Source organism: Photobacterium sp. MCCC 1A19761, assembly GCF_037389125.1.
In the GTDB taxonomy this organism is placed as follows: domain Bacteria; phylum Pseudomonadota; class Gammaproteobacteria; order Enterobacterales; family Vibrionaceae; genus Photobacterium.
Genome location: NZ_JAZGTF010000003.1, coordinates 172,368 through 230,038 on the forward strand (window position 1 = coordinate 172,368; position 57,671 = coordinate 230,038).

General features: G+C 52.4%; 56 protein-coding genes and 1 pseudogene (2 of these 57 cut by a window edge). 27 read left to right on the forward strand and 30 right to left on the reverse strand.

Annotation, left to right across the window (positions count from 1 at the left end; genetic code table 11):
* The 3 genes in view from VV869_RS05870 to VV869_RS05880 are tightly spaced (at most 8 nt apart) and all read right to left on the reverse strand, a layout consistent with a single transcriptional unit that may run on beyond the window.
* Positions 1-275 carry the beginning of an inositol monophosphatase family protein gene (locus VV869_RS05870; protein WP_337734038.1) on the reverse strand. It extends 496 nt beyond the left edge of the window, so 275 of the gene's 771 nt are visible here — the first part of the coding sequence; its start codon is at positions 273-275; its stop codon lies off the left edge, out of view.
* An 8-nt stretch (positions 276-283) separates the two neighbouring features.
* Positions 284-1,336 (reverse strand): LacI family DNA-binding transcriptional regulator, encoded by a 1,053-nt coding sequence (locus VV869_RS05875; RefSeq protein WP_337734039.1) that lies wholly within the window; start codon positions 1,334-1,336, stop codon positions 284-286.
* A gap of 4 nt (positions 1,337-1,340) precedes the next feature.
* Positions 1,341-2,081, reverse strand: coding sequence for an MBL fold metallo-hydrolase (locus VV869_RS05880; protein ID WP_337734040.1), 741 nt, complete (start codon positions 2,079-2,081; stop codon positions 1,341-1,343).
* 183 nt (positions 2,082-2,264) lie between these two features.
* On the opposite strand from VV869_RS05880, the gene VV869_RS05885 reads away from it, so the two are divergent.
* The 5 genes from VV869_RS05885 to VV869_RS05905 all read left to right on the forward strand — a co-directional run bounded on the left by VV869_RS05885 (position 2,265) and on the right by VV869_RS05905 (position 7,462).
* Positions 2,265-3,272 (forward strand): ABC transporter ATP-binding protein, encoded by a 1,008-nt coding sequence (locus VV869_RS05885; protein ID WP_337734041.1) that lies wholly within the window; start codon positions 2,265-2,267, stop codon positions 3,270-3,272.
* Positions 3,273-3,316: 44 nt separating this feature from the next.
* Positions 3,317-4,465 carry an ABC transporter substrate-binding protein gene (locus VV869_RS05890; RefSeq protein ID WP_337734042.1) on the forward strand — a complete coding sequence of 383 codons (1,149 nt, stop codon included), beginning with the start codon at positions 3,317-3,319 and terminating at the stop codon, positions 4,463-4,465.
* A 68-nt stretch (positions 4,466-4,533) separates the two neighbouring features.
* Entirely contained in the window at positions 4,534-5,367 is an 834-nt protein-coding gene (locus tag VV869_RS05895) for an ABC transporter permease (protein WP_337734043.1), read from the forward strand.
* Positions 5,367-6,230 carry an ABC transporter permease gene (locus VV869_RS05900; RefSeq protein WP_337734044.1) on the forward strand — a complete coding sequence of 288 codons (864 nt, stop codon included), beginning with the start codon at positions 5,367-5,369 and terminating at the stop codon, positions 6,228-6,230. The genes VV869_RS05895 and VV869_RS05900 overlap by 1 nt, the downstream gene beginning before the upstream one ends.
* 128 nt (positions 6,231-6,358) lie before the next feature.
* Entirely contained in the window at positions 6,359-7,462 is a 1,104-nt protein-coding gene (locus VV869_RS05905) for a hypothetical protein (protein WP_337734045.1), read from the forward strand.
* 88 nt (positions 7,463-7,550) lie between these two features.
* Here VV869_RS05905 and VV869_RS05910 read toward each other — a convergent pair whose 3' ends face one another.
* The 3 genes from VV869_RS05910 to VV869_RS05920 all read right to left on the reverse strand — a co-directional run bounded on the left by VV869_RS05910 (position 7,551) and on the right by VV869_RS05920 (position 9,726).
* A complete protein-coding gene (locus VV869_RS05910; protein ID WP_337734046.1) occupies positions 7,551-7,865 on the reverse strand; it encodes a heavy metal-binding domain-containing protein in 315 nt (104 codons plus the stop codon).
* Between the two features lie 24 nt (positions 7,866-7,889).
* Entirely contained in the window at positions 7,890-8,882 is a 993-nt protein-coding gene (locus VV869_RS05915; RefSeq protein WP_337734047.1) for a Gfo/Idh/MocA family protein, read from the reverse strand.
* An 88-nt stretch (positions 8,883-8,970) separates the two neighbouring features.
* Positions 8,971-9,726 carry a dienelactone hydrolase family protein gene (locus VV869_RS05920; RefSeq protein ID WP_337734048.1) on the reverse strand — a complete coding sequence of 252 codons (756 nt, stop codon included), beginning with the start codon at positions 9,724-9,726 and terminating at the stop codon, positions 8,971-8,973.
* 133 nt (positions 9,727-9,859) lie between these two features.
* Here VV869_RS05920 and VV869_RS05925 point away from each other — a divergent pair, with 133 nt between their 5' ends.
* From VV869_RS05925 to VV869_RS05935, 3 genes are all read left to right on the forward strand, one after another.
* Positions 9,860-10,831, forward strand: a complete 972-nt coding sequence (locus VV869_RS05925; RefSeq protein WP_337734049.1) for a glycosyl transferase family protein — start codon at positions 9,860-9,862, stop codon at positions 10,829-10,831.
* A 181-nt stretch (positions 10,832-11,012) separates the two neighbouring features.
* Complete coding sequence (locus VV869_RS05930; protein WP_337734050.1) at positions 11,013-11,744, forward strand: beta-ketoacyl synthase chain length factor; 732 nt, start codon at positions 11,013-11,015, stop codon at positions 11,742-11,744.
* 161 nt (positions 11,745-11,905) lie between these two features.
* Positions 11,906-12,166, forward strand: coding sequence for a phosphopantetheine-binding protein (locus VV869_RS05935; protein ID WP_261603414.1), 261 nt, complete (start codon positions 11,906-11,908; stop codon positions 12,164-12,166).
* Between the two features lie 178 nt (positions 12,167-12,344).
* On the opposite strand, the gene VV869_RS05940 is transcribed toward VV869_RS05935, so the two are convergent.
* Positions 12,345-13,889 carry an MFS transporter gene (locus VV869_RS05940; RefSeq protein WP_337734051.1) on the reverse strand — a complete coding sequence of 515 codons (1,545 nt, stop codon included), beginning with the start codon at positions 13,887-13,889 and terminating at the stop codon, positions 12,345-12,347.
* Positions 13,890-14,158: 269 nt separating this feature from the next.
* Between VV869_RS05940 and VV869_RS05945 the strand changes: the two genes are divergently transcribed.
* Together VV869_RS05945 and VV869_RS05950 are read left to right on the forward strand one after the other, a co-directional pair.
* On the forward strand, positions 14,159-14,467 hold the full coding sequence (locus VV869_RS05945) for an ArsR/SmtB family transcription factor (protein WP_337734052.1): 309 nt from the start codon (positions 14,159-14,161) through the stop codon (positions 14,465-14,467).
* 255 nt (positions 14,468-14,722) lie between these two features.
* Positions 14,723-16,270: an HAL/PAL/TAL family ammonia-lyase gene (locus tag VV869_RS05950; RefSeq protein ID WP_337734053.1), complete on the forward strand. Its 1,548-nt coding sequence runs from the start codon at positions 14,723-14,725 to the stop codon at positions 16,268-16,270.
* A 94-nt stretch (positions 16,271-16,364) separates the two neighbouring features.
* On the opposite strand, the gene VV869_RS05955 is transcribed toward VV869_RS05950, so the two are convergent.
* Positions 16,365-18,398, reverse strand: a complete 2,034-nt coding sequence (locus VV869_RS05955) for a methyl-accepting chemotaxis protein (protein WP_337734054.1) — start codon at positions 18,396-18,398, stop codon at positions 16,365-16,367.
* A gap of 614 nt (positions 18,399-19,012) precedes the next feature.
* On the opposite strand from VV869_RS05955, the gene rnk reads away from it, so the two are divergent.
* Complete coding sequence (gene rnk, locus VV869_RS05960; protein WP_337734055.1) at positions 19,013-19,426, forward strand: nucleoside diphosphate kinase regulator; 414 nt, start codon at positions 19,013-19,015, stop codon at positions 19,424-19,426.
* Positions 19,427-19,504: 78 nt separating this feature from the next.
* Here rnk and rfaH read toward each other — a convergent pair whose 3' ends face one another.
* Positions 19,505-19,990: a transcription/translation regulatory transformer protein RfaH gene (rfaH, locus tag VV869_RS05965; RefSeq protein WP_337734056.1), complete on the reverse strand. Its 486-nt coding sequence runs from the start codon at positions 19,988-19,990 to the stop codon at positions 19,505-19,507.
* A 97-nt stretch (positions 19,991-20,087) separates the two neighbouring features.
* The gene (locus VV869_RS05970) at positions 20,088-20,213 is read right to left on the reverse strand and encodes a hypothetical protein (RefSeq protein ID WP_337734057.1); all 126 of its coding nucleotides are present in this window, start codon (positions 20,211-20,213) and stop codon (positions 20,088-20,090) included.
* Between the two features lie 709 nt (positions 20,214-20,922).
* On the opposite strand from VV869_RS05970, the gene VV869_RS05975 reads away from it, so the two are divergent.
* Complete coding sequence (locus tag VV869_RS05975) at positions 20,923-21,837, forward strand: acetoacetate decarboxylase family protein (RefSeq protein ID WP_337734058.1); 915 nt, start codon at positions 20,923-20,925, stop codon at positions 21,835-21,837.
* Between the two features lie 88 nt (positions 21,838-21,925).
* Here VV869_RS05975 and VV869_RS05980 read toward each other — a convergent pair whose 3' ends face one another.
* The 3 genes from VV869_RS05980 to VV869_RS05990 form a co-directional block, all read right to left on the reverse strand.
* A complete protein-coding gene (locus VV869_RS05980) occupies positions 21,926-23,311 on the reverse strand; it encodes an FAD-binding oxidoreductase (protein ID WP_337734059.1) in 1,386 nt (461 codons plus the stop codon).
* Positions 23,312-23,547: 236 nt separating this feature from the next.
* Positions 23,548-24,180 (reverse strand): response regulator transcription factor, encoded by a 633-nt coding sequence (locus VV869_RS05985; RefSeq protein ID WP_337734060.1) that lies wholly within the window; start codon positions 24,178-24,180, stop codon positions 23,548-23,550.
* A 67-nt stretch (positions 24,181-24,247) separates the two neighbouring features.
* The gene (locus VV869_RS05990) at positions 24,248-26,569 is read right to left on the reverse strand and encodes a PAS domain-containing sensor histidine kinase (RefSeq protein ID WP_337734061.1); all 2,322 of its coding nucleotides are present in this window, start codon (positions 26,567-26,569) and stop codon (positions 24,248-24,250) included.
* Between the two features lie 91 nt (positions 26,570-26,660).
* On the opposite strand from VV869_RS05990, the gene VV869_RS05995 reads away from it, so the two are divergent.
* The 4 genes from VV869_RS05995 to VV869_RS06010 all read left to right on the forward strand — a co-directional run bounded on the left by VV869_RS05995 (position 26,661) and on the right by VV869_RS06010 (position 31,023).
* Positions 26,661-26,819: a hypothetical protein gene (locus VV869_RS05995; protein WP_337734062.1), complete on the forward strand. Its 159-nt coding sequence runs from the start codon at positions 26,661-26,663 to the stop codon at positions 26,817-26,819.
* A 111-nt stretch (positions 26,820-26,930) separates the two neighbouring features.
* Positions 26,931-28,550: an acyl-CoA synthetase gene (locus VV869_RS06000; RefSeq protein WP_337734063.1), complete on the forward strand. Its 1,620-nt coding sequence runs from the start codon at positions 26,931-26,933 to the stop codon at positions 28,548-28,550.
* Between the two features lie 137 nt (positions 28,551-28,687).
* The gene (locus VV869_RS06005; RefSeq protein WP_337734064.1) at positions 28,688-30,058 is read left to right on the forward strand and encodes a xanthine/uracil/vitamin C permease; all 1,371 of its coding nucleotides are present in this window, start codon (positions 28,688-28,690) and stop codon (positions 30,056-30,058) included.
* A 98-nt stretch (positions 30,059-30,156) separates the two neighbouring features.
* Positions 30,157-31,023 carry an MBL fold metallo-hydrolase gene (locus VV869_RS06010; protein WP_337734065.1) on the forward strand — a complete coding sequence of 289 codons (867 nt, stop codon included), beginning with the start codon at positions 30,157-30,159 and terminating at the stop codon, positions 31,021-31,023.
* Between the two features lie 85 nt (positions 31,024-31,108).
* Here the strand turns inward: VV869_RS06010 and VV869_RS06015 are convergent, their stop codons facing one another.
* The 4 genes from VV869_RS06015 to VV869_RS06030 all read right to left on the reverse strand — a co-directional run bounded on the left by VV869_RS06015 (position 31,109) and on the right by VV869_RS06030 (position 33,333).
* On the reverse strand, positions 31,109-31,600 hold the full coding sequence (locus VV869_RS06015) for a WbuC family cupin fold metalloprotein (RefSeq protein ID WP_337734066.1): 492 nt from the start codon (positions 31,598-31,600) through the stop codon (positions 31,109-31,111).
* A 283-nt stretch (positions 31,601-31,883) separates the two neighbouring features.
* On the reverse strand, positions 31,884-32,498 hold the full coding sequence (locus VV869_RS06020) for a DUF2335 domain-containing protein (RefSeq protein ID WP_337734067.1): 615 nt from the start codon (positions 32,496-32,498) through the stop codon (positions 31,884-31,886).
* On the reverse strand, positions 32,471-32,968 hold the full coding sequence (locus VV869_RS06025; RefSeq protein ID WP_337734068.1) for a hypothetical protein: 498 nt from the start codon (positions 32,966-32,968) through the stop codon (positions 32,471-32,473). Before VV869_RS06025 ends, VV869_RS06020 begins: the two co-directional genes overlap by 28 nt.
* Positions 32,969-33,123: 155 nt before the next feature.
* On the reverse strand, positions 33,124-33,333 hold the full coding sequence (locus VV869_RS06030) for a hypothetical protein (RefSeq protein WP_337734069.1): 210 nt from the start codon (positions 33,331-33,333) through the stop codon (positions 33,124-33,126).
* 616 nt (positions 33,334-33,949) lie between these two features.
* Here VV869_RS06030 and VV869_RS06035 point away from each other — a divergent pair.
* From VV869_RS06035 to VV869_RS06050, 4 genes are all read left to right on the forward strand, one after another.
* On the forward strand, positions 33,950-34,912 hold the full coding sequence (locus VV869_RS06035; RefSeq protein WP_337734070.1) for a TDT family transporter: 963 nt from the start codon (positions 33,950-33,952) through the stop codon (positions 34,910-34,912).
* 305 nt (positions 34,913-35,217) lie between these two features.
* Positions 35,218-36,513 carry a GGDEF domain-containing protein gene (locus VV869_RS06040; RefSeq protein ID WP_337734071.1) on the forward strand — a complete coding sequence of 432 codons (1,296 nt, stop codon included), beginning with the start codon at positions 35,218-35,220 and terminating at the stop codon, positions 36,511-36,513.
* Between the two features lie 88 nt (positions 36,514-36,601).
* Entirely contained in the window at positions 36,602-37,093 is a 492-nt protein-coding gene (locus tag VV869_RS06045; RefSeq protein ID WP_337734072.1) for a GNAT family N-acetyltransferase, read from the forward strand.
* Between the two features lie 777 nt (positions 37,094-37,870).
* The gene (locus VV869_RS06050; protein ID WP_337734073.1) at positions 37,871-38,644 is read left to right on the forward strand and encodes an AraC family transcriptional regulator; all 774 of its coding nucleotides are present in this window, start codon (positions 37,871-37,873) and stop codon (positions 38,642-38,644) included.
* Here VV869_RS06050 and leuA read toward each other — a convergent pair.
* Together leuA and VV869_RS06060 are read right to left on the reverse strand one after the other, a co-directional pair.
* On the reverse strand, positions 38,637-40,370 hold the full coding sequence (leuA, locus tag VV869_RS06055) for a 2-isopropylmalate synthase (RefSeq protein ID WP_337734074.1): 1,734 nt from the start codon (positions 40,368-40,370) through the stop codon (positions 38,637-38,639). The genes VV869_RS06050 and leuA overlap by 8 nt on opposite strands.
* A 350-nt stretch (positions 40,371-40,720) precedes the next feature.
* Entirely contained in the window at positions 40,721-41,944 is a 1,224-nt protein-coding gene (locus VV869_RS06060; protein WP_337734075.1) for an MFS transporter, read from the reverse strand.
* 98 nt (positions 41,945-42,042) lie between these two features.
* On the opposite strand from VV869_RS06060, the gene VV869_RS06065 reads away from it, so the two are divergent.
* A complete protein-coding gene (locus tag VV869_RS06065) occupies positions 42,043-42,819 on the forward strand; it encodes an AraC family transcriptional regulator (RefSeq protein WP_337734076.1) in 777 nt (258 codons plus the stop codon).
* Between the two features lie 85 nt (positions 42,820-42,904).
* Here the strand turns inward: VV869_RS06065 and VV869_RS06070 are convergent, their stop codons facing one another.
* Entirely contained in the window at positions 42,905-43,396 is a 492-nt protein-coding gene (locus VV869_RS06070; protein WP_337734077.1) for a DUF1993 family protein, read from the reverse strand.
* Positions 43,397-43,738: 342 nt separating this feature from the next.
* Here VV869_RS06070 and VV869_RS06075 point away from each other — a divergent pair, with 342 nt between their 5' ends.
* From VV869_RS06075 to VV869_RS06085, 3 genes are all read left to right on the forward strand, one after another.
* Entirely contained in the window at positions 43,739-44,212 is a 474-nt protein-coding gene (locus VV869_RS06075) for a PAS domain-containing protein (RefSeq protein WP_337734078.1), read from the forward strand.
* A gap of 12 nt (positions 44,213-44,224) precedes the next feature.
* Entirely contained in the window at positions 44,225-45,706 is a 1,482-nt protein-coding gene (locus tag VV869_RS06080) for a methyl-accepting chemotaxis protein (RefSeq protein ID WP_337734079.1), read from the forward strand.
* Positions 45,707-46,040: 334 nt separating this feature from the next.
* Complete coding sequence (locus tag VV869_RS06085) at positions 46,041-47,024, forward strand: sensor domain-containing diguanylate cyclase (protein WP_337734080.1); 984 nt, start codon at positions 46,041-46,043, stop codon at positions 47,022-47,024.
* 122 nt (positions 47,025-47,146) lie between these two features.
* Here VV869_RS06085 and VV869_RS06090 read toward each other — a convergent pair whose 3' ends face one another.
* Entirely contained in the window at positions 47,147-48,028 is an 882-nt protein-coding gene (locus VV869_RS06090; protein WP_337734081.1) for a LysR family transcriptional regulator, read from the reverse strand.
* A 109-nt stretch (positions 48,029-48,137) separates the two neighbouring features.
* Between VV869_RS06090 and VV869_RS06095 the strand changes: the two genes are divergently transcribed.
* Together VV869_RS06095 and VV869_RS06100 are read left to right on the forward strand one after the other, a co-directional pair.
* The gene (locus tag VV869_RS06095) at positions 48,138-48,347 is read left to right on the forward strand and encodes a DUF2798 domain-containing protein (protein WP_337734082.1); all 210 of its coding nucleotides are present in this window, start codon (positions 48,138-48,140) and stop codon (positions 48,345-48,347) included.
* Positions 48,348-48,898: 551 nt separating this feature from the next.
* Complete coding sequence (locus VV869_RS06100) at positions 48,899-50,128, forward strand: YadA-like family protein (RefSeq protein ID WP_337734083.1); 1,230 nt, start codon at positions 48,899-48,901, stop codon at positions 50,126-50,128.
* Positions 50,129-50,312: 184 nt separating this feature from the next.
* On the opposite strand, the pseudogene VV869_RS06105 reads toward VV869_RS06100, so the two are convergent.
* From VV869_RS06105 to VV869_RS06115, 3 genes and pseudogenes are all read right to left on the reverse strand, one after another.
* Positions 50,313-51,081 (reverse strand): annotated as a pseudogene (locus VV869_RS06105) (IS4 family transposase); the annotation flags it as partial.
* 163 nt (positions 51,082-51,244) lie between these two features.
* Positions 51,245-51,646 (reverse strand): VOC family protein, encoded by a 402-nt coding sequence (locus VV869_RS06110; RefSeq protein WP_337734085.1) that lies wholly within the window; start codon positions 51,644-51,646, stop codon positions 51,245-51,247.
* Between the two features lie 105 nt (positions 51,647-51,751).
* Positions 51,752-52,300 carry a TetR/AcrR family transcriptional regulator gene (locus VV869_RS06115; protein WP_337734086.1) on the reverse strand — a complete coding sequence of 183 codons (549 nt, stop codon included), beginning with the start codon at positions 52,298-52,300 and terminating at the stop codon, positions 51,752-51,754.
* 152 nt (positions 52,301-52,452) lie between these two features.
* On the opposite strand from VV869_RS06115, the gene VV869_RS06120 reads away from it, so the two are divergent.
* Positions 52,453-52,986 (forward strand): HPP family protein, encoded by a 534-nt coding sequence (locus VV869_RS06120; protein ID WP_337734087.1) that lies wholly within the window; start codon positions 52,453-52,455, stop codon positions 52,984-52,986.
* A 246-nt stretch (positions 52,987-53,232) separates the two neighbouring features.
* On the opposite strand, the gene VV869_RS06125 is transcribed toward VV869_RS06120, so the two are convergent.
* From VV869_RS06125 to VV869_RS06150, 6 genes are all read right to left on the reverse strand, one after another.
* Positions 53,233-53,622: a TonB-dependent receptor gene (locus VV869_RS06125; RefSeq protein WP_337734088.1), complete on the reverse strand. Its 390-nt coding sequence runs from the start codon at positions 53,620-53,622 to the stop codon at positions 53,233-53,235.
* Positions 53,623-53,762: 140 nt separating this feature from the next.
* On the reverse strand, positions 53,763-54,215 hold the full coding sequence (locus VV869_RS06130; RefSeq protein ID WP_443147297.1) for a hypothetical protein: 453 nt from the start codon (positions 54,213-54,215) through the stop codon (positions 53,763-53,765).
* Between the two features lie 176 nt (positions 54,216-54,391).
* Complete coding sequence (locus VV869_RS06135; protein ID WP_337734091.1) at positions 54,392-54,940, reverse strand: hypothetical protein; 549 nt, start codon at positions 54,938-54,940, stop codon at positions 54,392-54,394.
* Between the two features lie 229 nt (positions 54,941-55,169).
* A complete protein-coding gene (locus VV869_RS06140; protein ID WP_337734092.1) occupies positions 55,170-56,735 on the reverse strand; it encodes a methyl-accepting chemotaxis protein in 1,566 nt (521 codons plus the stop codon).
* A 352-nt stretch (positions 56,736-57,087) separates the two neighbouring features.
* Positions 57,088-57,549, reverse strand: a complete 462-nt coding sequence (locus VV869_RS06145; protein WP_337734093.1) for a MarR family winged helix-turn-helix transcriptional regulator — start codon at positions 57,547-57,549, stop codon at positions 57,088-57,090.
* A gap of 15 nt (positions 57,550-57,564) precedes the next feature.
* A protein-coding gene (locus tag VV869_RS06150) for a cytochrome b/b6 domain-containing protein (RefSeq protein WP_337734094.1) crosses the window boundary here: on the reverse strand, positions 57,565-57,671 show its end. The gene runs 514 nt beyond the window's last position; 107 of the gene's 621 nt are visible here — the last part of the coding sequence; its start codon lies beyond the right edge, outside the window; its stop codon occupies positions 57,565-57,567.

Sequence of the window (57,671 nt, forward strand, 5' to 3'; positions counted from 1 at the left end):
TGTATATAGTTGGTCGTGCCATCAATTGGGTCGATCACCCAAATCCCTTCTTCTCCTGCGCTAATGCCGCTCTCTTCACCCAAAAAACCATCCTCAGGGAACAGATGACTGATGACGCTTTTAATCTCTGTTTCAACTTCCCTGTCGACCTGAGTCACAAAATCATTCTTACCTTTGACTTCGATCGTTAAACCTTGTTCGCGAAAAGACAGCGCTTTGTCTCCTGCGATTCTAATTGCCTTTTCCAGCGCTTCCAGTTTCTCTGCTGCTTTCATTTTCGTACCTATGAATCCTGCGTGTGGATGGGTGAGGTGTTTCTTGTGATGAGTTTGACCGGAATCAGCTCAACTCTCTGTGCCATGTCCTCATGACGCGCTCTGCTTTCCAGACACCATAAGGCGCGCTTGGCCGTTTCAACGACATCGTGCTCTATCGTGGTCAGCCGGTAGCTATATTGAGCCGTTAAAGGCGTGTTATCAAAGCCAATGATGTGAAAGTCTTTGGGTGCATCCAGCCCATTTTTTCGCATGCCATCGAGAAAACCGCAGGCCATGAGCGCTGTGGCGCAGAAAATACCATCGAGTCGTTGACCAGAAGCTATCAACTGCTCAGCAGCAAGAAATCCACCTTCATATCCATTTCTTTCCGATTGAATCTCAATATATTCATGGTCTTTGTTTTCTAACCAACCCTTGAGTGAGCTTTGAAAGCCCTTTTCCCGGTCTAAGCCCGACCAGGTCGAGTGTTTGTAATTCAGCCAACCGATTGAACGGCATCCGACGGCGATCAGCTGATCGGCTGCCAGTTTGGCGCCAGCGTGGTTATCGGAACAAACGACGTCGACTTTGGGCAGGTCTATTTCCCGGTTAATACCGACAATCGGAATGCTGTATTGAAGACACTCTTTAACCAACGCCTCCGGCGGCTGACCGGAAGTGACGACGACTCCGGATACCCGGTATTGCGTAAAGCGGCGCATGGTTTCATCAAGTTCATCACCCGGGCGAACCTCAGTCACCATGGCCTGGTAGCCTCGCGCCTGGATCTCTTTTAACAGGGCTTCCAGCAAATGGCTTCTGAAAGGGTCATTGATATGCGCGACAACCACCCCTATCAGCTGGCTGCGGCGCCGGTTTAACCCTTGTGCCAGAAAGTTCACCTGGTAACCGAGTTGTTCAGCGGCTTTCAGTACTTTTTGCTTCGTCGCTTCCGAGAGACTGCCGTTTTCAGTAAACGTCCTGGAAACAACTGATCGTGATACGCCGGCTAAATTCGCCACATCCTGCGCGGTCACGACATTGGGTTTATTTTTGGTGCTCAACTTGGTATCCACCATTTTGTCATTCTGATAAATCGAAGGTTAAACCATCGTGACTCACAAACAGATGTTCGATTGTTGCTGCGCTCTGTTTTATTTCCGCAATGGCTTCATCCCAGCAATGATAAAGGCCGAGCCGTTTTATATTGGATTTTTCTAACAAAGCTTTACAAGCATAGAAGTCGCCGTGGGATGAAGTTTCATCCAGGGCGTCAAATGAAGCACACTCCTGGAATGCCAAATCTGTATGTTGCATTAAATCAATCGTCGCCTGAGTCGGCCTGCCGTCCCCGCTATAAAACAACCGCTGGCCATCAGCTGAAATTCGTACTGCCTTATTCGTCAGCTCATGCTGTGTTTCAGCCGTGTCCAACTGCCAGTGATTCCATACAAAATGATCCGTGATCATTTGCCAGTGAACTTCGAAGCACAGTTCTTTGGCTGGCCAGTTGGCAAATAAGGCGAGAAACTGCAACGGGGCTTTATTCTCTTCCTGACAAAAAATAGTCACAGGCTCAGTACGGTGATGGCTTTTCCAGTAATTAAATAATGCCGTGATCCCCGTGCAATGATCCGGATGAATGTGCGTAAAATATATAGCGCCTATTTCGTTGACGCTTGCAGCACGACTAAATAACGCCCGGGGAATAGTCGGGCCGCAATCTATCAATAGCTGGTTCCCTGTATTGTCTGTTACAAGTAACGCCGATGTATTGCTGATTGTTGAGAAAGCACTGCCACATCCAATAACTTCAATTTTCATTGTTTAAACCAAACTTTCTTCTTTCATTAATTAATTTGTCATAAAGCAAGCTCAAAGTACGCTCATATGATGTCTGTTAAGTTTTGCATTTTTTTTACACGCCAGTGAACACGTGTTCATCGAGGCAAAAAAAATCTAAGCATCAGAAGTGAACTTTATATCTTTCTGATTTTTGAGGTAACAATGACGAGTTTAAACATTCAGGGCTTATGTGCCGGTTACGGAAATAAGCAGATACTCTCAGATATAAATCTGACCGTTCATCAAGGCGAGATGATTGCTCTGCTTGGTCCTTCCGGCTGCGGTAAAACGACGCTACTGAATGCGCTTTGTGGCTTTCTTCCTGTTTCTGAAGGCGAGATCCGGTTTGGTGACAAAAACATGACCAACCTACCGGCAGAGAAACGAAATATCACCATGGTTTTTCAGAGCTACGCACTCTGGCCGCATATGACTGTTGCGCAGAACATCGGCTATGGCCTGAAAGTGAGAAAGGTTCCCGCGCAACAAATTGCTCAAAGAATCGATGAGTTTTTGGCGATCGTCAATCTAGCAGGGCTCAAAGATCAGAAAGTGACGGATCTGTCCGGCGGTCAACGCCAACGCGTTGCTTTGGCAAGAGCTTTGGCAATTCGGCCGGACATTTTGGTTCTCGATGAGCCGCTGTCGAATCTGGATGCAAAAGTCAGGCTTCAGGTACGCCATGAAATTAAATCTTTGCAAAAACAATTCGGTTTTACATCCCTGATCGTGACCCATGATCAGGAAGAAGCCCTGGTCATGGCAGACCGCATTGCTGTTCTGAATCAGGGGAAAATCGAGCAACTGGGGACATCTGAGGAAGTTTATCATCAACCCAAAACGCCTTTTGTCGCCGACTTTATGGGGGCGGACAATCGGATTATCTGGCCTGAAAACAGCAAAGAGCTGCAAATTTACTTCCGAAGCGAGAAAGCGAAATTGGTGGAGGATAATGGCAATACACCCCGTCGCTCCCTGTCTGATGAAGACGGGCTGCAGCTTTCCGGGAGGGTTATGCAAAGTGCGTTCTTTGGCCACAACTATCGTGTCAGCGTCGAGTGTGAGGGTCAGCTGATTCAAGCGATTCACCCGACCCCCCTTGAACCCGAGTTAAACGTTTTATTACGCGTGCCACACCATTCGCTCCATATGTATCACGGGCAACACTAACGATTCACTCACCCACGAGTAACTACCTCAATTAAGGATTAGCGATGTTTGTAAAAACCAAGATGACTTTACTGACAGCTATGGGTGCCATTCTTGTTTCCGGCGCAAGCCAAGCGGAAACAACACTGAATGTCGCATCTGCAGGAAGCCAAAACATGGTCGACTACGTAAAAACCTACTTAGCGCCAAAGTTTGAAGCCGCGCACCCAGGCGTCAAGATTAATGTTGTCGGTACCGGCCCTGGCGATGCAGGCTCTCATAAAATTCTGGAAAAGCTCTCTGCTCAAAATAAAAGTGGCCTGAAAACGTGGGATATCGATGTCGCGGTTGTCCATCAAAAAATTGGCGGCGAGATGGTTCAGCAAGGGCTATTGGCTAGCTACCGGGACGATATCAATACAGGCACGATGGTCACCCGTGACAGTGCCAGGAATGCGCTGGGTACCAATGTTGATGGTTATGTCATGCCAATGTTCCACAGCCAGACCGCTATTGCGTATAACAGCGACCTGATCCCGATCCCCCCGAAATCATATGATGAGCTTGTTCAATGGGTTGAAAAAAATCCCAAAGCATTCGGCTACAACGGCATCAAGAACGGGATGTCCGGTGTGAGCTTTGTGACCGGTTGGGTTTATGCATATGGCTCGGATGCAGACAAGCTGTCCAGTAAACCATATCAAAAAGGTATTCAGTCTCAGTGGGATGCCGCGTTCGAACAGCTGAAAGCGTTTAATAAGAACATCACGTTCACGCCGGGTAACGCCGGGACGCTGGACATGCTCAACCGGGGCGAGATCTTCATGGGACCGGTCTGGGTCGATATGTTCTATAGCTGGAAAGAACAGGGCAAGATCCCGCCTTCACTGAAACTCTCTCTACTTGCGCCGGGTATGCCAGGACAACCAATGTACTACGTGGTGCCGGAAAAAGCGGCCAATCCAGAGCTCGCTCGCGAATTTATCGAGCTGGCGACCAGCCCTGACATCCAAGCGGAGGGCATCGTGAAACGCTTCAACTGGTATCCGGGCATTGATGCAACGTACGTTAAAAAGCACCTGGATAAGCAAAGCTGGCAGAAGTTATTCGCGGAAATTACGCCGGAGGATCTCTCTCAGTACGGTAAGAGTTTCCCGATCGCACCCTATTTTGATGATATCAAAGAAGGTTATGAGCGTAAGGTTGCAAATTAATCGCTGTATGCTCAAGAGGTTACACACCTCTTGAGCTTTACATCGTGGCTGATTTCACTGGAAATATTATGCATTACAACCCAATCAAAAACATCTCGATGGTACTGCCGGCGGCATTCATGGTCGGTCTGTTTTTCCTCTACCCATTAGCCTTTTCTCTTTTTTCCGCGCTGTTCACCGATACTGGTGCGTTGACGACAGCGCATCTGGAGAATGCGGTCGAACTGTACTCCAACGATATTCTGTTTACGATAATTATCGTGCTGAGTTCAATGGTCATTTTATGTGTGCTGTCGATATTCATTGCAGCAACATTACGCCTCTCTCCCTTTACATCGCTCGTTCGGGTTTTAGGGATACTTTATCGACTGCCTCTGTTCATCCCACTCATCGTGACAGCTCAGATGATGAGAACCTTTTTAGCTAAAAATGGGTTGATGAATAACGCGCTCATTGAAGCCGGATTATTTACCCCTCTAGAAACCATTTCATTCCTCGGCTGGAGTGGCATCATCATTACTTTTGTCTGGAAACAACTCGCTTTTTCGACGCTGCTTATTTCCGGAGCGATGTCGGCCATCGATGAATCCCAGGTCCGTGCCGCGAGAAACTTAGGGGGCTCAAGAACTCGGATCCTATTTCAGATTATCCTGCCTCAGATTATCCCAACAATCGGTGTCGCCATGGTCCTGTCTGTTGTGACGATGATGTCAGCATTATCTGTACCGCTGATGATTGGCACCGGCACACCCACCATGATGACCGCCGACATGGCATTTCGAATCAACTCTTACGGTGATTACCATACCGCAAATGCACTGGGCCTTATTTCTTACTGTATTTGTGCTGCGTTTGCCTGGTTCTATCTTCGTCAGAATCTTAAAGATAAGGCTGGTGTATAGTGAGTCAAGAACTAACAATACGCTCTTTGACCAGAGCAAATAGATCCCGATTTTCAAACTTAATCCGTCTGGATGCCTTTCCACAATTTGTCTTTGTCATCTGTCTGGCATTGATCATGTTCGGTCCGATCATCAATTTGCTCATCTGGACGGTAGCCGAAGTTTGGTATTTTCCTTACGCTTTACCCTCCCAATGGGGGCTCAAATACTGGGATCAGGTGTTCAGCCCTTATAGTGATGTTACCGGCTCACTAACAACCAGCATCTTGATTGCTTTAACCACGGTTGCGGTCTGTCTCTCCGTCTCTATTCCTGCGGGTTATGCGCTTGCAAAGCAAAAGATGCCTTTCAGAATATTCTGGATGCTGTTGTTTCTGATCCCTCAGGCGTTTCCTAACCTGACGGTGTACATGAACATCGCAGGAATATTCTACGACTTCGGACTCAACGGGACTTTTCTCGGGGTCGTCCTGGTACACAGTGTCCATGGTCTGATGTTTTCGGTCTGGATTAGCGTCGCGGCTTTTTCCGGTATAGACCCTTTGATGATCCGGGCATCCAGAAATTTGGGCGCAGGCCCTGTCTATACCTTTTTCCATATCACTTTGCCTCAAGCGACACCGGGTATTGTGGCCAGTGGTATCTTCGTGTTCCTTGAATCTCTTGATGAGTTCACCGGAACTTTCTTTGTCGGTGCACCAGAGATAAGCACCTTACCGCTCCTGTTATATACGGCAAGCATGGAGGGCAATTATCAAATCGCATCGATTACGGCGCTAATATTACTCATCCCATCGATTCTGTTTATGTTTGTGATCAGCCGATTTATATCTCCAGAGATGCTGTCAAAAATTGGGCGTTAATCATGAACAGAAAACAGCATGATGAAATCTGAACATTAAACATAACTATTATTTTCCCGGTAAGAATTCAACGTCTCACCATTTAAACACCTGTAATTAATCTGAATATTAAAGATGGAACTTTCAATATGAAACATATAATACCAACGGTTATCTTGGGTTTCAGTAGCTCAGTCTATGCAACCTCTGATGCTTATCAACAGCCTCAGTTAAATCTATCCATGGAGCAAGTGTTGTCCAGCCTGGCAGAGAGCTGCCAGGCGTTTGTCGCTGATACTGAAGTTGATCACAGCTTTGAGATCAGTGACCACCATCAATCTTTTGCACTGTCGCACCAGTGGAGCAATGGCACCCATACCGCATTCATTTCCCACTCAGAAACAGGCTCAGGTGATGAGGGACAAATTCTCTCATTTCGGGTCTCAGAAAGTATGTTTGATCCAAACCAAGACCTTATTTCCGGCAACGAAACTATGCCTCTTGAAGATAAGATTTATATTAGTGAGCAACACCCGTCTGGTATTGCCTGGTTACCTGCCCCAACGAACAGCGCAAAAGACCAGGGTTATTTACTTGTCGCCTCTCAATATGAAAAAACGGTTCGCTTTCGTAAATTCACCATCGACGGCGACCAAGGACAAGTGGCGGCATTGACTCAAACGGATCATAAAATAGAGGAAATCACGGATGTTTGGATTAACCGACATGAAGATGACTATTGGTTAATTTTACACGACATGGACAATGCACAGGGCGCGGCGTACAAGGCATCAGTGGCTGAGTTATTTCAATATGGCACCGATAAAGAAGGTGAAATTAACATTCGCGCCTTTTCCTATGTCAACAGCTATACCTCACCATCCAATACAGGCTGTAACAAAAGCCTCGGTCAAAATGCTCAATTGGTCGAAGATAGTACGGGGAACTGGTATATCGTTCACGCCTATACAGACACCACATGTGGCGCAAATATGGGGACGAACCAAGTCAAAGCTTACCCTGCTTACTTTAACGATGACGGCACATTCAGCGTCGCAACCAGTCCTACCCCGGCAGCTTCAACCAGCGTGGGCTATTCCGTCAGTGTTACCGACGAAGGAGCCGATGGTGCGACTGGATTCAGAGTCACGAACGACGGACGGCTCGTGGTCTATTTGGGGGGACAGTATGCATCTTTAGACAGGTTTGACTATAAAACGTATTTGAAAGAATGCCGTTCATCAAAATATTAACGGCTTACAAATCAATAGAAGTTCGCATATTGCGAGCTTCTATTCTCTCAAATACCCTAAATACGTTATTCGCTCTTGATTTCAGTGTCTATTTCAGCTTCACCGCCGTACCGTAAACCAGTATTTCTGACGCGCCCTGCATGATTGCACTGGTGGTAAAGCGCACGTTGACGATCGCATCCGCCCCCATGGCTTCGGCCTCGGCGATCGCCCGGCTCATGGCTTTTTCCCGCGCTTCCACCAGCATTTCGGTATAGCCGCGGATCTCGCCGCCAAAAATGGTTTTAAAGCCGGCCATAATATCGCGACCAACATGTTTCGATTGCACCACGTTCCCGCAGACTGTCCCCAGTGTTTCGGTAATGGTCCGGTGAGCGATTTCAGATGTTGTCACACACAACATAGCTCTTCCCCCTTAAAAAGATGGTTATGAATTGGGCTGGCCCAGGATTTGGGACATTACCCAGGCGGTTCGGGTCGCTGTCTCCCCTGTGGAAGGGTGTGGTTCACCACCCAACAAGTTCGCTGCCATGGCCGCGACATGGAACTGCTGAATGTGCGGCGGGTTTTCAATTAGACGACTTTGCTCGCCGGTGTCGTTAATTAACATCACCGGCGCTTCATCAAACACGGAAAACACCAGCTTGCCCCGGCTGCCGATCATTTCCACCCGATCTTCACGTTTAGCGGCGCCAAAATGCCAGCTGCCACACCCGGTAACGCCGGATTCATGCTGCCAGCAGCCGGTCACCGCATCTCCGGCGCTGTAAAGCCCTTGCTGATTGAGGCAGATTCCCATGGCCCGGGAAATATCGCCCAGCAGGAACATCAGCAAATCTAAACCATGACTGGCCAAATCATCGAAATAACCGCCCGGTGCAATTGCCGCATCGGTGCGCCAGTTATATTGCCCGGACAAATCAAGCGCATTGGCCGGTTTGGAGAGCTGCCAGCTGACATGGCGAACCTCACCGATTTTGCCATCGGCCAGCCAGGATTGAACCTGACGAAACCGTGGCAGTGACCGCCGATAATAAGCAACAAACAACGGCAGTGAGCGCTTACGAAAAGCTGCGGTGATCAACGCACTGTCGGCATAGTCCGGTGCCAGGGGCTTTTCGATACAACACGGCTTGCCGGCCTCGGCCACTTTTAACGCATAGGTTTTGTGGCTATCCGGCGGTGTAGCGATATACACCGCATCGACCTCGGGATCGGCAATGAGCTGATCAGCATCGGTGTAATACCGCGCGACACCATGGCGCTTGGCGTAATCGCGGGCTTTGGCTTCATCCCGGCGCATGACAGCCACCAGCTCAAACCCTTCCGCCATCTGATAGGCCGGGCCGCTTTTCACTTCCGTGACGTTGCCACAGCCGATGATCCCCCAACGGATCGGTTTTTCCGGACACTGCTTCATGATAAGTCCCTCCTGCCCTCAGCATGACCAAGGCAGCAGTAAAAATCAATCAAATCATGATGATGCAACGTGCCGTACCAACCACTGATTATCCATCAGGAAACACGGATTTCAGATAGGTCAGAAAGCGCTGCCACGACTTCACATCCGCATCCTGACGGTAGTTCGGCGAGCCATACACCGTAAAGGCATGGGGCGCGCCGCTGTAGGTGATCATTTCACTGTCGACTTTGGCTTTTTCCAGTGCTTGCGACAGGGCGGCGAAGTCGCTCATGGAAATGGCCTGATCAGCCCCGCCATGAAGGATCAGTACGCTGCCTTTGGTTTGCGAATAATCCTGACCTTCAGGAGTGCTCAACCCGCCGTGAAAGGTCACAAAACCTTTTAGGTCGGCCCCGGAGCGGGCCATCTCCAGCACTGCCGCACCACCGAAACAGTATCCCATCGCCACCGCCTGCTGGGTGTTCGCCCCCAAAGATTGCGCCTTGGTCATGGCGCCCTGGAGCAAATCACGCATTTTTTGGCGATCCTGATACAACTCCCCGGTGTGCTGCCGCTTGTCTTCATTTTTGGTCGGCCGGACTCCGGCGCCAAATAAATCTGCGGCAAAGACGGCATAGCCGGCTTCAGCCAGCATCTCTGCCCGTTTGACTTCGTAATCAGTCAGCCCGTCCCAATCATGAACCAGCAACACCAAAGGAGCAGGTTTGCCGCTTTCAGCCGGGGTGGTGTAATACCCCTCATACGCCTCGCCATTGATCTGATAGCTGACCATCCGCCCTTCGCCAAACGCGGTACATGAAACCAACAAGGATAACGTAACCGCCAAACGTCCGATTTTCATTCTCCCTCCGAAACATCTACATCGCGTCAACAGTTCTAACAGTGTAGGTGATTTGTTAACAACCGAGACATTCGTATTCCGTTTCAATGGGGTATAGTTATTATCAGTGTGAAAAATGGAACTAGGGAAAGCAATGCCAGCATTTACAGAATTTATTAAACATGTCGGCCGAGGCGAGAAAGGCCGTCGGCCACTGACCCAGGAAGAAGCCCGGGAAGCACTGACCATGTACCTGGACGGCAAAGCCGAGTTGCTCCAGTTGGCAGTGCTGCTGATGCTGCAACGGGTCCGCTGCGAAACCGGTGAAGAGGCCGCCGGATATATTCAGGCGCTGCGCGAGCGGATCGATCCGGACTGGCAGGAGCTTGCCATTGACCTCGACTGGCCCTGCTTCGCCGGCAAACGGCGCCAACCGCCCTGGCTGCTGCTGGCAGCCAAACTGTTAGCGAAAAATGGTGTACGGATCCTGCTGCACGGCCATGCCGCGGTTGATGCAGTAAAATTCCAGATTGAGTCGGCCTGCCCGGCACTCGGGATCCGGCAGGCCGCAACCCCCGAAGAAGCCAAAACCATTCTCGCCCATGACGATATCTGCTACATCCCGCTGTCTGCCTATTGCGAGCCTCTGGTGGATTTGCTGGCCCTGCGCAAGCAGGTCGGCCTGCGGACCCCGCTCAACACCGTCGCCCGCGCGCTCAATCCAGCGCGTGCTCCCTTTGCCATCCATGGAATTTTCCACCAAGGCTATGAAAAACTGCACGCAGAAGCGGCGCAACGAGTCGGCGATCTGAACATGGTCGCCTTCAAGGGAGAGGGCGGCGAAAGTGAGCGCAGCCCCCGCACCGCATGCCGCCTGGCCGGGGTATCGCGCGGGGAGCTCTATGAAGAAGAGTGGCCAACGTTCCTGGAAGGAGCCTCCGGTAAGCACGGGGAGATCAGCGGTGAGTACCTGCGGCAGGTCTGGGACGGAGAAGTCGACAACAATTACGGCGCCCATGCGGTCGTCTCAACCATGGCGATTGTGCTGAAGATGATGCAGGTGTGTCCGGATCAGGCTGCCGCACTCGAGCAGGCTCAGCAATGGTGGGACACGCGTCATCAGTAACGCTGCTTTCACCCCTGATGCCCGCCAACCGCTCTCTGCCGGGTGGCGGGCCTTCCTTCGCCACCTTCCAGGCCGCCCGACGCAAAAAAAGTGAAGTGCCTCAATAATCATTCCGGTTCTGCTGGGGCGTGTTTTTAATATATGCAACCATAGCCATAAAGTAATCACGATGGCTATGAATATGAACACATTTTCCTTCACGCTACTCGACTGGCTGGCCCTGTCTCCCGGATTAACTGACACCCGCCAGTGGCAAGAATGGGCACAGCAAGATATGCGCTGGCCCGAAGACCCGGCCCCCGTCCCGGCCAATCTGATCCCGCCGATGATGCGTCGACGCACCAGTCAGTTGAGTAAACTGGCCCTACAGGCAGCACTCACCCTGACCCGGGATCAACCGGTAGACTATATCGTCTTTGCCAGTCGGCACGGTGAACTGGCACGCACTATCTCTCTGATCGAAAGCATCCAGCAAGGAGAAGAAGCGTCACCAACCAACTTTGCCCAAACCGTGCACAACACGGCAGCCGGCCTGTTTACCATCGCCGCTAACCGCCCGGTGCCCGTCACAGCCATCGCGGCCGGACAAGACACCCTGCACAACGCATTCGTGGATGCTGCCGCGTATCTGGCAGAGCATCCCGATCACCGGGTCTTGCTGGTTGACTATGACGCCCCGCTGCCGGCGCAGTTTCAGTCATTCGATGCCGGAAACTACCAGAGTTATGCCCTGGCGATGCTGTTGACCGGCGGCAAACACTACCGGGTTCACTGGGATACCCCGTCCGCCCCTGAGCCAGAGGAAGCCCCGGTAACTCTCAAATTTATCAAACACTTGCTGAGCAACCAGCACCAGTGGCAATTAACAACCGATCGCCATTGCTGGTCCTGGCAACGCCATCTTGTACTCTGACGAGCCGAAATGAACACCCTGAAAAGCCGGGAATACGGGGCACAAACATCACAGTGTTAATTCGATCCAATTTCCGCTTCTCAGTTATGAACCACCTCAACACATATGTCACAATGAGCATATTAACAACGAGTCTAACCGACGCAGAAAGGACGTTACGTATGGAACAACTTCACCTCGAACTAAAAAAGCTGATCATTGAGTCGCTCAACCTTGAAGATATCAGCGTTGACGATATCGGGACGGATGAGCCGTTATTTAATGACGGACTGGGGCTGGACTCAATTGACGCGCTGGAATTAGGACTGGCGCTGAAGAAAAAATATCAGATCTCTCTGGACAGCGATGATAATGACGCCCGTCAGCACTTTGCTTCCGTCGCCAGCCTCGCCGATTACATCTCGTCCGTGAAGGCAGCCTGAGCCTGAGCTGGGCTTCTTCCAGCAAGACTAGTTTCGCGCAAACATGGCTTCACGCAAGAAAAAACCGCCCCCGCGCTATACAGCGGGGGCGCTTTTTCGCTCATGCAATACGTGCTGTCGAGCAAGGCGAAATGAATCAAGCAAACCGCTCCCAACACACACCACATTACCCCGTTGGCTAACGCCTCAACACCTCACGACAGTGAGCTAAACGGTTCACCTTTCGTAAACAGTACAGGGCCAATAGGCTCACAATCACAGCAAGACTCCCTAAGAGCGCATTCGTTGTTGTAAACGCCATTTTATACACTGCGATCATTTGTTGGCTTAGCGTCGCTTGCTCATTAGCATTCACCAGCTCAAGCAACCCGGTAAAGTTTCCAGACGCCATTCCCGCAATCCAGGCCTCTACATCCCCTTCTTTCAACTGACTCAGATGTTCAGGTACAAGTCGAGTCAACGAAGCGCTCATCAATGCACCATACAGCGCAACGGCAACGGCTTCACTCCCTAACCGGAAAGTATTGAGTACCCCTGCAGCCATGCCGGTTTCATCGGCTTTAACACTACTGAGTGCTTCACCATCCACTAAACCCGCAGAGATTCCCATCCCCATTCCAATCAACAGCAGGGCAACCGCCAACCATGAAAGTGAGGCCGACAACTCAACCAACAGACCCAGTAAGCCGATCCCAAGTAACATGCTCACGATGCTGAAGAAAATCAGTCGCGCTGTTCTCACCCCTCGCGATGCTAAGTTCCCGGCAATCAGCGGCAACACCAACACGGGCAAAGTCAAAAACAACATCATGAGACCCGCAGTTGCTGCGGACTGTTGCATCGGTCCGGTCAGATAAGTGGGGAAGTACGTCAGCAATGTCACAAAGGTAAAGCTGGCAACCACAGGTACTAAGATCAGGCCAAGGAAACCATGGTTTCTGAGCAACACCAGATTCAGCACCGGATGTACTGCTCTTTTTATCCGAACGATAAATAGAATGAACATGACCCCGCCAACAAACGCAGCAAGAGCGGTTTTCAAACTCAACCATCCCCATTCGTACCCCCTGGACAACGCCAGCATCAACAGGAACATGCCGGCAATAAATAAAGCTGCCCCGGGGAAATCAACCTGCGGCACAGATCCTACTTCGTCAGCATCGCTTGGAATGCTGGAGCTCATCACAAGTACAGCGGTAAGCACCACGGCGTGCATGGCAAAAATAGCTTGCCAGCTCCACAGTTCCAGTAAAACTCCGGAAACCGTGGGGCCGAACGTAATCCCTAAACCTGCAGTCACCCCAAACAAAGCGAATACTCTTGTTCTTTGCTCCCCCTCAAAAGTATGAGTAAAGAGCGCGCTGCCGCAGGAAAAAATAGCCGCGCCACCTACACCGGCAAGCGCCCGAAATACATCAAGCCACAATATATTCGGCGCAAGCCCGGAACCTATGGATGCCAGTGTATAAATCAATGCGCCTGCGATAAACGAACGCTTTCGGCCGAACACATCGGCAAATTTACCCCAAATCAGCGTAAAACAGGCAAACGTCAAATTAAAAGCATTTACCACCCACTGCAAACTAGCCGGGTCCGATTGCAACTCTGCGCTGATAAACGGCAAGGCAATTGCCGTACCTGAAATAGAGCTCGGCACGATAAATACAGCCATTAAGACAGCAAACAGCATAAACGTGCGGGTTGTTCGATGTATTCCATCCATAGTTAGCCTTTAATCATTATCTGTAGTCACCTCGAACGAATCCATCATCTCAGTAAGAGTCCGTCCCAGCACCTCGCGAGCGGCGCATGTTTGATACTCACCTCGTCCATGACAGACGCAATCTTTGTCACTACAATGGTTTGAAAGATATCGCACGTATGGCAACGCCAATACGTATCAATAAATACGAACGTTCGATATTTTTCGAACCTTATAGATACGGAACACCCGTGTCAATCTGTTTCATAAGGATAAAATAGGAAAACGACATGTCAGAACATGAGATACTCGCAAGTCAACCGCGCGAGGAAACACTGGAGATGTTGAAAGCCCTTGCGCACCCAGTTCGGCTCAAAATCATCATTGACCTGATCAACGATGAACCAAACGCAGAAAGGCACTGTACTTCTTTCGACCTTTCAGTCTCCAAAGCCACACGTTCTCATCACTTTAAGATCCTGAAAGATTCCGGGCTGATCGAGCATGTAGATCACGGGAACCGCTCTTTGGCCAAGCTCCGCCATGCTGAAATAGAATCAAAGTTTCCGGGTTTACTGAGCATGCTCCAGAACAAGTAACACCAATCATGGTGATCTTGACTCACTAGAGCTTTCATTCGAAACAATCTTCAAAGCAGACATACACGAACTCAAAAATGGCTGGCGCGATGCCGGCCATGAGACGGCTATTGTCTCTATCAAGCCACTTCCCATGGCGTGACAAACCTCGAAAAACCGTCCTCTCTTGTTATGCTACATGATGTATATTGTATAGGATGAGATCGTCAATAAGAGGGCAAGCCTCTAATCTGCTGATAATTAATGGATTTTCTCATGAACTCTGATAATCAAGATGCCATTCTGTTTGGTGCCGAACGCCTGACCATTGAAGACGTGGTTGATATTGCCAACGGTGCCCAGGCCAAAATCAATAATTCCCCTGCATTTACCGCAAAAATTGACCGCGGTGTTGCGTTCCTTGAAAGCCTGCTGAAAGAAGAAGGCGTGATCTACGGCGTGACAACCGGTTACGGGGATTCCTGTACCGTGGCGATCCCGCCGGAGCTGGTCGATGAGCTGCCGTTGCACCTGACCCGCTTTCATGGCTGCGGGCTCGGTGAGCATCTTGATCACCAGCAGGCCCGTGCAGTGCTGGCGACACGCTTGTGTTCACTGACTCAGGGGGTTTCCGGGGTCAGCCATGAGCTGTTGAATCAAATCGTCACCCTGATCAATCATGACATCACCCCGCGGATCCCTCAGGAAGGCTCTGTGGGTGCCAGCGGCGATCTGACGCCACTCTCTTATCTGGCCGCCGCCCTGATCGGCGAGCGTGACGTAGTGTATCAAGGTGAGGTCCGCGCGACCTCCGACGTCTATACCGAACTGGGTTTGCATCCGATCACGCTCAAGCCGAAAGAAGGCTTGGCGCTCATGAACGGCACCTCCGTGATGACCGCGCTGGCCTGCCTGGCGTATAAACGCGCTGAGTATCTGGCCCAGCTCGCGACCCGGATCACCGCGATGGTTTCTGTCGGCATGCAGGGCAATGACTTCCACTTCGATGAAGCCTTATTTGCCGTGAAGCCACATCAAGGACAACAGCAAATCGCCAGCTGGTTACGCAGCGACCTACAGTCTTCCCTGCCGCCACGGAACAGCGACCGCTTGCAAGACCGCTACTCTCTGCGTTGTGCACCGCATGTGATCGGCGTGCTGCAAGACAGCCTGCCCTGGCTGCGTCAGCTGATTGAAAATGAACTCAACAGTGCCAATGACAACCCAATCATTGATGGTGACAATGAACGCGTCCTGCACGGCGGCCATTTCTACGGCGGTCATATTGCGATGGCGATGGACACCCTGAAAGTGGCGATTGCCAATCTGGCCGATTTGCTGGACCGTCAGATGGCCCAGTTGATGGATTACAAGTTTAACAACGGCCTGCCGTTCAACCTGACCGGTGCCACCGGCGCACGCAAACCCATCAACCATGGCTTCAAAGCCGTACAGATCGGGATTTCGGCCTGGACCGCGGAAGCACTCAAGCACACCATGCCGGCCAGTGTCTTCTCACGCTCAACCGAGTGCCATAACCAGGACAAAGTCAGCATGGGGACCATCGCCTCCCGCGACTGCCTCCGGGTGCTCGAGCTGACGGAACAAGTTGCTTCCGCCTCGCTGCTCGCATCAACGCAAGCCTTGCTGCTTCGCGAGGCCCAAGGCGAGTTGCAAACCAGCCACCTCAGCCCAGCGCTGCAAGCGATGCTGACTTCCGTTCAAAAAGATTTTGAAATGGTCCGTGAAGATCGGCCGCTCGAAGGCGAGCTGCGCCTCTTTATCAGTAAGATCCGCGAGCAGAACTGGAAAATGTATGACTGAGCCTCTGATTGATATCAGAACGCTGCCGCAACTTGCATAAAAATACCGGGCCCTGAGCCCGGTATTGTTCATTTAACACTCAATTGCAGCCCCGCTATCGAGCGGTCATCCGCATCGGCGTATCGCCTGAGGGCGCAATCGTAAAGTGACTGACTTCTTCCATCAGCTCAGCCATCCGGCCTTGCACCAGTTCCATTTCCTGATGAATATCGGCAATGGTCTTTTTGGTGTGATCCGCCAGCTCCAGCAATTCATCCACATCCGTATCGACGCTCTTCGCTGTTTGCGATTGCTGGGTGGATGCCGTTGCAATGCTGACGTTGAACTGGGCAATTTCATTCACCGCCAAGATCAGTTTTTCCACCAAAGACTTCGTATCTGACACCACTTCCTGAGCCTCATAACTGGCTTCACGGCTTTGCTGCATATTGTCGAAGGAGTCTTTAGCATTCTGGCCAATCCCCTCCAGCAGCTTGCGGATGTCTTCCGTCGACTGCTTGCTGCGTTGTGCCAGCGTCCGGACCTCATCCGCCACCACAGCAAAGCCCCGTCCCTGCTCACCCGCACGGGCTGCTTCAATGGCAGCGTTCAGTGCCAACAGGTTGGTCTGTTCCGAGATCGCATTAATCGTATCCAGGATCTCCGTCACGCTGCCCATCTGCTTCTCCAGCGCCTCAATACAGGCAAACGTCTGGTCGACATTTTCGAGCAGCTCCGTGGCAGACTGGAATGAACGGTCACTGTGCTCAAAACAGGCTTCGGCGTTTTCTTTCACCTGATCCGTGCTGTGCTGCGCATCCACAGTGATCCCGGCCACCTCCTCACTGGTTTGGGCCATTTCCGTCATCGCCGTTGCGATATTATCGCAGCGCAGGTGAGTCTGTTGGCTGGAGTCTTTCGCCTTGGCCACCAAATCAACCATCGCCGCCATCTCTTTTTCAGTCTGGCTGGCAAAGCGCAATGTCTTATTTAACGTCTCACTCAAACTGCTCGCCAGGTGATCAACATGGCTGGCAATCCGGCCAAATTCATCCCGACGACCGTCACCCAGGCGGATACTCAAGTCGTTATTCGACGCCATGCGGTCCAGCTGCGCGGTAAACTGCTCGACCCGCTCACGTACGTTGTTCACGATTTTCACCGTCAGCAAGACCAACGGCAGCACCAGAAACAGGATCACTCCAATCATCCCATTACGGATCAACGTTGCTTCCACTTGGTGATGCAGCGCATGTTCCCGAATAGCTCCGGCCACGTCATCTCCCAGCGCTTTCACCAAGCCAATCCGCTGGGTAGCCAACGGGAACCAAACTGATGCTTCCGGCCCTTCAATGGCAGAAAGATTGTCTTTCTGATCCAAAAATTGCTGCTGAATCGACATTACCTGTCGCCAGACCGACTCATTGAGGATCGACTGCATCTGTTGCAGGCTCTCCCCATCCAGCAAAATTCTGGCCTGCCGTAGGGCATATCGTTCTGCACTCAGATAATTGGTGATCTGCGTGTAACGCTCCGGCGTCGACTGCTTTCCGGCAAAGACGCCATTCAGGGCACCCCGGGCCATACCGGCCTGCTCCTTAATCACCAGCAGTGCCCACAGGCCCTGCATGTCACGCTTCAAATCCGGGTCACTGATCTGCGCCATCACCACCGCCAGATTATCCAGCGCCAGCTTGTTGATGTTTGAATAAAATGCAAACGGGGATTCCTTCAGGGATAAGCTGTCAACCTGACGACGAATCGACTCACGCCGATCCAGCTCAGATTTCACATCCCCCAATAAGGTCGTCACTAAAGCAGGATCCAAATGTTGCGGTGAGAAAGCCAGCAGGTGATGATAAGCCGCATCTGCCTTTTTTCTTTGCGCCAGCAGGGCACCCTGCTGTTGGCTTTGCCCCTTCGCGGCAATCACCCCGGCGGTCAGACCGCGCTCAACCGCAAACTGATGCGCAACGTCATCATACAGCTCAAACAGAGTCACAGTTTCCAGCGACAGCCCCGTTTCCGCCACCTGCTGATTGGCCTGTTTGATTTGATAGCCGATCACACCGAGCAATAAAATAGTAGGAATAAAAAAAACGGTAAAAATTGTTTTACGCAAATTCATGGCACGGCCCAGATTCAGCATACATCACCCTCAACAATGGAACCCAAGCCCCAAGATAGCAAAGGCCAGCAATGCAACTGAATACTTATGAGGCATATTTCATTAAACTATGAACCAGCTCAAACTGACACCGCAACAATCCACCCGAGATGAAACAGATTCGGCAGCCCCGTCACCGGGCCGAATCTCAAAACGAAACCGAGTTTCAGCACACTTGAAGCCTGTTTAAAAAATCATCAACCGCACCTCAACGTTTCGAAAAGTTACCCACTGTTTTTGTGGATAAAGTTTTTTACCTCTTTAAAAACATGATGTTATCAATTGCAATCTTATAAGTGCGATTTTTTGCAATTTAATGAATAGCGCCGCAACGCCCAAGCATCTGTGTATCCTGTTCCCCCCAGCGCCGGCAGCAGGGCTGTCGGGTCAATGCCGGGAATGGTATGCAATTCGTTTGTCATGTGTTTGCGATTGGGATAATATCTTCCGGTGCATTTCTGCACCGATCACAGTGTCTGCAGACCTCATCGTAACCAGTTCCGTAACGCAATAAGGACTCCCCGGAGCTGCTCTGACAGCGCTGCCGGGCACTGGTTGATTTGTTCAATCTGACAAACTTTAATGACGGTGAAACCATGACCAAACAACCCCGTATTATCATCTCTTCACTGGATGCCGAAAGACTGGATAACCTGCTGGAAACCTTGCCGGATGTGGCATTTCCCGGTAAATCGGCTCTGGAAGCGGAGCTGGATCGCGCCGAGATTGTGGCGCCGCAGGACATCCCATCGACCGTCGTGACCATGAACTCCACGGTCCGTTTCGCGGTGGAATCCTCGGAGAAAACCTTTTGCCTGACGTTGGTTTATCCGAATGAAACAGAAGGTAAAGCGGACCGCATTTCGATCCTGGCACCGGTTGGCAGCGCCCTGCTGGGTCTATCAGTCGGCGATGCCATTGAGTGGCCAAAGCCAGGGGGCGGCATCTTACATGTGCAGATCGAGGAGATTGTCTACCAACCCGAGCGTGGCGGTGACTACAGTCGTTAACCGTCCGCCGATTGACTGACGGACGTCAATATGGACAACACATAGCAACCCTATGTGTTGTACAGGCATCGCAACCCGTTAAACTACTTTACGGATATTTTTATTATCCACGCTCACTCTCACATCCCGGTTAATCATCTGGATGAGCAGCATGGAGCGTTTCTCACCATCCGGCTCGAGGAAAATTGCCTGAATTTCCTGCAAAGCGCCTTCATTGATACTCACTTTATCACCGGCAATGAGCGCCACATCAACATGTACATTGCGAAGCTGGATCTGCGTGATTAGTTCAGCCGGGATTTCCTTCGGCATCTGACCAAATCGAATAAAATCCGCAACACCTCTGGTCGAACGAATCGTGGTAAAACTCGGCCCGCGCTCATAATCAAACTGAACAAATAAATAAGAGGGAAAGAGCGCTGTTTTGACCGACACTTTCTTGCCTCGTCGAATGACGTCTTTATTGACGAAAGGGGTATAACAAGCCACGCCCATTCGTTCTAAATTAATTATCGCTCGCTCAATCTCGTTATTTTTGCAGTACAGTAAATACCACTTCTTCATGATTCCGTGCTCTTTAATTGTCCATAGATTATATCGACCCTATTCGCAATCAGGTCATGCGTTCGCGATCCAGACTGGATTCAAAACGATCTTACCGCTAGATTTCTTTCAGCTTCTGATCGTCAAATGGCTTGTGCCAGTACTGTGATTCACAGACCTGACAGGTGACTTTCATGGTGTTTTTCTTCCAAATTCGTTCGATGACCGTTCTTTTAGAACGCATAAATGTCCGTTCTTGCTTGCATTTTGGGCAATACATGTGTAGCGCCGCCATGTGGCCTCCCCTCACGGTGATATTAAACTTATCAACATATGCAACTGCGCACTAATATCGACGCGCATTATCCATAGTTGCACTGCAAATAAAAATAATGTCACGTGATCATGGGACGAATGTCAAAATAAAGAAAAATTATTCAATAACGCATATCTATTGATGAATAGATTACACGGGAGATCTCTGTTATATATAAAACTATCAGTTTCATTTTGTTTCAACTGATAATAAAACCATCATAAATAGAACATGTGAATACAGCCCTCATAAATTCCCATACAAAATATAAGACAAAATGTATTCGATTACATATGGCTGTAAATATTTCCTGCTACATCCTATTTTTTACATGTTTAATTGAGATGTTTATTTGTGACTAAAATATAATCTCCCAAAATCATACTTCGGTTCCAAAATATATTTCTGTCATTTGGCAAACTCCGGCGCTCTACTTCTATATTTATTCACTTTAGTGCATACCTCCCCCATCCGTATCCCGGGTTGGTATGAAATGTACCAGCAATACTCAGGCGCTATGCCTGAATTCGATAATTGAGCTGATTGAGTTCACGAAGAGACGCCAAAACCCATGTGATTGCTATCCGGCGCCTGCAGTCTTCCTGCTTTGTATCTCAATACTCCGGAGGAAAAACACATGAAAATACGCACTTTGCTCCCCCCCATGATGCTGTTCCTGACCCTCAGCTTTACCGCCGGCGCCACCGCCGCTGACAAGGACTTTGTGATCTATGGTGAAACCACCGCCCTGGTCGGCCTCTGCCAGGCCGAGAAAGCACAGCAATTTGTCCGTAACCCGGATTGGGAAACCATCACGCTCCCGAACACCACCCAAACCGTCTGTATCTTGTATATTCAGCAGGTCAAAGACAGTCCGGTCGGCCGCTATACCGAAACCGTCAATACATTCCTGGTGAAACAAAAAGATGCCCCGCCGCTGCCACTCAAGACACCAGGAGATCTGACAGATCCCGTCCAGGCTATGGACTATTTGCAAGCAGCCCTGTACGCCTTGGGCGCCGCCACTTATCCGGATCAGGTCGCCGGGCTTCCCCATCAGTACGGTTTTTATAATCATCATCTGCTGCTGGATAACCCGGATGCAATCCAGGCCGGTAAAAAGCAGTGGGGTTATCCGAAACAACAAGCGTTACTGAGCTACAAGGCCCCCACAAAACAGGCCATGAAGGCGCTGCAAGTCTGGGAGCCGGTGAGACAATCAGGCCGACTTCATCACAAGGAAATGGTCCTTCAGGTTTGGTTCGATTTACGGGAAGCTGTCGCGATGCCGCTGGAGTCTACCGGTGATAATATTTTACCAAGCTCGCCCTGGACACCGGATGGCAAACTGGCGCAACTCTCCGGCACCCTGAGTACCCAGGGAGAAAACGGTCTGGTAGCCCCTTTCCAGGGTGAGTTGACGGTCGGTCGTTCCTTTACCGAAACCGCAGTTGCCTTAAGAACGACCGGCTTCAACCCGAAAATGGTCCTGCTGTTTCAGAATCTCAAAGGCACGGCCCGTCCGCTCTACGACAAGCCGCATTCTATCTAACTGGTTGTTTTATCAATTCATGAGACAGCAATCGTGTGCCCGCGGCGGCTCTGCACAGGCCGCCGCAGGTGTACACCCAAACCGAAAGTCAGTCCGGCTTGATATTCTGGTTCATCCGGAACAGATTGGCCGGATCATATTTTTTCTTAATCTCGACCAGCCGCTCATAAGTACTGCCGTAGGCAAACGCGACCCGTTCGCCCTCGTCCTGAGTCAGGAAGTTGATATAGGCCCCGCCGCTGGCAAACGGCTGGGACTTGGCAAAAAACGCCCGCGACCAGCCAATACAGGCTTCATCCTCCGCAGCAGTGTCCCACCGCGCATGAACATTCATGACATAGTTGGCATCCCGGCTGGAGTAGGCCATCGCATCCGGTGCAACGCGTCCTGTTTGCGCCCCAATGGTCCCGATAAAAATCTCACATTGATCGGAGGGTAACTGACCGGCGTATTCAATCAGCACATCCAGCGCTTCGTCCGTCAGCGTGGCAAAGTTGTGGGACTTCCAATAATTCCGGGCCCCTGGGGTGAGCAAGGGATCGAACGCCTGTTGCCAGTCAACAAAAGGCTGCACGCCGAGATGCTCTCCCAGCGGCGTCCCGAATCCGCGCAGCGGTGCAATCAAAGCTTCGCCCTCGGCCGGATCGCCGGCATAAAAGACAGCTAGCGCAATAATTTCAGTGCCGTGAACCGCTTCCGGCAAGAACGGCAGTGGTGGTGCCTTGCGGGTCACCATCCAGACATTCAACTCATCCGGCATGGTTTCGGTAAAGCGGGCAAACTGCGTCAGGATCTGCTTCGCCTGTGCAAACGGGAACACGATCAACCCACTCAACACCTCCGGGCCAACCGGGTGCAGCGCAAACTCAAAGCTGGTGACCACACCGAAATTACCGCCCCCGCCCCGGACGCCCCAGAACAAATCTTCATTCTCGGTCGCGCTGGCCCGCACCTGATGGCCATCCGCCGTGACCATATTCACCGCCAGCAGGTTATCCACGGTCATGCCGTATTTCCGGCTGAGCCAACCAAACCCGCCGCCGAGCGTCAGACCAGCCACCCCGGTGGTCGAGTTAATCCCCAGCGGTGTCGCCAGCCCGTGTGCCTGAGCGGCCGCATCAAAGTCTCCCAGGGTGCAACCGGGTTCGACAATGGCCCGCCGGGTATTGGGATTGACCACCACATTGTTCATCAGTGAAAGATCAATCATGATCCCGCCGTCACACACCGCATTCCCGGCAATGTTATGGCCGCCGCCGCGAATGGACACCAGCAGCTCATGCTCCCGGGCAAAATTTACCGCCTGCACCACGCACTCGGCGGAGATACACTGTGCAATCACCACCGGTTTCCGGTCGATCATCGCGTTCCAGATCGCTCGCAGTTCGTCGTATTTATCATCTTTGGGGAGACAAATTGTCCCCTGAAAATGCGCTTTAAACTTCTCAATCGTTGCCGCTTCTAGCTGGCTCATATCTGCCTCCTGAGTCGTTGTCGACCCCCATAGGATCGCTTTATCCGGGCACTCAGCCACCGCCGAGACCCTGGACAACTTTCTTCCTAAGTAAAACGTATCCCGGCGACTCCGTCTGTCCCATCTTGAGACAATCAACCGGACGGACAAAGCCAAGAGGTGAAAACGGCAACGCAAAAAAGGTAAAAAGCCGCTGAGATCACGCAGAGGCTTCATGACATCAGGCGATTTAAACTTTATGTGGCCCTGAGATCCAAAGGGTCGACCATCCCCGCAGCAATCGCCATGCCGACCAATGCAGGCAGGTGATCCGCTGCCAGGCGCTTCATCACCCGGGACCGATACAGATCAACGGTTTTGACGCTGATCCCCAGTTGTTCGGCAATTTCCCGGTTGGTATAGCCCTGCACCAGAGGCAAAAAGACATCCTGCTCACGCGGCGTCAAACTGGCCAGCCGCTCCTGCAACGCCGATTGATGCTGACCCACCATCATCACCGGCTGGCGGTTCAGGGCCTGCTGAACGCTGTCGAGCAACAACTGCTCGTTATAGGGTTTTTCAATGAAATCCACAGCGCCGGCTTTAAATGCCCGCACCACAATCGGCACATCGGCATGACCGCTGACAAAAATCACCGGCAGGTGAATCTCCCGGCGGCGCATCTCTTCCTGCACGTGCAACCCGCCCATCCCGGGCATCCGAATATCCAGCAACACGCAGGCATTGGCTTTGGGATCGCAGGCCTCAAGGAACGCCTGACCGCTGCTGAACGGCACGGCTTTCAGCCCGACCGACTCAAACAGCCACAAGGTCGAGTCCCGCATGCCCTGATCATCATCCACGACATATACAATTTGCTCATCCGGCATGAACTTCCCTCTCCTCATCCCATCCTGTATTCACAACCATTTTCCTCATCATGCCCACCAACGCCCCTCACTCCCGGCGCAGCGGGAGCCAGCAACAAAAAGTCGCACCCCGCGGATCGGATGCTTCGATATCCAGCCCGCCGCCGAACCCTTCGGCAATGGTCCGGCTCATCGACAATCCCAGCCCAAGGCCATCGGGCTTGCTGGTATAGAACGGAGTAAACAGTTTGTCCCGCGCCTCGTCCGGCAATCCCGGCCCTTGATCGACCACCCGCAGACACAAGCGGTCCCCTTCAACATCCACCCGAATCACAATCCGCGAAGCCTGCTGCGGCGCTTGCTCCCAATTGGCCTCAATGGCATTGCGCAGCAAGTTCACCAGCACTTGTTCCAACAACACCGCATCACCGTATACCGGCGGAAGTGCCAATAGGCTGTGAGTCTGCGGCTCATCAAACCCGGCCTCGTTATTTTCAGACTGACTTTCTTCGAAGTAACTGTTTTCAAAGTAAATCGTCACCTGGTGACGGCTGGCTTCCCAGGCACACAAATCCATCGCTTCACGCACCACAGTTTCAATCTCCAGCCGTTGAATATTGCGTGAGCCTTTGCGTAAAAAGCCCCGTAACCGGCTGATCACCGCAGCCGCGTGACGCGCCTGATCGGCAATCAACCGCAATCCTTCGGCCACCCGGGCAGCATTTTCCGGCTGTTCATGGAGGGTCTTCAGATAACGCTGACTGGCACCAGCGTAATTCATCACGGCGGCGAGCGGTTGATTGATCTCATGGGCAATACCGGACGCCAGCTCCCCCATGGTAATGAGCCGGCCAGTATGCGCCAGTTCATCCTGATGGCGGCGCTGCTCCGCTTCGCGTAGTTCACGCTCGGTCATGTCCCGGGCCACCAGCGAAAAATAATACTGGCCGCCCGCCCCCCGGTGAGCCAGCAACACCAAAGACACCACAAAACCGGTTTTCGCGCCCAACGGCAACAACCGGGCTTCCGTTGCCCAGGCCCCCCGCTGGATCGCGCTGTGCCAACCTTGCTGGCGCAACCGGTGAAAATCTTCCGGATTGAGCAAATCGGCCAGCGACGGCAAGTCGCTATCTCCCCGGATCCCCAGCGCCCGACGGGCAGAAGGGTTGACCATGGTCAGTTGCCCTTGCGAATCAAGAAACAGTACCAGATCGGTATTGGCCCGGACCACTTCTGCAAGTCGCCGGTTCTCTTCTTCCGCCCGCACCCGGGCGGTAATATCCCGCGAGATACAGACAATCTCGACCACATCACCGGTATAGGTTTCGCGGATCCCACGACAAGCGGTTTCAAACCACAAATAGTGCCCATCGCGATGGCGGATCCGGTAAGTCAGGGTCAGGTAGCCATCCCGTGCCAGCGCTTCCGCCGCCTGAAACAGGGAGCGGCCCCGGTCGCGAGGATGAAGCAGCGACTGCGCCGACCGCCCCCGCAACGCTTCCGGCCAGTAGCCGAGCAGCGTCCAGGACGCCGGCGAAGCATCAAGAAACCGCCCGTCCGGGGTATGGCGGGAGATCAAATCCGTGGTGTTTTCGGTGATCAGCCGGTACAGACGCGAGGCCACCGCCGCCTCGCGCTTGCGGCGAATTTCCGTGGTCGCATCGCGGCAGCGCACCATCACCGCATCCAGCGACGGCTCCGGGATAAACTGCCACAGCAAGAACTTGCCGGCCCAGGTGGATTCCACTTCGCCAATCGCGCGGCTCTGGTTCAAACAAGCGGTGATCAGCTGGGCGTAGTTCACCGGCAACAGATCGGTTATCGCCGAGCCAGGATGGTGCGCCAGCAATTGCTGCATCGCTGCATTCATCGCGACAGGAGCGGCCAGTGTATTCATGCGAAGTCCGGGCAGGGGATCACATTGCAGCAGCATCACATCCGCCGGTTGCTCCGGCCGGTTGGCAAGCAGGGCTTGCAACAGTGTGGCCATCGCCGCTAAGGCAGCAGTGTGCTGCTCTGTCTCGGTCGCGACCACCAGCACCCCGGGGATCTTCGGCGTCAGGGCAATCAAAGATCCCTCGGCCAACCCGGCCCGGCGCAACCGCCCCGACAGCCATGTTTGCCCCTGGCGCACCTGAGCGAGCGGCAGGCAGGATTCACGGCTGAGTTGTTCAAACAACAGCGCATCACTGGCTTTCAGCGGATCGCCCTGACCCGGCGGCAGTGCCGGACCGCCGCCGTCATGGGCATAGATTTGCTCATGCGGTTGCCAGCTGAGCCAGTAGGCCTGGCTCACCCCGGGCCAGGACTGCGCGTAACGACACAGGGCCGCCGCCTGATCGGCCGCCGATCCCTGCTGGAGCAACCGCAACCACAGATCGAGGTAGAGCTGTCCTTGATGACTTGTCATGCTGTGCGATCCCTCACCATGTTTCGTAATTCTTAGCCGTGCCTGCGAGGTCCTGTCATGCCTTCAAGCGCCTTGAGCATCCTGAGATCCCTTGAAAAACCCCGACTCAACTCGCCTGGCACTGGCACTGGCACTGGCACTGGCACTGGCACTGGCACTGGCACTGGCACTGGCACTGGCACTGGCATCATTGCAACCATCGTTGCAACCACAATTAAAGACATATAGTAAAAACACTATAAGACTATAGGCTATTTCCATAATTCGTTCTGACTTGCTATAAATTACCACATGTTAATAAAACATTAAATTTACGATACATATCTGATCACGGAATAACAGACAGAAAGAGGGAAACTGCATGTCTATGTATGAGACGGATCTGACACCTTGTGACGTCAACCACATCGCACTCACGCCACTGAGCTTTCTTGAGCGCACAGCGGCAGTCTACCCGGACTATCCGGCGGTGATTCACGGCGCCATTCGCCGCAACTGGTCGGAAACGTATCAGCGCTGCCGCCAACTGGCGTCTGCGCTGGCCGGACGCGGGATCGGCAAAGGCGATACCGTCGCGGTCATGCTGCCCAATATCCCGGCCATGCTGGAAGCCCACTTCGGCGTACCGATGATCGGCGCAGTACTCAATACTCTGAACGTCCGCCTCGATGCCGAAGCGATTGCCTTCATGCTGGGCCACGGAGAAGCCAAGGTGCTGATCTGCGATCGCGAATTCCATGACGTGATCCGCGATGCGATTGCGATGCTGGACAACCCGCCGCTGGTCGTCGATGTCGATGATCCGGAATACGGCGAAGGTGAGGCCACCAGCGAACTCGACTACGAGGCTTTCCTGGCCGAAGGCGATCCCGACTTCGACTGGCAATGGCCGAGTGATGAATGGCAGGCCATTTCCCTCAACTACACCTCCGGCACCACGGGGAATCCGAAAGGCGTGGTGTATCACCATCGCGGTGCTTACCTCAACTCATTGGGCAACCAGATGACCTGGTCGATGGGCCAGCATCCGGTCTATTTATGGACCCTGCCGATGTTCCACTGTAACGGCTGGTGCTACCCGTGGACCGTCACCGCGCTGGCCGGGGTGCATGTGTTCCTGCGCCGGGTCGATCCGCAGAAAATCCTGACTCTGATCCGCGAACACCGGATCAGCCACCTGTGTGGTGCACCAATTGTCCTCAACGCACTCATCAACATGCCGGAAACCGCCAAAGCTGCAATTGATCACCCGGTCGAAGCCATGGTCGCCGGTGCCGCGCCACCGGCTCAGGTGATTGGCGATGTCGAGAAAATGGGGATCAAAGTCACCCATGTCTACGGCCTGACCGAAGTTTACGGCCCGGTGACCGTCTGTGCTTGGCACGAAGAATGGGACGAACTCAGCCTGGAAGAGCGCGCAACGCTCAAATCCCGCCAGGGTGTGCGCTACCCGACCCTGGAAGGGGTGATAGTCGCTGATATCCAGACCCTCAAACCGGTCGCTAAAGACGGCAAAACCATCGGTGAAATCTTCATGCGCGGCAACACCGTGATGAAAGGCTACCTGAAAAACCCGACTGCGACCGCGGAAGCCTTTGAGGGCGGCTGGTTCCATACCGGCGATCTCGGCGTATGCCATCCGAACGGCTATATCGAAATCAAAGATCGGCTGAAAGATATCATCATCTCCGGCGGCGAGAATATTTCCACCATCGAGCTGGAAGATGTGCTGTACAAGCACCCGGCCATTATGGAGGTGTCCGTGGTTGCCAAGCCGGATGAGAAGTGGGGCGAATCGCCTTGTGCTTTCGTCACGCTCAAGCAAAGCGAATACGCCACCGAGCAGGAAATCATCGATTACTGCCGCCAGCACCTCGCGGGCTTCAAGATTCCGAAGACCATCATCTTCACCAATCTCCCGAAAACCTCGACCGGCAAAGTTCAGAAATACGTCCTGCGCGACTGGGCAAAGAAGGCCTGAACCCCGGGCAGCGCAGGTAACCGCCTGCGTTGCCTGAGCAAACGCACCACCGGATTCGCAATACAACAATACAGTGATCCGTCGCAAACGCTTTTCAACCTATCCAATACGTAAACACACAGAACAAGGAAGATCGCATGCAGGTTTATCAACGACAGCAGGGGTCCGAGCAGCCGTACTGGCCGCTGGGTCCTTTTCAAGTCCGTATCCCCTTTATCCATTACCGCTGGGAGTTTGCGGAAATGCTCCAGGCCCTGATCATGTTTGTGGTCAGCCTGGCCATGATCCCGCTGCTGGAAAAATACCTCGGCCTCCCCTACGACATTGCGCTGGCCTATGTCGTGGTCTGCGGCGTCGGCTTTATGCTGCCCGCGCTGCTGGGGGTCCCGTTTGTTCCCGGCTGGATCACCCCCGGCATTCCGGTGGTGCTGCTGTTCCTCGGTGATTTTGAGCCGGGCCCGGCGGCAATTCAGGCGCTGTTTGCCCTGCAATTGCTGGTGTTCATCATCTTCCTTATTTTGGGGGTGACCCGCCTTGGCTCGACCATGGTCAAGCTGGTGCCGAACTCGCTCAAAGGCGGGATCATCATCGGCGCCGGGATCGCCGCCCTGATGGGGGAAATCTCCAGCGGTGGCCGCTTAGCAGCAACCCCGATCTCGCTGGTGATCGGTAGCCTGATCTGTCTCTACCTGATGTTCTCGGTCTCGTTCAAAGGACTGCTGGAGCGGGTGCCGATGGCAAGAAAAATCGTCAACTACGGCATGGTGCCGGGGATGGTCATTGCGATTGGGGTCGGGATCGCCGTGGGTGAATACCCGATGCCGGATGTCCGTTGGGGCATCACCGCACCGGACTTTACCGGCATGTGGCAGTACCTGCCGTTCAGTGTCGGTTTCCCGGGACTCGATGTATTCCTGATGGCGATCCCAACCGCCGTGATCGCTTATATCATTGCCTTTGGTGACATCATTGTCGGCCAATCGCTGATGCAGCGCGCCGATGAATTGCGTACCGACGAAGTGATCGAAAACAACATCGACCGGGTGCATCTGGTCACGGCGCTTCGCAATGCCCTGCATGCGTTCTTCGCGCCGTATCCCGGCCTCGCCGGTCCGCTCTGGACTGCCGTAGCCGCCACGATGGCCGAACGCTACAAGCACGGCCGCGAAGCGATGGATTCAATATACAGCGGTGCAGGCACCTTCTGGATCACCGGTTTCATTGCCCTGTTCGCGCTACCGCTGGTCAGCTTCTTCCAGCCGGTGTTGCCGATTGCGCTTTCGCTGACCCTGCTGTTGACCGGCTATATCTGCCTGATGGTAGGATTGGAGCAACTCACCACCAATACCGAGCGCGGGATTGCCGGCACCATGGGCGTTGTGCTAGCGGTGTATGGCGCGAGCTGGGGACTGGCCACCGGGGTGATCCTCTATATCCTGATTGAGCGCACTCATATTCTGCGCTTCCGGGTCAAAGAGAAAGACGAAGAAGCCCTGAACAACAGCTAACGATCACCCAAATTGCGTCAAGCCGCACCGGGACAGTTCCGCCTGTCCCGGTGCATTTTTGCTTCGACCCGACTTATAATGATGATCAAGGAAATAATATGCGTACCCTGACTACCTTAACCGGCAACAGCCAGAAACTCGATGGCGGAGCCATGTTCGGCAACGCCCCGAAAGCCCTGTGGAACCGCTGGATGGAAGCGGACGAGCACAACCGCATCCGCCTGGGTTGCCGCGCCCTGCTCGTTCAGGAGCCAAACCGCCACATCCTGATTGAAACCGGGATCGGCGCTTTCTTCTCGCCCGAGATGAAAACCCGCTTCGGCGTTCAGGAAGCACAGCATGTCCTGCTCGACAGCCTGGCCGAACACGGCCTGAGCCATGAAGACATCGATCTGGTGATCTTAACCCACCTGCATTTTGACCATGCCGGCGGCCTGCTCTCGGCCTGGCAACCAGACAGCCCGCCCGAATTGCTGTTTCCCAATGCGCAATTTATTACCGGCAAACGCCAATGGGCGCGCGCGATGAATCCGCACCCACGCGACAGAGCCTCGTATCTGGCTGATATTCTCGAACCGCTGGCCCTCAGCGGACGCGTGATCCTGGTCGACGATGACGGCAAGCTGCCGTTGCTGGGGCCAGACTGGCGTTTCCATTTCAGCGACGGCCACACGCCGGGACAAATGCTACCGGAGATCGCCATGCCCGACGGCCCGGTAGTGTTCACCGGCGATCTGATCCCCGGCGCGCCCTGGGTCCATTTGCCGATCACCATGGGCTACGACCGCTTCCCCGAAGGACTCATTGAAGAAAAAGAAGCCTTGCTGAACGATTTACTGAGCCGCAACGGACGCATCGTCCTGACCCACGACCCGGATATCGCTTTGGGCCGAGTCACCAAAGATGCAAAAGGGAAATTTACCTTGAGCGAAACAGCGGCACAGGTGGTTGGGTTAGCGGCTTAGGCCATGTAGCTAAGCAGCATGTCCGGGAACCCACCGGCAGCCATATCCGGTGGGTTCAGAACAGAGTCTGCACATCTGAGAAAAACTAAGATGCGCTGTATTTATCCCCGACTTGCGCCATCTCTGCCCAGCGAAGAAAGTCATCAGACCCAGCATCCTGCTCTGCCGGGGCCCAGTCCGCGAATGCAGTGACATCCGCAGGATCATACGGCCCCTGTTTGACTTCCAGAATCGCCGCATCCCCTTCTAACGGCAAAATGGTATGCCAGGTGCCGGGCGCCATCTCAATCCCACAGGTTTGATTGTTTGCAGAGAATACAATTCGCTCCGTCACGACACCTTGCGGGTCAAACATCAGCAGCAGCACGCTCCCCCGAACCAGAAACAGCATTTCCCATTTATTCATCTGCGGGTGCATGTGCGGCCTGACATAAGTTCCCGCCGCCAGACCAATTACCATCCGCTGCACCGGCGCTTCAAAATCAGCATGAAACGCCAAATGACTCCGTTTTCGGGGACTTTGATGGGCCTGAGCCAACAACTCATCCAATAGCGCTTGATCAACTACGCGGTACATACTCACCTACAGGTCTAAAAAATATGAACGATATGATTCGGCAATTTAAACAGCAAATGAGACGGGGGCCAAGTGAGGGATTCAATAGAGAATCGAGTTTCTACTGGGTTGTGCTGCACTGAGTGCCAGCACAACACTGGCGGAAAGGAAGGTTTTCTGGTTCATGTCTCTGCCCTAAAAACGGAAAAAGCCCCTGAGGGTAAACTCAGGGGCTCGGTCGCCATCAATGTGGGCAGAGTGTCAAAGGCTTGGAAGCGGTGGGAGGGTACCTAAAGATCCATCACTACACCGAGCTATCGGATGAATCATCATCGGCATCACCAGAATACTTACGGCCAGTAAGAAACGCGTAAGCAAGGCCAAGTAAAGATGCACCACCAAATATCGAGCCCGCCACTTCGTGACCTATAGAGATAAGGAAAGTACATGCGACAATCATAACCAGAGACACGATCAACGCATAATGTTGTCCGCGACTGTCCTTAGTAATTGCACCTCTGACACTTTCCTTTTCAACGGTATGCCTATGTTCCTGCTCTTTTTCTGCCATTGAAACAATTCGCTCAGCAAAACCAGGATGAACAGATTCATATTCATTAAGCATTTTAGGAGGAGGAATAGGACCAGAGTAGTGCTGCGCTACTCGTTGCACCACTTGTGAAAATACCTTACCTTCACGTTTCAGCTGACCATTTTGCTCTCTCTGCACCAGAGCGTTAACGAGCATTTCTTCAGGTAATCGTTTTAGTAACCCTTCAATCTCAGAACGTTCTGCATCTTCTGCTTCTGAAGAGACTTCATCGACGTCAACTTGTTCCTGCTCTCGCTCTGCATGCTGAAGTTCATGTTGACTAGCGCTTTCAACCGACTCTACGTCATCGACTTGTTGTTGCTGCATTCGAGTTCCTTTTTTTCCAGCTCCTGAGCATGTTTAAACCAACTCATCCACAGGAGATCTCCAACTTTGTTCCAATCTTCACTTAATGCATCATTCAATGACTTATTAATAGTCGTATATCGAAGATAGTCCTGAACTGTTGTCTTAGGATAAAGGTCAAGAGCTCGAAAATTACGCTCAGCAGCTCTCAAAATAGCATCTATTTCATGCTCCTTTCTCTTAAGCTTGCAACAATGGCTACTGTCTTCAAACTTCTCGATAGTCTCAAAGAGCTTTTGACTTTTTCGATCCTGGTTAAATTTCAACCAGTCCACACCAATTTCTTTACCAGTCTCTTGTAAGTTTTTTTCACTACGCTGATGAGATACGAACAAGTCGACTTTTTCCTTCAACTCATTGATATACTTGCGATAATCATTATTTTTCTTCGCAATATCTTGTAATGTTAGACTTAAGTTACTGTTTCTCATAGGTACTCCTACAAGCTCCAATTTATAACTATTGTAGCTTTCTATACCAATTTACAACAGTTATATACATTAAACAAACTGTGAAACCTGCCATAAAAGCTAAAGGTTTCATCATCTTTAGGCCATGAAAGCCTAGTGAAGTTCAATAAGACCCACTACCCCACAGGCACTTCCACCCACCGCTTACATCGGCACAGCGCGACACCCTCTGCGACTTTGACGCAGCGGGAGCGGATGACGCCCTGGTGGGTGAAGATGCAGTGGCCGCAGTCGCAGACGACGGCGGGGTATGGCCCCACCAATTCCTGATACATGGCTTCGAGTAATTTTGGTTCGAGTTCGGTGATGTTGGCCTGTTGCATCATTCCGCCTCCATCTTGGTGAGGGCGATATCCAGCTTGTCGCTGATGGGGGAGAGCAGGTAGGAGAGTTGGAATCTGGAAAATAAACACATAAAAAGCCGCACCGTTGCAGTGCGGCTTGGATTAAGTTTTATGAACACCTCAGTTGACCGTTTGGTACATCCGAGGCCGTTGTTACTTGAGGCTTCGCCACTCATTACGTTGAGTATGCCGAGTCCGATGCAGTCACTTCTTTAAATCGGACTTTAGTGTCATTTGACGAAGAAGTAATTTCACTTTTTGTCACTTAACCAAATTGTAAGTCACCAAGTCTCACGACTTAGCTTTCCGCTCTGCCAGCGTTGGCTCACGCCACCACCAACAGGAAACTTGCACCCTTGAGCCCTTTGAAATCAGCTGAATCCTCCAGGAGCTAAGCAAGAACGGCTCATTACAAGCTTCCTTATAAATATGGTATGCATTGCTGCGTTTGGCAAATCCATTTTTGATGAAAAGCTCCGCAAAACGTGACCGCCCGCACTGTTATCTCACTCGCAAAACTGCGCACGGCCCCACCGCTTTGGTGTAGAATCCAACGCTACATTAACATTTGAATGACATATGGAGCGATCAGACACTCATGGCGGGATTTAGAGGGACGCTGAGACAAGTACCCACGGCGCAAGCGGCACTGGCCCTGTCGACCACAGGGATCGGCCTGGCGTGGGCGCTGTTTATGCCCGGCAGCGGCGATGTGATCCGTGGCGTCTGCGCCGTGTTGGGGGCCGCCCTCCTGATGCCGGTCATTCTCAAGTATCTGCTGTTTCCGCGCAATTTCCTGCTGGATCTGCGCCACCCGCTGTACGGCAGCCTGATGGCGCCGATGACGATGACCATGCTGGTGCTGGCCGACTATCTCTCCTCAATTCACCTTCATGTGGCGCGCGTTCTCTGGTATCCGGCCATGGCCCTGCATTTCTTCATGCTGGTGTACTTCTTTTTCCATCAAATCAAAAACTTTCGATTGATCAATCTGTATCCCAGCTGGTTCCTGTACCCGGTGGGTGCCATCAGCGGCACGCTCGCCGGGCCGCAACTCGGACACACCGAGTTTGCTTTGCTGATGACCCACGTCTGTGTCGCGATCTACTTTATGATGTTGCCTGTGGTGCTTTACCGGCTCTGTTTTGCCGGTCGTCTGCCGCGACCAGCCCGACCGACGCTGGCGATTATGGCCGCGCCGGTCAATTTGTCGCTGGCCGCCTATCTGAGTAATGTGACGCAGCCTGATCCGGTCCTGACCGGGGCGCTGGCCGGGGTGGCCATCACCATGACGATTCTGGTCTACCTGTTCTACATCAACCTACTGAACCAACGGTTCCAGCCGCCACTGGCCGCCGTGACTTTCCCGTCGGTGATCAGCGCCGTGGCGATTGAGCGCCTGACCGACTGGCTGATGATCGACTATCCGCACTGGACCTGGCTCAAATCCCTTGCCCTGATCGAATTGATGGTCGCGACCACGCTGGTCTTTTGGGTCAGCTGGAAGTACATCGGATTTTACTGGCCGCAGACCCAGCGGTGTCATCCACACTCGACCTAGCCGACACTGTCCATCCCATCCGCCCCGATACTGAGCGCGCTGACAACGCGCTCAACCCATCATGATACTTCCGGTAATTAACTGAAAACCCTCATCATTATTTTGTCACAATCATCAGTTAGAGTGTGCTCGCGCTGCATTTGAATGGTCGTTATTTGGACGGCACCGGCCTGCTGAAGCATGACCTTCGACATGAAAAATGCGTTCAAGCTGATGTGCCTGGGGAAAGGGAGAACTGCTAACCGTGTCACCTAGCAACGACATCCCGAATTACCGTGACATTGCCCCTGCGAAGAGATGTGCTCATGGATTATCAGAAAGGGATTGTTTTGAGATTGTTCGCTTTTTTCTCCCCGGTCAAAGGAGAGTTGACCGCCACGTTGCTGATCATGTTATTTATTCTGCTGGTCACCACCCCGAAGAATTTTATCGACAATTACAAGCTACGCGCCCAGGCTGAAGATTTGGAACTGGTGGAGCTGGTTTACCTGCAACGGATTCAGACCATCGAAGCCGCGCTGGCGCTCATCGCGCAGCAAGCCGCCACCACCTTTGATGCCAACGAGGCCGCAGCCGCGTTACCCAAATCGCTGTCGAGCAATATCACCCGCATTGAAGTTTTGGACCCGTCCCACTACCGCACTTTCGTTGCCGACATGAAGCTCAATATCGGCGCCTGGGATCACTACGCCAGCGAAGAGCCGTTCAATATCGCCCTCGCGGATAACGGCAATAGTTATTTCATCCGCACATCAGCCGATCGCCAAATTCCGCTGTACTATGTGGCCACCGTGAACAGCGAGCTGTTCTGGACGGTACCGAACAACAACGTCATGGTGGTCAACACCGACAGCCAGGGCAACGTGCTGTTTTCACACCGTGAAAATCAGGGCAAACTCGACAAGTTGCTGCTCCACACACTCAAAACCAGCGAAGCATCGGAAGGTTACTATCTCTACCGCAACGAAAATATCTCATACCGAATTATGACTTCCGGAGGCCAGACCCTCTACATGCTGTTTATCGATCGCTTCCGTCTGGTGGATCGGATCTATTTTCTGATGATTATCATTGGATTTCTGGCGATGGTGCTGATGCTCAGCGTTTATCAGATCAATAACAAACGAAAACAGGCCCATTACCAGTCTTCAATTGATGAACTGTCGCAACTGTTTAACCGCAAACACCTGCACCGCAACAAACGTAAAATCGAAGCCCAGCCCGATCAGTTTGTTGCCCTACTGGATATCGACTACTTCAAAAGCGTCAATGACACCTTCGGCCATATCACCGGCGATAAAATCATTAAACAGATTTCCCAATTGCTGAAAGATAATGCCCGCAAGAAGGACATTGTATTCCGCTACGGCGGCGAAGAATTTCTGATGGTACTGAGCGCAGATTCCCTGAGCGAAGCGGAGAGAATCTTTAACCGGATCCGCCAGCGCATTGAATCAGCTCCGCTGGACCCGCGAGTGACCGTGTCAGTGGGCATCGCCAAACTCGACGGCAGCATCGATCGCGCGCTAGCCGAAGCCGATAAATATCTGTACGTCGCCAAGGAGTCCGGCCGAAACAGGGTGTGCAGCGCGTTGGATTAAAATCTTGGGAAAGCAGGCGGGCTCATTCGGTCAATTTGGTATTGATGATAAACTCCCTCAATCCAATCTCCCAACGAGAGAATCACAGATGCTTGAATCCATGACGTTCCAGACCGACCACTTACAGGCCGAGACGCTGGATCGAACCCGGCCGGGACTCCATGAGGAAATCATGGCCCTGTTTACCGACAAGGTCAGCCGTTTTTTGCCGCCGGATTGCGGCCAACTTCGAACCCAGGATGATGTCGAGCAGTGGCTGGATCGCCGGCTCAATCTCGGCAGCATCGTTCGATTGACTCGGGCTGGAGAACTGGCAGGGTACTTATTTGTGTTTCCGGAAGCAGCCGCGCAGTACCGGATCGGTTATGTGATTGCCGAACCCTACTGGGGGAAAGGACTGGCCACCGAAGCAATGCAGGGGCTGATCAAACACCTGACGCATTCTGCGCCGCAGGTACAGTTCATCGCCGGGATTGATCCCGTCAACGCCGCGTCTCGAAAGGTGTTGGAGAAGCTCGGGTTTGGCTATGACCACACGCAAGCTGAAATTGATTACTACGTGCTGGAAGCCAGCCAGTAAAGCAATTCAGGTCTCCCAAAGCAACTCGGGTCTCCCAAAAGCAACTCGGGCCTCCCGAAAGCAAGCCATGAAAAAACGGCCCAGAGCAGATGCCCTGGGCCGTTTTCCGTTCCGTTTAAACCCTGTGTTCCAAGCAGGGTTGCTGGCTCGCCAGCTCGCTGACGCTGCACTGTATTAACCATGAAGTGCATCGCCAGTAATGCAACCGCCTCCGTTACCTGGCCATTGCAATGTTCGGGGATTCGAGTTGCTCAAATCTGGGGCTAATTTATCACACATTTTGATAAGATCAAATATTTTTGAACCGTTATAGATATTTTTGATCAAAGGGCAAAAGTTAAACGCTCATTTTACCTGTCCGGCACGCAACACAATCCGCAGGAAACGTGACTTACGCAGTCTCTGAAAAGATTGCCAACTGACACAGAGAAAAAAATCCCATAAAAATACATTATTATCAACAATATAAATTAGAAACTATTGACTCGCCAACAATTGGTTTATCTCAAATATCAGGAAGCAGTACATTCTGGTGGCTGGAGCCATCACTCAACTTTATAAGAAACTATCAATAAAATTTGAAAAATTAGTTTCCAATATCAGACGATGTTACCGCTTTCCCCCAAAAGGCCGTCCGATCCTTAGTGCATAATGTTCAACTTTCATCAACCACATACCACAATGATCGGCATCGAAATTGACGCTGTGATCCAGTAACTTAGTGGGAACCTTCCAACTCATCCGGGCAATACAATGCATTTTCAGACCGAGAACCTGATGCAAAACTTAGTCGCACAGGCCCATCACTATGACCATGGCGACTGTGAGCCGCTGCATACGCATACCACCACCCAGCTTCTGCATACCATCAGTGGGGTGCTCAGAATTGATACCCCGTCCGGCAGTTGGGTGGTCCCACCGGGTCGCGGTTTATGGATCCCGGCCGGGATCGCACACAGCCTGCAAGCCACCGGGAGCGTCGAAGTGCGAACCCTGTTTCTGGATCCGCTGGCCCGGGCTGATTTACCCGGCGAATGCGGCGTCTTTTCGGTCAGCCCGTTGTTACGCGAACTCATCGTTGCGGCAGTAGATATTCCGCAACAAGTTGAACCCGGTAGCCGGGATGAGCGTTTAGTGGAGCTGATTTTAGACGAACTACGCGGACTTCCCCTGCTGGGATTTCATGTGCCGGTCGCCCGGGAAGAGGCGCTCAAGCAACTGTGCGACACCATCAACCAACGTATCGATCATCCCTGGTCGATCAGCGATGCCTCGCAGATCCTGAATGTGAGTGAGCGGACCGTTTCGCGAAAATTCCACCAGCAACTGGGATTAAACTTCGGCGAATGGCTGCGCCGCCAGCGGCTGCTCCGAAGCATGGAGCTCCTCGCCGCCGGGCACAGTGTGATTGAAGCCGCGCTGGCGGTGGGTTACGAAAGCCCCGGCGCTTTCAGCCAGGTCTTCAAAAGCCGGGTCGGCCTGTCACCCACCGAATACCTGCAGGCCCCGGCATCAGACTCCGGCCTTGGCCCCCTGGCGCCCGCTAGCTGAGCGGTTCCAGATCAACGTTCGGCTGCGCGGCAGATGCGTCCTCAATACAAGCGGCAGAAGCGGGCGCCTTCAGGGCATTGCTGATCGCATTCAGCGCCGCCTGCAGTGAAGCGCGGCTGGCGTCGGCTTCAATCGCGACGCCGAAGAACCGTTGCTGATCGGCAGTTTCACAACCGACGTAGGCTACCGCTTTACTTTGCGTTTTTTGACCCAGGGTATGCTCCGCATAATCCAGGATATTGACCGAAATTCCCCACTTCTGCCGCAAACCATCCATAAGCGCCGACAGCAGCCCGTTGCCTTCAGCCCGGATACTGACCGTTTTGCCCCGAAACGCAATCCGGGCACAGAGCCGCTGTCCGATTTCTCCCGGCTCGCAGCGATAATCCAGCAGAGCCAGGTCCGGAGTCGGCACCAAACCGTAGGACTGGCGGAACAGCAACCAAATTGGCGACAGGCCCATCTCCTGTCCGCTGATATCAGCCTGCTGTTTAACCCGCTGGCTGAAGTCAATCTGCAAGGCTCTGGGCAGCTTCAGGCCGTGATTTTGCTCAATCAACCAAGCCGCGCCGCTTTTGCCGGACTGGCTGTTGACCCGGATCACCGCTTCATAACTGCAACCGACATCCTGCGGATCGAGCGGCAAATATGGGATCGACCATGGCGCATTTGCACAGGCGGACTTTGCGGCGAACCCTTTTTTGATCGCATCCTGATGCGAGCCGGAGAAGGCCGTAAACACCAGCTCACCGGCATACGGATGGCGGGGATGCACCGGGATCTGATTGCAATACTCGATCAATTCGACGGTTTGCCGGATATCCGAAAAATCCAGTTGTGGATCGATCCCCTGGGTAAAGAGATTCATCGCCAGGGTCACCAGATCGACATTGCCGGTTCGCTCACCATTCCCGAACAAGCAGCCTTCGACCCGCAGCGCCCCGGCCAGCATCGCCAGCTCGGCCGAAGCCACCCCGGTACCGCGATCATTGTGCGGGTGAATACTGATCGTCACATGGCTGAGATCTGAAAACCAGCGGATAAAAGTTTCAATTTGATCGGCATAGACATTCGGGGTATTCACCTCGACCGTGGCTGGCAGATTGAGGATCAGCGGCCGCTCGGCACTCGGCTGCCAGGCCGCTTTCACCGCTTCGCACACCTCCAGGGCGAAATCCAACTCGGTGAAACAAAAGGTTTCCGGGGAATACTCCAGGATCCAGTCCGTTTCCGGCTGCTGCTCACACAATTTGCGGATTTGCACCACCCCGGCCACTGCCAGTGCCACCGTCTCAGCCTTACTCTTGCTAAACACCAGCTCCCGAAACACCGGCGCAGTGGCGTTATACAAATGCACAATCGCCCGGGGAGCGCCAGCCAGGGAGGCCATCGTTCTGTCGATTAAATCAGGCCGTGACTGGGTGATCACCTGAATCCAGACCTCTTCAGGGATTTTGTCCTGCTCAATCAAAGCGCGGACGAAGTCAAAATCGGTCTGGGACGCGGACGGGAACGCTACTTCGATCTCCTGAAACCCACAGCGGATCAGATGATCAAACAGCAGCACTTTTTTGTCCTGATCCATTGGATTCGCCAGGGCCTGATTGCCGTCACGTAAATCCGTCGAGCACCAGCGAGGCGCGGTGTTGAGCTGTTTGCCGGGCCAAGTCCGTTCGGCCAAATCGATCACCGGGGTCGGGGTATATTTTCCTGCGGGGTAAGTCATCGCTCATGCTCCTGTGATATGCGCTTGATATCGCTTTGGTTCAGTTGTGATCCTCAGTCTATGGCGCGGCGATCTGACCGTCTTACGCATTCGGGACAGTCACGGTTGCGCAGCGGACACACTGACTCACTCAGCGCTTATGCATCACTTGTCATTTCATGTTCAGGAGAACAACAAACCAATCGGCCCGGCAAAGATACCGGGCCGAGATATGCTTCAGCTCAGAGTTAGCTTCAGCGGCGGGAGAAAGCTTTTTCGCAGCCGATAATGTTTTCGTAGCAGACAGTGTTTTCACAGTAGATAGTTTTTTCGCAGCAGCAGAGAGAGCTGACGCAACGGACAACTCACGCTTAAGCCGTGGCTGAAACACTTTCAGTCGGTTCCGGTTCAGGTTTACAGGCCATCAGCCCGCAGTATCCCCACACCAGAGTGACGCCCAGCATCAGGGTCAGCGCCGAATCCCAGTTCTGGCTGATTTCGTACAGATAGCCGATGACCACCGGGCCGGTCGCTGCCAGCAAATAGCCGAGGCACTGCGCCATCCCGGACAGTGCAGTGGCCTGCTCCGGGCTTTCACTGCGCAAACTGATCATCGACAGGCCGAGAATAAACGCGCCGCCCTGCCCGACCCCGAGCAACAACGCCCAGAGCAGCGCCAGAGACGACACCATCAGCAAACCAAGCACGCCGGCCAGCGTCGCCACGATCATCACCCCGGCAATGGCACGCACGTTCTTCACTTTGGCCATCAGGGGCACCATCACCAACGCCGGCGCGGCCCCTGCCAATTGCATCAAGCCATGGTACACCCCGGCCTTTTCGGCGCTGAATCCCAGATCCAGTGCCATCACGGCGAACCAGCTGACAAAGACATAGTTGATAAAGGAGTTCAGTCCGAGAAACAGGGTGATCTGCCAGGCCACTTTTGAGCGCAGCAGATCCCCGATCCCCTGACCGGAACTCGGCTGCGGCGCAACCTGGCGGCTGACCCGCAGCCGGGGCAACCAGGCCAGAACGGCGCACAATGAGAGAGGCAGGCACCAGAGCAGCGCGACAGACCAACCCGGCACACTCGCCTCGGTCACCGACGTTGCCAGCCGGGCGAGCGGGATCACCACACTGGAGCCCAGGGCAGCTCCGACACTCATGATCAGCACATACAAGGCGGTCAGCGAGGCCGCATGACGGGCATGATCGCGTTTGAGCAATCCCGGCAGTAATACATTCGCAATCGCAATCCCGATCCCCAGCAGCAGGGTGCCGGAAAACAGCGCCGGAATCGCATGCAGCGAGCGCACCATCACGCCGGCCGCAATCGACACCAACCCCAGCATGATCGTCGCCTCCAGCCCCAGTCGCCGGGCCAGCACCGAAGCAAACGGCGAGAAGAACGCAAATGCAATCAACGGCAAAGTTGTCAGCAAGCCCGCCTGAGTCGCACTCAGAGACAGCGACTGGCTGATCTCATCCAGCAAGGGGGACAAGCTGGTAAACGGCGCCCGCATGTTCAGGGCGATAAACAGTAATGCCAGTAAAAACCAGAACGAGATGGGCGTAAGCGATTTATTTCGCATAATAATGACCAAATGAAGAATCCATGTCCGGCACTATAGACGGTTTACAGATTGCTGAATTAAGATAAATAGACATTTTATTGCTAAATTCGGACAAGATGACCGCCCAAACGCCCCTGTTCTCAGATGTCGACAACACTACGCACGCCGTCGACATCCTGTATACCCAGGCCGATGAACGGGTCGCTGAGTCGCCCTACCATCAACACCGCAAGGGACAGCTCGTGATGCCCACCAGCGGCGCGGTGACCAGCCGGATCAAAGATGCGATCTGGATTGTGCCGCCGTACTCCGCGGTCTGGATCCCGGGTAATATTCCCCACAGCAACCAGCTAACACCTGAAGGCAAAGGCTACATGTTGTTTATTGAACCCGATGCCGCCGACATGCCGGATCAGGTCTGTACCTTGTCCGTCAGCCCGCTGATCCGCGAAATCCTGATCACCCTTGCCGAGCGTCGTCAGGATTATCCGGCAGACAGCCCGACCGCGAGGCTGGTTCAGGTATTGCTCGATGAACTGCCCGCCATGCCGCGCGAACAGTTCGACTTCCCGATCCCGCAGGAGCCGCGGCTCAATCAAATTGCCACCGCGCTGCTGGCCGATCCGGCCGACCGACGCACCATGGCCCAATGGGCCAGCGCCTACGCGATGAGCGAGAAAACCCTTGCCCGACTCGTCAAACAACAGACCGGACTGACCTTCGGCAACTGGCGAAAACAGCTGCACATTGTGGTCGCGCTCCAGCAGCTGACCTCTGGAAAGCCAGTGCAGCAGGTTTCCGAGCAGCTGGGATATGAATCCGTCAGCGCCTTTATTACCTTCTTTAAGAAAACCCTGGGGCGACCGCCGAAGCAGTACATGACCGCACGCTGATTCGGTAAGCGCACCCTCAGGCCAGATCGAGAAGACTGGCTGAGAGCACGGACTGAGAACACAGATCGCCCGGAAACAGGTGAGGTTATTGCGACGGGATAAAGCTAAAGCCCAGCGGGTAAGCATGATAGCCATCAAAGTCCGCTTTGCTGACCGGCTCGCCCTGCAATTTGGCGATGGCATAAGCCATGCTGATATGGAAAAAGAAATTCGGCAGGATGTAGTGATGGATAAACTCGGGTTGCGGCAGGCTCACTTGGGCAAACCCGGCTGTGTCGGACAGCAATACATCCGGATCCAGTACCGTCACCTCAGGCTGTGCGTGTAAATAGTGCCGAGTCCGGGCAAGTTGCCGCGCCACTGCAACTCGGGTATTGTCCTGTTCCTGAAAAGAAATCACCGGGTTGCCCAGCAACGGGCAGTACCCACGCATGGCAAAATTCGCCGCAATTTTCACCTGCATTGCAAAAGGAAACATATCGTCGGTGAGCGATTGCTCAAAGACCTCATCACTGACTTTGGCCACCAGTTTTTCCAGTTGCTCCAAATAATGTATCAATACTGCTTTTACCGCCATACGCACAATTCCAACATCAGCCATTAATGACAAATAACATTATTAAATTAAATCACGAACGCACTGAAAGCCAGCGATTTGATGGGCTTACCACGCTCTCAGTTTTGTTCCCTTTATTTATTTTCTTGCACAAGCGGTGTGACCCTGATGAGAAAATTAATTATACCTTTGACGAATTCGGAGGGGATCACAGAAGCCATCATACCCATGCAAAATTACAAAGCATACAATTGATAGCCGGATACAAACGTATATAGTTTTTCATAAATCATCTGAGTAATTGTTCAGGGTGGAATAATGCGACACGATAGAGAAGTATCATTTGAGCCCAATGAGCTCATTGTGACGAAAACAAACCTGGAAGGTAAAATCACCTACGCAAACCGCACTTTCATGCGGGTTGCCAATTACTCAGAACTCGAGTTGCTTGGCAAAGATCACAATCTCATCCGGCACCCGGATATGCCCAAAGGCGTGTTTTACGGCATGTGGAAAACCCTGAAATCCGGCGAGGAGTTTTTCGGGTTTGTCAAAAACAGCACCGCAGACGGGAACTACTACTGGGTTTTCGCCAATATCACACCTGACCACTTGAATGGCCAGATGATCGGGTTTTATTCCGTCCGTCGATATGCTTCCAAAGCGGCCATCCAGGAAATCGAACGGATCTATCAGAAAATGCGGGAAATCGAACAATCCGCCGGAAACAAACAGGCCGGAGAAACCTCCTGGCAATGGCTGGCTGATCAGATTCAGCGTGAACACCAGATGGGGTATGAGGAATATGTGCTCAGCCTTTATGAAAAACATCAATAAGGGGGACATCACATGAAAACCAGCCAGGTCAGTAAAAATATTCTGCTGTTACAACAGAAATTCCTCGTGATGTGTGTGGTGTTTATTTCGGTCACCTTCGCGCTGTCTGTCGTCAACATGTACCAGCACGGTTTGAATACCTTAAATATCGTCTCTCCGATCTTTGCCCTATTTTTTGCCGTCTATGCCTACCGGGATCAACGTCGACCCATTATGGTGCTTGATCGGATTCGCGAAGCCCTGGATTCCGCCAAAGACGGTAACCTGCACGTGCGAATTACCCGCACCAAAGGATTGGGGGAAGTCGGTCACGTCGCTTGGGCGCTCAATGATTTTCTCGATATCATGGAAACCAATTTCAAAGAATTGGCCAACAGTTTCAACCGCGCCGGTAAAAAAGAATTTCACCGCAAGGGGCTCACGGCCGGATTGCCAAACGAATTTGCCAAAGCCATGAGCAATGTCAATACCTCCATTCATGCTATCCATGAAGCGCACATCTATTCCCGGCAGAACAGGTTAAAAAGTGAATTGCACCAAATTAATACCTCGAACCTGCTGATCAACCTGAAAAATAACCAGCAGGAACTCGTGACGTTATCCAACAAAATGGATGATGTATTGTCGATTGCCAGTGAAAGCCGTGACGGCGCGGAGCACAGCCGGGAAGTCGTCGGCGATATTCGCAACGCTCTGGATGATATGAATGCCCGGATGGCGACGATGGAAAGCACCGCGCAGGTCCTCGGACAGGAAAGTGTGCGTATCGCCGATACCATCAAGATCATTACCGATATCGCCGAGCAGACCAATTTGCTGGCCCTGAATGCGGCGATCGAAGCCGCGCGCGCCGGCGAAGTCGGTCGCGGCTTTGCCGTGGTTGCTGATGAAGTCCGTCAGCTGGCGGATCGCACCCGCTCCTCCACCTCGGAAATCAGCAGCATCATCAGTTCACTGACCACCCAGATTGAAGACATGGTATCCCAGACCATGACCGTGGGCGAACAAACGAAAAACGTCAGCAGTGAAGTGAATAACTTCCATACCAACTTCGACAAAGTCGCCAACTCATCCCAGGCGACCATTCAGCTGATGAACCAGGCGAAAGACCTTTCCTTCGCCTCTCTGGTCAAACTGGATCACGTCATCTATATGCAAAATGGTTACATCGGATTAGAAAAATGCGGAAAAGGTACCGAAGCTGAGGCTGTCCAGGTCGATCACTTCCACTGCCGTCTGGGTAAATGGTATTACGAAGGGGAAGGCTATGCGAGCTTCCGTCAATTGCCTTCCTACCGCCGCTTAGAAAGCCATCATGAGGCCGTCCACCAGAAGGTCCACACCGCGATGGATATCGTCCAGCAAGACTGGCTCAATGATGACAATATTCTTGAGCACCTCATCGAGACGATTGAGCAAGCCGAAGCATCCAGCAACGGGGTCATCGACAGCATCTCGGATATGGTACACGAGAAGCACCGCAAAGCGGGTTGATCTTTCGCGGGCCATCGACCGGCAAGCAAAGCTATGCAAAACTAAGCAAACTTCAGCCCCAACACCGCAAGAGCAGCCAACCGGCTGCTCTTTTTTTTGTGCCGATTTTAACCGAAGCCCCGCCATACGCGGTGTCGAATCAACGAACCTGGGCAACCCGCGTCCCTTGCATTTTGCTGAACCTGAGGGAAGTGCTTCGATTCAAACCGCTTGGTCAACGAAAATGAGAGCAGAGGACGGTTTTAGAGATAAATTTCATTGCTTTAACAACAAGTTTGATAATATCAACACAAAGAAGTGTGATACTGCTTCCATCTGTTAGGGACGCATGATAATGAATAATCAAGACAACTATCTCAAATCTGAACTCTACCAACTGCTGAATGAAGAGGCCGGGATCTTCGAATTCCTTCAGGATGGTTCACTGGATGGCCTGTGGTACTGGGATTTGGAAAATCCGGAACACGAATGGATGAACGAGCGGTTCTGGACGTTGCTTGGCTATGACCCCAGTGAGAAGAAACACCTAGCCTCTGAATGGCAAGACCTGATCTTTCCTGAAGATCTCGAAGCCGCGATGGAAAACTTCCGCAAACACAGCCTGGATCCAACCCATCCATACGATCAGATTGTCCGCTACAAGCACAAAAACGGCTCGACCGTCTGGGTGCGCTGCCGGGGCGTCGCCATTCGTGACCAATCCGGCAAGCCGGTACGGATGCTGGGCTCACACAACGATCTCACGGCCTATAAGCAAGTCGAAGAAGAGTTAAAACAGAAGAATCGTGAGCTGGAAAAACTGGCCTGCCGGGATCCGCTGACGTCGCTGTACAATCGCCGTATCTTTCACGAAATGCTGGACAAAGAGCTGGCCAAAAGTGCCCGCTATCAAACCCCACTGTCCATTGCGATTATCGATATTGACAACTTTAAGGCCATCAATGACAACTGGGGACACCAGGAAGGTGACCATGCCCTGTGTACCGTCAGCACAACCTTAACGAATACAGCCAGGCACAGCGATGTCGTCGCGCGTCTGGCTGGCGACGAGTTCATTATTCTGATGTACCAAACGGATGAAGCCGAAAGCAAAGCGGCAGGCGAGCGTTACCGCGCCAGTGTTGAGCACGGCCGGGTCACGGTCAGTATCGGCCTGACAACGTTTGTGGCACCTGCCGAGTTGGAAAAAAGCAGTATCCACGAGCTCTCCAAATGCCTGATCGCCCAGGCAGACAAAGCGCTTTACCAGGCCAAGGCCAACGGACGGAACTGCGCCCACCACTTTGCAGACTGCCACGACACCGCACCAGTTTCCTGAGCATCCGGGACGGGTTCGGCGCAGTGCTCCGCCTGCAATTCCAGGCGCTGAGCGCAACCCGATGCCCATCCCAACCGCGTGGTCACCGGTGCAGGTTTTCACCATACAATGTCCTCGCAGCTTTAAAACATGACCTGTTGCTTGAGATAATCGATCAACCTGGCTGCCCGGGTACTCAGCAGCTGACGCCTGTACCACACCGCATAAACATTCCGGTTCTCTCCGCGCCACTCCGGCAACACCTGGACCAATTGCTGATGACTCAGCTCCCGGACGACCTCCGTTTTGGGCACTAAGGTGATGCCCAGACCATCCACGGCAAACTGCTTCGCGACCTGAATGTCATTGACCAGCACCCGTCGCTGCCGGGGCTTCAGTTGAACCTGCTGCTTGGGATCTGCGCGCCCGAAAAGCTCCCAATGGGCGAGCGAGCGACTGATGATTAAGTCCCTATCTTCCAGTTGATGGGGTTGTTCCACAGCACCATGTGAGGCAAGGTATGCCGGACTCGCGACGAGTAATGTCTCAATCTGGCCCAATCTGAGTTGAGTCAGATCAGAGTCGGGTTGCTTGCCGACCCGGATCGCGAAGTCGGCATTTTCTGAATAGAAATGTTTGAGTGAATTGCTGAGTTCAAGTTCTAACTCAATGGCCGGATATTGTTTCAGATAACGGGAGAAGTACGGTTGCAGGCAAGTCACGACCAGATTCGTCGGCGCCAGCACTTTAATATGCCCCTTATCGCCGGAAATATCACTGTGGAGCTCATCGGTGATCGCTTCCATTGCATTGACATGAAAGCTGGCTTTTTCAAACAGCTGGCTCCCTTCCCGGGTCAACTCAAAATAATGGCTGTTTCGACTCAGTAATTTACAACCAAATTCATCTTCAAGCGCCTTAATCCGCCGACTAACTGTCGAAGACGGGATCTGCAAGCTTTCACTGGCCGCCTTCAGGCTGCCGACCTGGACGACCGCAACAAATAAAGAAATATTATCCAGCACCTTTTAATCCCATTTATGGGTTTTATAAGCCCATTAAGTTCCGTGGATGTCATATTTGGCACACGTTATAGTCTTTTGCGGACTCCTTCAACCAATTCGAGGCCTCACTATGAAGCAGCGCATTATCTTTACCGTGATTATGTCCTTTTTTCTGTCATCGCTGATGACGCTCTGGGTCACTTATCTCAACCTGGGAAATACCCCCCACTTTATCAATATGTGGGGGCATGCATTTATCATGGCCTGGCCGGCCGCCGGGGTGATTTCATTTTTCACCTCTCCCCTCGCGCAGCGTATTACTATGAACATTCTGAAATAACCCGCACCACCGCAGTCACCCATAAATTGATATTGTTCTAAACACCAAATGCTGCGCTCTACGCATGGGAGAACACTCCTCTCCCATGCCACTTTCTCTATTTCAACAAGCGATAATGAATCAGTTCATCCTCCGCCTGTGCCGCTTCGATACCCCTCTCAGACAACTGTCATTCCAATCAGACCATACAGCCCAGCTTCACTTCCCCGGCAGTTTGTTTCCTCGCAGTTACCCTCAACTTCCATCTCTTTCGGACCATGCGAGACTGTCCCCTAAATACACTGACCGAAAAACAAGCAAAATCACTGACGCAAATTACAACTCTTGAAACAATTTAGGCAACAAGCTAAAAGCTGAATTAGTTGCAATTAACTACTTCGTCAATTAGGATTCCACCCCGAAAATAAAGCATTTACTCTAAACCAACATCGTCACCGATAGTAGAAAGAGCTTTTGGCACCTAGCCAATTTATCCAATAAGAATTTACACGATTCAGGATTCTTATTGATTTTTACATTTCTCATATATCATGCAATTTCAAGGTTCACTTGTGAAAAAAACAGCTGTAGCTTCACTCATCGCTTCTGTATTTACACTCCCTGCCATGGCAGGGCACTACAATGGATTTACGGATGATAACCGCGGATGGGAAGACGTGAACACCTCTGGGGGTAATTATGAAGGAGAAGCAAACACCGCCTTTATTTATACGCCGGATGAAGTGAAGAACTACTCTTCAGACACACAGATCAGCTTGCTCACCGGCGGTGTCGGCATGGCACAATCAAAAGCCAAGGAAAACCAAAATAGAATTTCCTCTCTAAGCACCACTGTTAACCAGACACAAATATCGGTAATTCAGAATAAGAGCGCCATTTACTCTGCAACCAACACGATTAACGCCAACATCGATAGTATCGGCACCAACGCTGATGCAATTACGGCAGCAAACACTGCGATCAGTGCTAACACCGACAATATCAGCACCAACGCCGATGCCATTACGACAGCAAACACTGCGATCAGTGCTAACACCGACAATATCAGCACCAACGCTGATGCAATTACGGCTGCAAACACTGCGATCAGTGCTAACACCGACAATATCAGCACCAACGCCGATGCCATTACGGCAGCAAACACTGCGATCAGTGCTAACACCGACAATATCAGCACCAACGCCGATGCCATTACGGCAGCAAACACTGCGATCAGTGCTAACACCGATAATATCAGCACCAACGCCGATGCCATCTCGAAAGTAAACACGACAATCAGCGCCAACACCGATGCCATCACAACGGCAACTAACGCGGTCACCACAAATAGCACGGCGATAAAAACAGAAAGCGACGCGCGTAAAACAGCAGATCGTCAGTTAGCGCAACAAATGACCACCGTCTCGACAGAAGTTGAACAAAACACAACCAGTATTAAAGCGCTATATGACACGACGGCAGATCACGATGCACGTATCAGCGATAACACCAAGCGTATCCGGAAAATTGAATTTCAGGTTCAGGACCTCTACAGTGAAGTCAAACGCTTAGATGGCGCCATTGCTGCATCGACTGCAGTCGGCTCAATGATCACACCGCGCTATCAAGGTGATACCGTGATCTCCGTCGGCATGGGGCACTATAACGGTTCGTCTGCGCTTGCCATTGGGACAACCCATAATATGAGCGAAAGTGTGGCGCTTCGGGCTACAATCGCAGGTTCCGATGCCGACGATTGGGCAAAACCAATTTTCGGGGCTTCTGCAAACTGGGCCTTTTAAGTCATTTTGATGATGGACATACCGAAGCTCGGTGCGGCATAAACCCGTAGATCAAAAAGGGAGGCATAGCCTGTCTCTTGATCATATCTCTCCAGAGATAAAGGGTTGGGCCATAAGGTATCCTTCTTGAATGGCTGCTAATTTATACCAGCCTCGCCACAGGGCGGCCCAACCGGCCGCCCTGTTCGTAGTAACTGATTATTTCTTGGGCTTGAGCTGTCGTTGTTACTGGCTCTGAGGTCAGTAAGTGCCACTCCAGTTTCTCGTTGCTATCACCTTGCTCTTTACAACCAACGTAATACAGAGAAAGCGACTTACCACATTTATTGGCTGGAACCTTAATCGTAATAGGGGCAAAGCGTACATCTAATATTGCCTTACGCGCTTTGCGGCCACCTTGCTGAGCAATATGGATAGTTCGCTGCCCCGCTGGGTTGAGTTCTTTTGCATAGTTATGAAGCTTATAGCCACTCTCATCAATGCAACGGCTATAGGTCGAGCGCACAACAAAACGCTGCTGGCTGGTAAGCTTGTACTGCAAGTATTCGTAGATATCCGACTCCCTATCACACACTGAGATGACTCGGGCTTGGAGCTTACCTAAACGTTCAGACATTGCGATTGATGCCTGTTGCCACTTGAAGGTTTCTTTCTCTTCATACGGTCGCTTGGCGTATGTAGTGGTCAAGTAATAAACCATGCTCCCCAGCGACACTGGCTGTTGCCGAAAAACCGGCTTCAGCTATCGCATTGGCTTCAACATCAGGGTTACGAATGAGGCGATAAGCCCCCTCAACAGAGGCAGGATTAGGGCAGGCTTGCACAATAGACACTCCAACATTAGATGCCATATCACTGGCTAATTGGACGAGTCGTTGCGTACGTCTAGAGTCGCCGAGCTTGGCATGCGAAAAGGTTTGTTGAGCCCATTCTAAAGTGGAATTCCCTATCATGACGATGACCTTTACTCATATTGTGTTTGATCAGATCGAAATAAAGATAAAGAGTTCAAAAAAATCCCCCGCCTCATGGCGGGGGATTTGTGAATAAGAGACAGGGCATAGCCTCCCTTTCGTTATCATTCTTGATGCGAACCGTTCTCCGAAGAAAAAGTTATTACACCCCTGGCCAGTGAAATTCGACCCGGATCCCGCTCGGTTCATAACACATCATGTGCATTGCCGGGCCTTCCCGGATCAACTCCGGGGCAAACTCAATGTCAACACCGGAAGCCGCGAGTTTCTCATAGATGGCGAACAACGTGTCTTTGCTGCCGACCGTCAGTGCCAGATGATGTAGCCCCACGTTCTCTTTGCGGTCAAAGTGGACCGGGATATCCGTTTTCGCCGCCCAAAGGGTCAACATAATCGCCCCGTCACTGACGAAAATGGCCGGGTAATCCTCCCGTCGTTTGACTTCCTTCCATCCCAGCAAGGATGTAAAAAATTGCGCGCTCTCCTCAAGTCTGGAGACGGTCAAGCCCACATGGTGGACACCTTGCGTTACTGGTGATTGCATTGTTTTCTCTCCCTGAGTTATTCAACAATAGATTCACAAATTTCCCAGCAGACGATATGCCATAGGCGATATTTTCTGCACACATGATGATCGGGCAAGCTCCTCTCAGAGGTTCCCAAAAGCCAGTGCCCGGGCGCCCTGCCGATAAACGATTTCCTGCCCGGAGATATCGCCAAACTCAGCCCTGACAATCATGCCTTCCAAGAATGTCATCAAAGACTCGGCTCTCACCGCTGTCTCCGTTTCGCCCGCCTCGAATACCGTCAGAACCAAGGATTTCAACCAGGCCTTATGCGACAGCGCCTGGTCCGCCAACGCCTGATCATGGCCTTTAAATTCCGCCAGCGCATGCATGAACATACAGCCTTTAAAATGAGAGGCTTTAAACCAGTCGAAATGCCAGTCAAGAATGGCATCCAGCCGACCCAAGCTGTCATTCGCAGCAGCCACTTGCCCCTTCAGTGCTTCCTCAAAACGCTGATGCCGACGCATCAATACGGCTTCAATCAAATTATGTTTGGAACCGAAATGCCGGTACATCGAGGTTTTCGAGACCTCAGCCCGGTCCCGGATCAAATCGACCCCAACCGCCGTGTAGCCCAATTCATTAAACAGTTGCTCGGCAACGTCCAGAATATGCGTTTTCTTGCTCATACCCACTCCTTCTTATCCGCATGCTTTCATAAATTAGGTGTTGTCACAATGTGTACAGATCTGTATTATTAAATTCCAGATGTGTACAGATCTGTACACAACTTTCGCACACAGGCCAAGCAGTCGCCTGTTAAACATATGGAGATACGACAATGCAGAAGCTAAAAGGCGGCGGCGCGCTGCCCCCAAAACCTAAAATGATTCACATGATGAAAGGACTTGTCGGCGGATTTCTGGGGATCCTGACCCTCAGCTACCTCGGCCAGTCAACCGGCATGCCCTGGTTGATGGCCCCGTTCGGCGCAACATGCGTGATCCTGTTTGCCGCACCGGCTTCTCCCCTGGCCCAGCCACGCAATGTCATTGTGGGTCATATGCTCACCTCGGCGGTCGGGCTGGTATTCCTGTACGGGTTCGGCGACTCAATCATCGTGATGTCTCTGGCCGTCGGGGTCGCCATTATGCTGATGCAATTTTTCCGTGCGGTACACCCACCGGCGGGCGCCAACCCGGTTGCTATCATTCTGGCCGGCCAAGGGGTTATTGGATTTGATTATCTGATTACGCCGGTTCTGATCGGCAGTGTGACCTTGGTTGTGATTGCCTCGGTCATTAATAACTACGGTGAAGAAGGCAATTGGCCTATTTACTGGCACGGACTCAGCCGTCAAAAAGAAGGGTCCTAACGCAATCAGGCTGCCCTTCCCTCATGTTTCATTGAGCCGACATGAGCGGAAGGGGCCTGCACTTTCAGAGTTGAAGCAATGTAAGGCCACCCAACAAAAACCACCCTGCGCTTCTTGCCTTACTTACCATCAGAGATGTCCCGCCAGCGCCTCGAGAGTGGATCTCCTGTATGGAACGCCTGCCCGGATCACCCGCATAAGTCACGATATCCACTACAGGCAACCTTCAGGAAAACATCCGCCGTACTAGTCCCCGGATACCGACCGACCGCCGGACTGTGCAAAAAGCACGGTCATCAGAATCAGTCCCACCAGTACCGCAATGGACGCCATTCCTAATATCGGTTCAAGTGTTTCTGCCGCCACAAACTTCCCGTAGAGCAAAAACAACCCGATAAACAGCACGATAGCGGCCACATGATGAATCCAGAACTGCACCTTGGCTAATGGCTTGTTGCCATTGGTCAGCCAGAGCTTATGGCACAATCCATAAATAAACGAGACAACAAAACCGACCAGCATCATGTGCGCATGAGTGACCAGCTGGCCGTGGTTGTTCGACATCGCCATATAGATCCCCAGCATCAATCCGAGAATGGCATAACAGAAACTACTCAAAATATATCGTCTGTCCATCTTCGCTCCTCAGCAAAACATCATGCAATGCACCATGTGCTTGTACTTGTGCTTAAGAAACTATGGATCAAATTTTGAGATTTTGGATTCGCCGGTTATGGTTTGTATAGCATTCACCAACAACAGCAACACTCGTGTCGCTACTGCCAGCTCATCACGCCGTCATAGACCGAACAATCCATCACCGCATTGGCCGCATCGACCAGATAAACCTGCTGCTTCTCGGACGCAGGATAGGTCAGGTACGCCGAGCATTTTGCACTTTGCCCATTCCCGACCACGACTTTCGTGCCGGGTTTCAGCGTGCAGCTCACGAGTTTATCCAGCGGTGACCACTGATAGCAGATTTCATAATCCGAGCGATAGGCCGCGATTTTTCCTGACGGTTGATGGAACGCCCACCACTGGCCAAACTGGCTGTTCGGATTAGTGCTGTTCCAGGCCCGAAAGAGCACCACCTTGGCATCTGACTTGCTCTGATACACCTGCCCCTGACAGAGCTTGCCCTGCTCCGGCTCCCCCAATGCGCTGCTGAGCAGCGCCGGATCATCGGTCGGTTCAAAATGGGCCGCGATTCCCTGAGGTAATGACACGTCTCCCTGACATGCCTGTGCCTGTGCCTGTGCCGCTGCAACTGCTGCTGTTGTTCCTGCTGTTGCTGTTGTAGTTGTGGATGTTGCTTCGACGGCGGATTGAGATTCTTGCTGTGCCGTCATTTGGGTACAGCCGCTCAACACCAACACGCCGAAAGTGAGTCCTAACTTTTTCATCATGAATCCCTTACTCCATTGTTGTCCCCATCCATCCCTGAAGGACTCTGGCGATAATGATCCACCGCGAAACTAAACATCACTTTCATCATGAAGAAGATGCTGGTCACCAAAAACCATCCCGGTAAAGCCAGACTTAAAATCAGTAACAATCCAAAACACAACAGGCTGGCCGCGATAAACACCTGCATAGGATGCCCGAGGAGGCGATTCACAATCAGCGCACTGGCAATGGTGTAGAGCCATATCCAGAAGGCGGCCAACATCGGGGCTGACAGCAACCAGGCAATCGCCAGCAAGTGAACATGGATGGCGATAAAGAGCAGGCGTCCTTTCGGGCGTTGCGCGTAATACTGGTTCGTGCCGCGGGTGAAATTAGCAACGCATCCCGCCAGAACATCAGCAATCAAAACAACGCCCAAGACGGTCCGCCAAAGAGTTGGCTGCGGATCGGGGAAGTCAAAACGGAAAAAAATCAGGGACGTGCCAATCACGGCAAATAAAGCGGTACATACCACTTCAATCACTGACTGCTTTTCACCAAACACTTCATGCAACGCCTTCGGTACAAGAAAACTGTTCATTTATCCTCCATGGTCCGAATCAGTTGCGACAAGATTAGCAGCAATCAGGTGCATTTGATGTCAGCTCGTCAACCAGAATGCGATGCCTGCCCCACAATAAATTATTGATAAGTCCCTTTATATTCAAAGAAAAAGCCCCTGACTCAGGTCAGGGGCTTTCGCATTCATCTCTCACACCGTTACAGAACAATCCTCAGTGTGAGACTTTAAAAGAACCCACATGGCGGTCCAGGGCCCTGGCTAAATCGTCCAGGTGCTGCGACGTTTGCTCCAGTTTATGGCTGGCGTCCAGTCCGGCTTTGACCGAATTGTTGACGGTATCCATATTCTGGTTGATTTCATTCGCCACGCTGGACTGCTCTTCGGTTGCCGTCGCCACCTGAGTGTTCATATCCAGAATCATCCGAACCTGCTCTGTAATCGCTTCCAAAGCTGCAAACGCCTGCTCGGTCGCCTCGGTTCCGGCTGCGGTCAGCGCCTTACTGCTATCCATCGCACTCACCGCTTTTCCGGCTTCCAGCTGCAACTGATCGATCATGGTTTGGATCTCATCAGTTGACGATGCCGTTTTGGTCGCCAGGTTCCGCACTTCATCGGCAACCACCGAGAAACCACGACCAGCCTCTCCGGCCCGCGCTGCTTCAATAGCCGCATTCAGCGCCAGCAGGTTGGTCTGATCGGAAATACCGCGGATCACTTCCAGAATCGAACCAATCGACTGGGTCCGTTGGGCCAGATTGGTCACCACGCCGGACATCTGGTCCATTTCTCCCGCCAGATCCGTCATGGTATGCGTCGCGCCCTGCAAGGTTATGCGACCGGCCTGGGTCTCGTCATTGGCATGGCCTGCTGATTCTGCCGCGCCCGCCGCATTCTGAGAGATTTCATTAATCGTGGCGATCATTTCATTCATCGAGGTCACCACCAACAGGGTTTGCTCGCTTTGATCTTGTCCGCGCGACAATGCCTGTACCGATTGATGGCGCAGCTCAGCGGCAGAATGGCCGAGATCCTGACCGGTTTTCACCACCTGGCTGACAATCCCGTCAATCTTAGCGACAAAAATGTTGAACGACTCGGAGATCTGGGCAATTTCATCTTTCCCGTCCACCGGCAGCCTGACGGTCAAATCGCCGTCCCCGCGGGAAATATCAACCAGGGCATGCTGCAAGCCGACCAAAGGTTTGAACAACCGGCCCAGTACCCATACCAGGACAGCGGCACACAACAGGAAAATTGCGACAATCGCCGACAGCTGCGCCACCACGATCTCTTCCGCGGCATCACTCACCTCGGTAATCGGGATCCCGACATCAAAGGAGCCATACAGCGCCCCGTTGACATACACCGGGGTCATAATGTCATACACCCACACCTGCTGGACATCGGCATACCATTTCAGGTGTTGCGCTTTCCCACTCCCGGCACCGGCAACGGTATAGCTGTCGTCATACACTTTATTCAGCTTCTGCGTATCACTGTGGGCGATTGCCTGAATATTTTTATCAATCACCACCGCATAACTGATGTCTCCCCGCTGTTTCAGCGATTGAACCAGCGCCTGAAGATCAGCCTGGGGCTGCGCGGATGTCTCCAGTACATACTCCACATGTTTGGCCAGCAATTCGGCCTGGGCCTGAGAGCGCTTGAGGATGATATTGTCGATTTCATGATGGGAGATATAGGAGGTCGAAGTAATGCTGGCGATTGCTGCTATCGCAAACATCGCACTGACAACAAGTAATATAATTTTTTTCACTGTGAATAACCTTATAGCCACGCTGAGACGCGTTGTGTTCTTTTTTGATTCAAGCCATTCCCGGTCACCCGAGACCTTGGGGGAACGCAAACAGCCGGAATCAGATCGGCATCTGTTACGAGAAAGTTGGTCAGACGACTGGTCCGATAACTGATGGAACGCTCATCATAAAGCCGTTACAAATATGCAACAACCCACTCAGTGTGGGGTTTATCCCATTTCTTATACGCAGACAGTATCTTTTATCGGCCGAAATGCCGGAAAGTTAAACCGGATCAGCAAATCATGCAGGTCACTTCAAAAGATCGCCGGCAAACTCGGGCGAGTTGCCAGCGATCCCGGGCTGGGGTCATCAAGAAAGGTCAGCAGTCGCTCTGGCTGCCAGCATCTTACTGAGCAGTGCAATCAACTGATCGCGCTCAGCTTCCGAAAGTGCGGACAGAAATTCGTGGTTACAGGCCTTAGCTAACGCCGTGGCTTCCGCTTCCAGCGCGCGTCCCTGCTCAGTGAGAAAAATCTGGTAAGCCCGTCGGCTGGTCGGATGCTTTCGCCGCTCCACCAGCGCCAGTTTTTCCAGCGTATCGAGTACCCGGGTGGTAGTGTAGTTCGCCGTCTGGCAACGTGCCGCCAGTTCAGACTGAGTCAATCCTTCCTCTTCCCACAGCACAAACAGGGTCGGCCAGAGCCCGATATGCAGCCCCAGTGCTTTCAGTCGCTGATCCAGGGAATCGGCCATTTGGCCCCCCAACACGGCCACTAACCACCCTAAACTTTCCTGCCGGGGAAGCAGAGCCTCTTTTTTTTTCTCAACCACGATATCTCTCAAACATCAAATCATCAGTAATACAACCGGCGCCAGAACAAGCCCACAACTGGCCACAAATACCAGCGCAGCTTTGCGATGGCTTTCCAACTTCGGCTGCCGGTTTCCTTTCG

Excerpts from the sequence above, each read along its gene's own strand:
- VV869_RS05875 (WP_337734039.1), bottom strand. The coding sequence starts at position 1,336 with ATGGTGGATACCAAGTTGAGCACCAAAAATAAACCCAATGTCGTGACC.
- VV869_RS05880 (WP_337734040.1), bottom strand. The coding sequence starts at position 2,081 with ATGAAAATTGAAGTTATTGGATGTGGCAGTGCTTTCTCAACAATCAGC.
- VV869_RS05885 (WP_337734041.1), top strand. The coding sequence starts at position 2,265 with ATGACGAGTTTAAACATTCAGGGCTTATGTGCCGGTTACGGAAATAAG.
- VV869_RS05890 (WP_337734042.1), top strand. The coding sequence starts at position 3,317 with ATGTTTGTAAAAACCAAGATGACTTTACTGACAGCTATGGGTGCCATT.
- VV869_RS05895 (WP_337734043.1), top strand. The coding sequence starts at position 4,534 with ATGCATTACAACCCAATCAAAAACATCTCGATGGTACTGCCGGCGGCA.
- VV869_RS05905 (WP_337734045.1), top strand. The coding sequence starts at position 6,359 with ATGAAACATATAATACCAACGGTTATCTTGGGTTTCAGTAGCTCAGTC.
- VV869_RS05910 (WP_337734046.1), bottom strand. The coding sequence starts at position 7,865 with ATGTTGTGTGTGACAACATCTGAAATCGCTCACCGGACCATTACCGAA.
- VV869_RS05915 (WP_337734047.1), bottom strand. The coding sequence starts at position 8,882 with ATGAAGCAGTGTCCGGAAAAACCGATCCGTTGGGGGATCATCGGCTGT.
- VV869_RS05920 (WP_337734048.1), bottom strand. The coding sequence starts at position 9,726 with ATGAAAATCGGACGTTTGGCGGTTACGTTATCCTTGTTGGTTTCATGT.
- VV869_RS05925 (WP_337734049.1), top strand. The coding sequence starts at position 9,860 with ATGCCAGCATTTACAGAATTTATTAAACATGTCGGCCGAGGCGAGAAA.
- VV869_RS05930 (WP_337734050.1), top strand. The coding sequence starts at position 11,013 with ATGAACACATTTTCCTTCACGCTACTCGACTGGCTGGCCCTGTCTCCC.
- VV869_RS05935 (WP_261603414.1), top strand. The coding sequence starts at position 11,906 with ATGGAACAACTTCACCTCGAACTAAAAAAGCTGATCATTGAGTCGCTC.
- VV869_RS05940 (WP_337734051.1), bottom strand. The coding sequence starts at position 13,889 with ATGGATGGAATACATCGAACAACCCGCACGTTTATGCTGTTTGCTGTC.
- VV869_RS05945 (WP_337734052.1), top strand. The coding sequence starts at position 14,159 with ATGTCAGAACATGAGATACTCGCAAGTCAACCGCGCGAGGAAACACTG.
- VV869_RS05950 (WP_337734053.1), top strand. The coding sequence starts at position 14,723 with ATGAACTCTGATAATCAAGATGCCATTCTGTTTGGTGCCGAACGCCTG.
- VV869_RS05955 (WP_337734054.1), bottom strand. The coding sequence starts at position 18,398 with ATGCTGAATCTGGGCCGTGCCATGAATTTGCGTAAAACAATTTTTACC.
- rnk (WP_337734055.1), top strand. The coding sequence starts at position 19,013 with ATGACCAAACAACCCCGTATTATCATCTCTTCACTGGATGCCGAAAGA.
- rfaH (WP_337734056.1), bottom strand. The coding sequence starts at position 19,990 with ATGAAGAAGTGGTATTTACTGTACTGCAAAAATAACGAGATTGAGCGA.
- VV869_RS05970 (WP_337734057.1), bottom strand. The coding sequence starts at position 20,213 with ATGCGTTCTAAAAGAACGGTCATCGAACGAATTTGGAAGAAAAACACC.
- VV869_RS05975 (WP_337734058.1), top strand. The coding sequence starts at position 20,923 with ATGAAAATACGCACTTTGCTCCCCCCCATGATGCTGTTCCTGACCCTC.
- VV869_RS05980 (WP_337734059.1), bottom strand. The coding sequence starts at position 23,311 with ATGAGCCAGCTAGAAGCGGCAACGATTGAGAAGTTTAAAGCGCATTTT.
- VV869_RS05985 (WP_337734060.1), bottom strand. The coding sequence starts at position 24,180 with ATGCCGGATGAGCAAATTGTATATGTCGTGGATGATGATCAGGGCATG.
- VV869_RS05990 (WP_337734061.1), bottom strand. The coding sequence starts at position 26,569 with ATGACAAGTCATCAAGGACAGCTCTACCTCGATCTGTGGTTGCGGTTG.
- VV869_RS06000 (WP_337734063.1), top strand. The coding sequence starts at position 26,931 with ATGTCTATGTATGAGACGGATCTGACACCTTGTGACGTCAACCACATC.
- VV869_RS06005 (WP_337734064.1), top strand. The coding sequence starts at position 28,688 with ATGCAGGTTTATCAACGACAGCAGGGGTCCGAGCAGCCGTACTGGCCG.
- VV869_RS06010 (WP_337734065.1), top strand. The coding sequence starts at position 30,157 with ATGCGTACCCTGACTACCTTAACCGGCAACAGCCAGAAACTCGATGGC.
- VV869_RS06015 (WP_337734066.1), bottom strand. The coding sequence starts at position 31,600 with ATGTACCGCGTAGTTGATCAAGCGCTATTGGATGAGTTGTTGGCTCAG.
- VV869_RS06020 (WP_337734067.1), bottom strand. The coding sequence starts at position 32,498 with ATGCAGCAACAACAAGTCGATGACGTAGAGTCGGTTGAAAGCGCTAGT.
- VV869_RS06025 (WP_337734068.1), bottom strand. The coding sequence starts at position 32,968 with ATGAGAAACAGTAACTTAAGTCTAACATTACAAGATATTGCGAAGAAA.
- VV869_RS06030 (WP_337734069.1), bottom strand. The coding sequence starts at position 33,333 with ATGATGCAACAGGCCAACATCACCGAACTCGAACCAAAATTACTCGAA.
- VV869_RS06035 (WP_337734070.1), top strand. The coding sequence starts at position 33,950 with ATGGCGGGATTTAGAGGGACGCTGAGACAAGTACCCACGGCGCAAGCG.
- VV869_RS06040 (WP_337734071.1), top strand. The coding sequence starts at position 35,218 with ATGGATTATCAGAAAGGGATTGTTTTGAGATTGTTCGCTTTTTTCTCC.
- VV869_RS06045 (WP_337734072.1), top strand. The coding sequence starts at position 36,602 with ATGCTTGAATCCATGACGTTCCAGACCGACCACTTACAGGCCGAGACG.
- VV869_RS06050 (WP_337734073.1), top strand. The coding sequence starts at position 37,871 with ATGCAAAACTTAGTCGCACAGGCCCATCACTATGACCATGGCGACTGT.
- leuA (WP_337734074.1), bottom strand. The coding sequence starts at position 40,370 with ATGACTTACCCCGCAGGAAAATATACCCCGACCCCGGTGATCGATTTG.
- VV869_RS06060 (WP_337734075.1), bottom strand. The coding sequence starts at position 41,944 with ATGCGAAATAAATCGCTTACGCCCATCTCGTTCTGGTTTTTACTGGCA.
- VV869_RS06065 (WP_337734076.1), top strand. The coding sequence starts at position 42,043 with ATGACCGCCCAAACGCCCCTGTTCTCAGATGTCGACAACACTACGCAC.
- VV869_RS06070 (WP_337734077.1), bottom strand. The coding sequence starts at position 43,396 with ATGGCGGTAAAAGCAGTATTGATACATTATTTGGAGCAACTGGAAAAA.
- VV869_RS06080 (WP_337734079.1), top strand. The coding sequence starts at position 44,225 with ATGAAAACCAGCCAGGTCAGTAAAAATATTCTGCTGTTACAACAGAAA.
- VV869_RS06085 (WP_337734080.1), top strand. The coding sequence starts at position 46,041 with ATGAATAATCAAGACAACTATCTCAAATCTGAACTCTACCAACTGCTG.
- VV869_RS06095 (WP_337734082.1), top strand. The coding sequence starts at position 48,138 with ATGAAGCAGCGCATTATCTTTACCGTGATTATGTCCTTTTTTCTGTCA.
- VV869_RS06110 (WP_337734085.1), bottom strand. The coding sequence starts at position 51,646 with ATGCAATCACCAGTAACGCAAGGTGTCCACCATGTGGGCTTGACCGTC.
- VV869_RS06115 (WP_337734086.1), bottom strand. The coding sequence starts at position 52,300 with ATGAGCAAGAAAACGCATATTCTGGACGTTGCCGAGCAACTGTTTAAT.
- VV869_RS06120 (WP_337734087.1), top strand. The coding sequence starts at position 52,453 with ATGCAGAAGCTAAAAGGCGGCGGCGCGCTGCCCCCAAAACCTAAAATG.
- VV869_RS06125 (WP_337734088.1), bottom strand. The coding sequence starts at position 53,622 with ATGGACAGACGATATATTTTGAGTAGTTTCTGTTATGCCATTCTCGGA.